Raw genomic sequence first — 57,671 nt, 5'->3', positions numbered from 1 at the left:
ATACTTTTTAAAATTGAGCGCTGCAACAGTACCTATAAAAGAAGTATTAATATTATCTAATTTAAAACCACTACCTTTTACATCTCCTTTTAGGGAAACATTACCAAATAAAGGATCATTAAATAACTCACCAATATCAAACATATTTAACGCTATTTTTCCGCTGTAGGCGGCATAATCAATATCGTCTATATTAGAAATTTGCAAGTCGGAAACAACATTCCCTATTTCAGATTGTAAATCTAAATTGGCTTTAATTTCTTTAGAAGTAACATGTACTTGCCCTTTTAAAGTAAATCTTCCAAATTTAGCAAATTCCGATGGCAGTGTTTTTCCCAAAACGTTCGGTAAAATACTTTTTAAGTCATAATAAGTAGCTGCTACATCTCTTAAATTACCATTAAAAATAAAACCTTTTTCAGAATCTACCGCATTTACAAAACCTAAATCCCCAATTACTTTAATCCCTCTATTAGAACTTAATCTAAGATTATTTAACGAGAAATTATTTAACCTTCCTTTAAAGTCTCCAGTAAAAGTAACGATATCATTTCCATACAACTCTTTATAATACTTCTTTAAATCTGGTATAGAAATGGTGCTTTTATTAAAATCTGCTATAATATCTACCTTATTATTGAAGTCTATTAAATCTTCTCTTTTGTAGTTAAAAGCTATGGTGCCTTTAATATTTGATTCTCTAGTTTGTAATGATGTATTTACAAAATGCATTTCCGTTCTAGAATACGAAAAATCGGTTGTTAAACTTGTAACCTCTAACCCCCTATTATCTACAAAAAAAAGCCCTCTGATGTTCGATGAAAAATCAGGTCCATAAACTAATAAGTCTTGTAAGTTTCCACCACCATTACTTGCGGAAAACAAAATAGGATTGCTACTATTTTCGTTAATCAATTTATAATTTAAATCGCTTACATAAACATTATCAGACTTTAAGATAAAAGGCTTGGAGAGAGAATCTTTTGGTGTACCATCATTAAAATTATCTATAAAAACAGCCATAGAATCATCTTTCTCTCCTTTATAGGTTTTCATATAAACATAAGCACCGTCTAAAGAAATACTACCAAGATTCACTTTATTATCTAAAAAATTCTTTGCATTTAGAATGGAACTTGATAATTTTTTAACATAGATTAAAGTATCTTGATGATGGTCTTTAATATCTACTCCTTTTAATTGAATATTCCCTAAAAGAGATAAGTCTATTTTTTCTATAGAGATATTCGTATTAAAATCTTCATTAAGTCTTTGGGTGGCATAACTACCTAACTTTGTTTGTACAACAGGTAAAGAAATCAAAATAAAAATGAACAGCAAAAAGAGTACAAAGTACCCAAGCCATTTCAGTATTATTTTTCCAACTTTTTTGATAATTTTTTCTATTTAAAATGAGTGTAACAAAGATGATATATAGTAATCAAAAACGTTGCCAATTACTACAAAGAACGTGCAAATTTAACAAAGAATTAAATTTCTATTCTTAAAAAAGGAAGACAACATAAAATAATCCTTAATTTTGCTTTAAATTATCATTTTTAATGAAAAAACAGGTTTATATATTAGGGATAGAATCTTCTTGTGATGACACAAGTGCCTCAGTAATTTGTAACGCAAAAGTGCTGAGTAATGTTGTTGCTAACCAAGAAATACATTCTAAATATGGTGGTGTTGTTCCAGAATTAGCGTCTAGAGCGCATCAACAAAACATTGTTCCAGTAGTGCAACAAGCTATAGAGCAAGCAAATATAACTAAAGAAAATTTATCTGCAATTGCATTTACAAGGGGGCCTGGTTTAATGGGTTCTTTACTTGTAGGTACTTCTTTTGCAAAATCTTTAGCCTTAGGTTTACAAATACCTTTAATAGATGTAAACCATATGCAGGCTCATATTTTATCTCATTTTATTGAGGATGAGAATAGTAAAATGCCTCCTTTTCCTTTTATATGTTTAACTATTAGTGGCGGACATACACAAATTGTAAAAGTTACCAATCATTTTGAAATGGAAGTTTTAGGCGAAACCATTGACGATGCTGTTGGTGAAGCTTTTGATAAATCTGCTAAAATTTTAGGTCTTCCTTATCCTGGTGGTCCTTTAATAGACAAGCATGCAAAACTAGGAAACCCGAAAGCTTTTCAGTTTACAAAACCTAAAGTAGGTGATTTAGATTTTAGTTTTAGCGGATTAAAAACGGGGATTTTATATTTTATTCAGAAACAAGTAAGAATAAATCCGAATTTTATTGAAGAAAATTTAGATGACATTTGTGCTTCTATACAATATACAATTGTAGAGATTTTAATGGATAAATTAAAAAATGCGGTAAAACAAACAGGCATTAAACATATTGCTATTGCTGGTGGAGTTTCTGCAAATTCAGAAATTAGACATCGCTTACAGTTAGCAGAAAAACATTTTGGATGGACAACCTACGTACCTAAATTTGAGTATACTACCGATAATGCTGCAATGATTGCTATTACTGGTTATATAAAATACTTAAACAACGATTATTCTGATGTTTCTGTAACTGCAAAAGCGCGTTTAAAAGTTACTGAGAATTCTTAGAAACTTTTTAGATAAAATAAACATAATTAACAAACTGAATTTCTACTCCTTGAAAACATTAAAAAACAGATTTCTATTCAATATTTATTATTTTCTATTATGGATAGGATATTTTGCGTTTGCACGATTATTTTTCCTTCTTTTTTATCTTGATAAAACAAAAGAGTTAGACTTTTTAACGACACTAAAAACATTTCTTTACGGTGTACGATTAGACAGTTCTTTTGCCGCATATTTATGTTTTATTCCGTTTTTAATCATCATTTTTTCTGTTTTTATCAATTCAAAAATAATTAGAACAATTATAAAATGGTATTCGGGTATTATGATTGTTATTTTAAGTTTATTACTAATTATAGATGCTAGTTTATATCAATCTTGGGGAACGCGTTTAGATACCGCTTTACTAAAGTATTTAAATACTCCAGAAATTATGATTGCTTCTGTTTCTACTTTTCAAAAGATAACCGGAACCCTATTTTGGATTGCAACTTCTTTCATCTTTATAAAATGGTTTAACAACATTATTTCAAAGAAAATAGCAAAGGTAGAAGAAGGCTTTTGGCTACAAGCTGTGCTATTTTTCTTAATAACAGCTGCATTAATTATACCAGTAAGAGGCGGTTTACAAACCATACCTGTTAACCAAAGTAATGTTTACTTTTCTAGTAATATGTTTGCAAATCACGCATCCATAAATTATGCTTGGAACTTTTTTAACGCACTTACACATAAACCAGATGGTAAAAACCCTTACAAATTTTTTGATAGTGAAATAGCAAAAAACACCATCAAAAAAAGAAGATCTCAACTTTTAACAGCTGATACTGACAGCATTTTAAACACCACAAAACCCAACGTAATCTTTATTATCTGGGAAAGTTTAACAGCAAAAGTTGTAGGGTCTTTAGGAGGTGAGCCAAATGTAACAGAAAATCTAAACAAGCTCTCTAAAGAAGGTATTTTATTCACCAATTACTACGCGAACGGAGATAGAACAGACAAAGGGATTCCTGCTATTTTAAGTGGGTACTATCCCCAACCATCGCAGAGCATTATGAAAATGCCAAATAAAAGTAGAAACCTACCAATGTTACCTAAAAAAATGATCGATTTAGGCTATCATACTTCGTTTTATTATGGTGGCGATTTAAACTTTGGTAACATGAACACCTATTTAAGAAATTCAGGAATTACCGATTTTGTAGATGGTAATGATTTTGATGTAAAAGATTGGAATTCTAAATGGGGAGCGCACGATCACGTGTTTATGAAACGTTTAGCAGACGATTTGTCTAAAAAACAAAACGAACCTTTCTTTAAAATAGCGTTAACACTTACAAGCCACGAGCCATACGAATTCCCTGACACCTATAAATTCGGAAAAGATACTGAAGAAAATAAGTTTAGAAGCGCGCATGCCTATACAGATAAAACCATTGGTACATTTATTAATTTTGCAAAACAACAGCCTTGGTACAAAAACACCTTAATCGTTATTATTGCAGATCATGGGCACCGTTCTCCGGAACATAAAGGCACCTTTAATGCGCCCATAAAATTTCAAATACCTATGTTGTGGTTAGGTGGTGCTCTAAACAAAAAGGGAATTGAAATAGACAATATTGCTAGTCAGGTAGATTTATCTTACACACTTCTAGACTTACTAAATGGTGATAATTCTGATTTTAAATTTAGTAAAAACATTTTTAATACTTCCGATAAACAATACGCACATTATATCTTTAACAAAGGATTTGGCACACTTACTAAAAATGGACTTTATCTATTTGATCATGTCAGTAAGAAAGCAATTTTAGAAGAAGGTACGGAAGCTGCAAAATTAGACTCTTTAGGAAAATCTATTTCTCAAGAAGCTTTTCAAGATTTTTTAGAGCGTGATTAAGTTACTAAATAGAGCTTACACTAAAGTTTCTTTTGTTTGATCAATTATTGGTGAAGAAAAACATTTCTAATTTTCGCTATAAAATCAACAATAGTATAAGGTTTAGAGATAACTCCAGAAAACCCTAAGATAGAATACCTTTCAATATCCTCCGTAGAAGTATTGGCTGTTAATGCTAAAAAAGGGGTTCTAGAATTGACGTTTGTAGTAGTCGCTTTCTTTTTTATCAATTCTTCACCAGTCATATTTGGCATGTTGATATCTAATAAAACAACATCAAAAACTTCATTTTCAATTTTAGAAAGTGCCTCTAAGCCATCATTTACAATGGTTACATTCACTTTTTCTTTTTTCAAAATATGCGCAACTATTGTTTGATTCATAAGATCATCATCAGCCACTAAAATATTTTTTCCTTCTAAATCGATATTTTTATTATTAACCTTTTCTGGAATTATTACCTGCTTCTTTAATTTTGACTTTTTTTCAAAAGGAATTTCAACAAAAAAGGAAGTTCCTTTATTTAATTCACTTTTTACAGAAATATTACCATTCATAGCTTCTACCAAACGTTTTACAATAGCCAATCCTAAACCAGCACCACCATAAACTCTATGGTCATTTAATTCGTTTTGTTGGTATTCTTCAAATATTTTTAACCGTTGAGACTCGCTCATCCCTCTACCAGAATCTGTAACTTCAAAGATTATGGCAACCTTACTTTCTGTTTCAAAAGACACTTTTAAACTTATAACAACTTTCCCTTTATTGGTAAACTTAATAGCGTTGCTAATTAAATTTGATAATATCTGTTGAATTCTTACAGCATCTCCTAAAACAATTTCCGGCAGTTTTTCTGATGCTAAAAAAACTAATTCTACATTTTTATTGGTATGAATATGCTGAAAATCATTTTTGCAATTCTGAATAGTTTCTACAATAGAAATTTCTTCATTTACCAAAACTAATTTACCAGCTTCTATACGTGATAAATCTAAAATATCATCTACTATAACCTTTAAGTTTTTCCCTGAGTATGATAAGTTTTTAATGTACTCGGTAACTTTCTTATTCAAATTTTCTGATGAAATCATTTCAGAATATCCAAGAATTGAGTTCAATGGATTCCTAATTTCATGACTCATCATTGCTAAAAAACGAGATTTCTCTTCGTTCGCTTTATCTGCAAGTTTTCGTAGCTTTTCTAATTCGATATTTTTCTCTGCAAGTTCCCTTTTGATAAAGAAAATATCATTTCTATTTTGATTTAACTCACTTACATATTTATATACATTGCTTCTATTATGTATTAAAATAGTGATTTGAGCATCCTCTTTAAAAAGTTCTAAATCTATATTACATTCTGTATCTTCAGATACAATAACCATTCCCTCTAATAAAAAGGGATCATTTAACGGTAAAGCTTCTAAAGTTCCCTCTAAGAAAGGGCAAGAATCGTAAATAGAATCTTGAATTGTAAATGCAGTTTTAGCAAAACTCCCTGCATCAATGTTTGTAATAACCCCCGAAAAATCGGTAGTTAATTGTATAAAAACATCATCTATTTTTGCAGGTATCAATAGTATTATTTTAAAGCTAATGTAGTTAATTTCATAAAAGCATCTTCAACATTTTCATCTTCTTTGGCACTGGTAATTAAATCTATATGTACAGAAACTTTCTGTACTACATTTTCTAATTCTTCTGCAGAAAGTAAATCTTTTTTGTTACCAACCACTATTATGTTTTGCAAGCCAGATAATTCTTTAACCATATTTAGATTCTCGTCTATAGTTAAATAGGTTTCCTCTCTGCTTACATCAAACACAAACATTGCCGCATTAGACCCTAAAAAATAAGCTTTGGGTATTTTATCATTGCCACTTGTACCTGCAACATCCCAAATCATCAATTTAATAGTTTCATTTTTATATTCCACTATTTTTTTACTCACTCTAACTCCAATTGTACTAATGTAATCTTCAGAAAACTCATTTAAAACAAACCGTCTAATTAATGATGTTTTACCAACACCAAAATTACCAACGAGTAGTACTTTTTTTGCAATCATAAATTCTGAATAATTATTTACTCTTTAATCAATTCGTTTAAAATTAAATTATTCAAACGCTCTTCATCCGATAAATAAGAACGATCTCTTAAAATAATTTCTGATAAGTTATTTATATTGTCAGACAATTCTTCTGCATGCTCTTCTGTAATAACCCCAGAAGTTGCAATGGCAATATAAATAGTTTTAAAGTTTTTTATAGAAAGCTGAAAAGTTTCAAACTTTATATTTTCTAAATCCTGACCTTCTTTAGAAAAGGCATCTTCAGCAAAAGACTTAATAGCTGTTAACATGCCAGAAATCATATCCTTATCTGCAATATTTCCTCTAGAATAATTTCCAGAAAGTAAACCAGATTCTTTTTCTATGATAAAAACTTCTTCTATAACAAATTCAAAAACCCCTTCTAAAACAATACCAGCATCATTTCTTTTTCCTTTAAAAAATCTTTTAAGAATTTGTTGAATAGAGAATTTTTCTTTAACAGTTTCATTAATACTGTCTGATAATTTAGTAATTTCTGCAACAATAAATTTCTTAACCATTTTACCCATAATTGGGTATAAGGCTTCTACAACTTCATCTTGAGAGTCTCTTATTTGAACTTTTATCGTTTCTGTAATGGTGCCTCCAAAATCTCTTGAAAAATTATTACGTAAGTCCGTAATTTTTTCATCTACAAGAGGTGCAACTCTTTTAGACAATTTTTCTCTAAGGATAATTTCTTCACTAAGAGAATCAAATTTCTCTCTATCATCAGCTAATAAAAGTTCTCTGAGCAACTCAAAACGATTGTCTTTATTGTTATCTGCAGGCATTTTTTTCATCTATTCTTGCAACATCAATGCAATTTTCTCTAAAGCTTTACCTAATTTTTTTCTGTCTGCTTTTTCATCATCTAAATCAGCTAATCTTTTATCTAGATCATCATTCAAGTCTTGAAACTTGTGTTCCATTAAACTTTCTAGATCCGCTAATTTATTTTCTAGGTTTGTAACAGACTCAGATAGGTTTTTATTAGTTTGATCCTTTAATGTTTTTATCTGGTCGTACACATCAGCAAATTCGGTACTGTATTGCTGCATGTTTTCTCCAAAAATCAAGTCTCTTACCGCTGCAATTCTATCATCAATTTTATGATTTTCAACTACAGGTTGTTTATTTTCTGAATTTTTTTCCATTTATACTAAAAGTTGGTTACTGTAAGTAATAGTTATTGTTCTTAATGAGTGGTAAAAATTAGGCACTCCTAACAAATATACATCAAAAAAGAGTTTTTATAATCTTAAACTGTTATTTTTAAACCATCATAGGCTAAAAACACGTTTTTTGGTAACATTTTAGATACCGCATCATGAAAACCTAGTTTATGACTAATATGCGTTAAGTAGGCTTTTTTAGGTTTTATTTCTGCAATAAAATCTAAGGCTTCTTGTAAGTTAAAGTGAGTAGGATGCTCTTCTATTCTTAATGCGTTTATTACCAAAACATCTAAATCTTTCAATTTCAACTTCTCTTCATCAGAAACCGTTTTCACATCTGTTAAATAGGCAAAATCTCCAAACCTGTATGCAACAATAGGTAATTTTCCATGCAAAACTTCTATAGGAGTTACCTCTACTCCTTCTACATTAAAACTTGTTTTATCTACCAACTTTGGCAATACACTCGGCGCACCAGGATACCTATTTTCTACACTAAAAATATAATCAAATCTTTTTTCTAAACTTAGTAAGGTTCTTTCCAATAAATAAATTGGCATTTCCCCGATTTGATAACAAAAAGCTCTTAAATCATCTAAACCACCAATATGATCTGCATGTTCATGCGTAAAAAAGACACCATTTAAAGATTGTACATTCTCTCTTAACATTTGCTGTCTAAAGTCTAAACCGCAATCTATAGTATAAGAAACATGGTCCCAAGAGATTAAAACAGAAGACCGCAAACGCTTGTCTTTTAAGTTTTTAGACAAACAAACAGGGTCGTTACTAGCAATCATCGGAATTCCCTGTGAAGTACCTGTTCCTAAAAAAGTAATATTCAGTTGTTTCTTAGTAAAGTTCATTCCAACAAAAATAACATAAAAATTGACTGATAGCCTTCTATTTTAGTACATTTGTTTCAACCTTAAAAAATAGCATTATATGGCAATATCTTTAAAAGGAGATCAAGAGATTAGTAGTGTTCCTACAATTAAAAGCAAAGCGCTAAGAATTAATTTAAATAGAGATATTTACGGAACTTTTGCTGAGATTGGCGCAGGACAAGAAACTGCTCGTAACTTTTTTAGATCTGGAGCTGCTTCAGGAACAATAGCAAAAGCAATGAGTGCTTATGATAAAGATTTTTCTGATGCTATTTATGGCGTGGAAGAAGACAATCGTTATGTAACACAGCCGCGTTTAAAAAAAATGTTAGGTCACGAAATCGATTTAATGGAAGATCGATTAAGCAGACAAAAACATCCAGATAAATTATTCTTTAGTTACGCCAACACAGTAACTACTATAGATTTTGCAAAACAATTTAAAGGACACGGTTGGGTAGGAATTCGTTTTCAACTAGATCCTTTAGAGGGCTACAATGAAATTGTTTTACACTTACGATTTAAAGAAACGGATGCTCGTTTACAGCAAGAAACCTTAGGTATTTTAGGTGTAAATCTAATTTATGGTGCTTTTTATCTGAATGATAATCCTAAAGATTTAGTAAAATCTTTTTACGACAACTTAAGTAATGACCAGTTAGAAATTGATATGATTAATTTTGCTGGACCTCGTTTTATGTATGTAGACAACCGTTTAATGAGTTTACAATTGCTGAAAAATGGTATGACAAATGCCGTTATGTTCGGCCCTGACGGAAATAACTTATTACCAGCACAAGTTTTATATAAGAAAAACATTTTAGCTTTACGTGGAAGTTTTAGACCTGTTACTAAGGTAAATATGGACATGTATGAAAAGTCTAAAAAAATATTTTTATCAGAAAATAAAGTAGAAGAAAGTAAAACTCAAGTAATTTTCGAGATTACCCTAAGTAACCTAACTTCTGAAGGTAAAATTAATGAAAGAGATTTCTTAGACAGGGCAGAATTACTTTGCTCTCTAGGACAAAATGTAATGATTACAAGCTTTCAACAGTACTTTAAATTGGTAGAATATTTTAGTGAATTTACCAAAGAAAGAATGGGCTTAACCATGGGAGGTCAAAATCTTATAGAACTTTTTGATGAGAAATATTACCGTAATTTAAGTGGAGGAATCTTAGAAGCTTTTGGTAAATTATTTTACAGAGACTTAAAAGTATATACCTATCCTTATCATGATACGAAATCTGACGAGTACATTACAATAGAAAAACTTAAGGTTCACCCAAGAATGAAAGAACTATACAAGTTCTTTAAAAACAACGGAAAACTGGTTAATATTGATGATTTTGACAAAGATATCTTAGATATTTTTTCTCGTACTATCTTAAAAATGATTTTAAACGGAGAAAAAGGTTGGGAAGAAATGTTACCTGAAGGAATTTCTGATACTATAAAGCAAAAAAGACTTTTTGGTTACTCTAGAACAAGAGTTAGAAAATAAGCATTAAACCTTTTATCACTATTTAAGTCTAAACTTTATAAACTATTATAGTTGACAGACGAAACTATTTTAATAGAACAATTAAAAAATGTTCAGACTAAAGACAAAGCATTTAGAGAGCTTATAACTCTCTATAAAGAACGCTTGTATTGGCATATCCGTAAAATTGTGATTTCTCATGATGATGCAGATGATGTTTTACAAAATACGTTTATTAAGGTTTTTAAAAATATAGATAAGTTTAACCAAGAGAGTAAGTTATTTTCTTGGATGTACAGAATTGCAACCAATGAATCTATCACTTTTATAAACAAAAGAGCTAAAAAACGAAGTTTAGACATTACTGATTACCAACAAGAATTAGCATCTACTCTAGCGAGTGATGATTTTTATACAGGTGATGAAATTCAAATTATTTTACAAAAAGCAGTTGCAACATTACCACAAAAGCAACAACTTGTTTTTAACATGAAATATTTTGATGAAATAAAATATGATCAAATGTCTGAAATTTTAGAAACCTCTGTTGGAGCTTTAAAAGCTTCTTATTTTCACGCAGTTAAGAAAATTGAACTTTATATAAAAAAAGAAACCAATTAAACCTTTCTATAAATAAAAGGTCTAAAGAGTATCATGGAAAACAAGATTAAAAATAGCGAAGAGTATTTAAACTCAATATTAGGAAAGAAAAATAGTTTTTCGCTTCCTAAAAACTATTTTGATACAATTGAAGATGCTATTGATACAAAATTAGCAGAAGAGAATCTGACTAAAGAAAATGGTTTTACAACACCAGATAACTACTTTAAAGATTTAGAAGATAATATTCTATCTAAAGTTTCAGAACCGAAAAAAGAAGCTAAAGTTATTTCTTTTAAAGAAAGAATTTTAAAAATAATTCCTATTGCTGCTGCAGCATCAATCATTTTATTTATCGGTTTAAATTCTTTTGAGTTTAACAAGACAGAAGAACTAACCATAGATTCATTATCTGATGATGACATGGAGTTTTGGTTAAATTCTGCTACTATACATACTAATGACATTGCTATTGTATTAGAAAATGACCTTTTAGAAGAGAGTGACTTTTATTTTTCATCTTTAGAAGATGAAAACATTGAAGATTATATAAATTCTATAGACAACACTTCATTTTTAAATGAAATAAACTAAAATTAAGAATATGAAAAAAATTATAACTCTTATTTGCATTACCCTTTTTTGTACTCTTACCTTGTCTGCTCAAGATAAGCAAGGAAGTAAAGAGAAAATTAAAGCTCTAAAAATATCTTATTTAACAGAACAATTAAATTTATCTCCTAGCGAAGCTGAAAAGTTTTGGCCTATTTACAACACCTATAGTAAAGAACAGTATAGTTTAAGAAACATACTAAGGTCAGAAATTAAAAGAGCTATGATAGAAGGAGATATTAACTCGGTTTCTGAAAAAGAGGCAGAAAAATTAATAGCTTTAAAACTAGACACAGATCAAAAAATTTATGAATCTCAAAATGATTTTATAAATAACGTAAAAAAAGTAATTTCTTATAAAAAGATTGTTAAACTACAGTTAGCAGAAATGGAGTTTGGCAGAAAACTAATGAGTAAATACAAACATAGGAGATCAGAATCTAAAAATTAAACAAAAAAAAGGAAGCTAAATGCTTCCTTTTTTTTTGTTACTTAATTAATGCCATGCAAGAATATAATTCTGGTTTATTAGAAGTAAACTGTCTTAACCAAATCGTTAGCTCATCTACTTCATAAGGTAACAATCGACTTAAGGCCTTTTCTAGTTCTTTACAAAACAAATCTGAATTAAAACTTACCTTTTTTAGTACCGTTTTAGTGTACTCAAACATTGCTCTAGCCATTTCTATTAATTAAATTAGACAATAAACACAACTACTAAATCGTTATAGTAGCTTTACCAAAAGTAACGAAAAAAACCATCATTTTATAAATGATGGTCTTAAATTATGCTTAAAAAATTGTTAAGATTATAATGTATTAATCTTTTCAACTAATCCTTTCGCTTTTTCTTCTAATTCTAGGTTGATTGCTTTAAAGTGCGCTTTTTTGTTTTCTACCTTACTGTTGTTAACTTTAGCAACTAAAGTGTCAAAAGTTTCGATAGCTTCATCAATAATCGCTTCTCCTTTTTCTGGTGCATTTTTTAAGATTGAAACATCTAATGCATATTCGATAACATCACCTAAAACGTAATTGATATCTTTTTTTAAGTTTTTTATACTTGCCATAACTTCTTTAAAATTTAATTTTGCAAAGTTAGGTGTTTTTATCTAATTGTTTCTGATATTCTTCAAAAAATAAACCAATATGATATCCGTCTACTAATGCATGGTTTGCAGCAATAGCTACAGGCATCATTATTCTATCGTTTTCTTGATAAGTTTTACCAAAAGATAACTTTGGTATACTTTCATTTTTAACTCCAGAAACAGGTTCTTTTTGACTCGTAAATGTAAACCAAGGCAAAGCCGAACAATAAATACAACTATCTGATACTATTGGAGGAAATAAATCTGTAGAATTTAAAATTCGTTCTTTCTCCTCTAAAAAGTTCTTATTGAATATTTCTAAATCTTCTGCATAATGAATAAAAGAAAACCCAAAAGTATGGTCTTCTCTTGCAATGGTTGCCGAAGCATGAATCGTATCGCAAATAAAAACTTTATCTTCTTGTATTCTGTATTTAAAATTCTCTATGCTGTTTAACGCTACCAAACAAGCATGCAAATACATGGCAAAGAAAGATTTCTTTTCCAATTTTGACCTTTTGTATAACGTAGTAACATCAACATTAACCGTTACTCCAAAAAAAGGATCTTCTAAATTTCTAAAATGTTCGTAATGTTGTTTCCTATTCCAGTTTTCAATATTTAAATACTTCATAAAAAGGGAACGATGTCTTTAATGTTAGTAACTGTTTTGTACTCTGAATCAGATTTTTCTTGATCACTCACTTCTTCATGAACCCAAGTGGTATGAAACGGAACATGAATTGCAGATGCACCTAAAGCAACTAATGGTAAAACATCTGATTTTAACGAATTGCCAATCATTAAAAATTCTGATGGCTTGATATCTAAGTGCTTTATTAATTTCTTATAATCTTTCGCCTTCTTATCACTCATCACTTCTATGTGATGAAAATATTTTAGCAAATTAGATTTCTCTAGCTTTCTTTCTTGATCTAACAAATCTCCTTTGGTAGCAACAATTAACTTATATTTTCCTTGAAGAGATTGCAACACCTCTTCTACTCCATCTAGCAACTCTATAGGTTTATCTAACATCTCTTTACCGATGTCTAAAATTGCGGCTATTGTTTTTTGATTCACGTTATAATTAGAAAGCTCTAAAGCACATTCTACCATCGATAAAATAAAACCTTTTACACCATAACCATAATATACTAAGTTTTTAATTTCTTTCTTAAAAAGCTCTTGGTCTATTTTATTTTCGGTCTCGTACTTTGCTAATAATTTTGCAAATTGATGTTCTGCATCTCTAAAATAAGTTTCGTTTACCCACAAAGTATCATCCGCATCAAAAGCAATTACCTTTATGTTGTTACTTATTTTCATGATTTATAATTTTAAAAATTGAATAGCTTTTTCTAAATCTTCCGGAGTGTCTATGCCTACAGCTTCTACATCCGTTTCTACCATTTTAATCTTTTTACCAATTTCCTGGTATCTAATGGCTTCTATTTTTTCTGCAGCTTCCAATGGTGTCATTGGCGTATTGTAAAAATCTATTAATGCTTGCTTTCTAAAAGCATACACGCCTTTGTGTTTATAATACTTAACAGCAATGTCTTTATCTCTATGAAACGGAATTACACTTCTAGAAAAATAAATTGCCAAATTATCTACATCGGTAATTACCTTAACATTATTAGGGTTTTCTATATCTTCTTTATTGGTAATTTGTACTTTTAAAGAAGCTAAATCTATCTCTTTTTTATCGTCTTTTTTAAAGACATCAATTAATTTAGATAATGAAACTTCATCAATAAAAGGTTCATCTCCCTGAACATTAATTACAATATCTGCTTCAATATTTTCTACTGCTTCGGCAATTCTATCAGAACCACATTCGTGTTCTTTGGTACTCATAATTGCTTTTCCGCCTGCTTTTTCTATGGTTTCAAAAATAACATCAGAATCTGTTACAATAAAAACATCATCAAATAAATTGGTATGCAAAGCGGCTTCATACGTTCTTAAAATAACAGGTTTCCCTCCTAAATCTTTCATTAACTTTCCTGGGAAACGAGATGCACTATATCGTGCAGGAATCATGGCAATTATTTTCATAAATTATATTTAAAAGGTACTTGTAAAATGGTTACTCTCCAGAATAACGCACAAAGTTTCTTCGTGTTTCGTATAAAGTTACTTCTATTTCTAAGTTTGCTGGTATATGAGCTCTTAATTTGTTATAAATAATTATTGAGATGTTTTCTGCTGTTGGATTTAAGTTTTTAAATTCTGGAACTTCAATATTTAAATTTTTATGATCAAAAGGCTCTTCTATTTCCTCTTTAATCAATTCTCTTAACAAACCTAAATCATATACAAAACCAGTAATAGGGTCTACTTCACCAAACAAAGCCACAATCATTTCGTAATTATGACCATGGTAATTTGGGTTGCTGCATTTACCAAATACTTCTGCATTTTTCTCATCCGACCACTCTGAATTAAACAGTCTGTGTGCCGCATTAAAATGTGCTCTTCTATAAACTTTTACTTTAGGCATTTTTTAATTTTTCAAAAGATTTATCAAAAATAATTTTAAACCACTCTGTATATTCTTTCGGATTGTTCTCCATGTCTTTTTTAACATCAAGTAAAGTCATCCACTTATAAGCTTCTACTTCTTCTTTATTTATTTTGGGAGCATCATTATAATAACCAACCATCACATGATCAAATTCATGCTCTGTTAAACCATTATCAAAAGGTGCTTTGTACATAAACGAAAAAACTTCTTTTATTTCCGTAACAAACCCCATTTCTTCCATTAATCTTCTTTTACCTGCAGCTAAATTTGTTTCTCCATCTCTTTGATGAGAACAACAGGTATTTGTCCATAATAAAGGCGAATGATATTTATGTGCAGCTCTTTGTTGCAGCATTAATTCTCCTTTATCATTAAAAACAAAAACTGAGAAAGCTCTATGCAATAATGCTTTTTCATGTGCTTCCATTTTTGCCATCAACCCAACTGGGTTGTCTTTTTCATCTACTAAAACTACTTGTTCTTCCATATTCGCAAAAATAAGAAAATCAATGAGTATTAAATCATAAAATAATTACAAAACCCATAAGAGTTTTCTATTCTTTTATTTTGATAACATATATTTGTAATTATTAACATCCAATTTCTTTCATGAAAATTTTCTTAAAAGCCTTTTTTATAGTTGCCATAATTGCATTTTATCAATGTAAAGATGAAAAGAAACCTGTAGAAAAACAAACCAATAAAAATAAACTAGAAGAGAAGGTTGTAAAAGCTTGGGATAGTCTAAATAGTGAAAACACAGAGGCTTTTTTAACCGAATTCGGCAAACAAAACCCAGAAACCATTGTAGAAATTACAACCGATTTTGGCAAAATAAAATTGCGTTTATTTGAGGATGTGCCTATTCATAGAGCAAATTTTATCTTCTTAACCAAAATAAAATATTTTAACACTACTGTTTTTTATAGAATTGCTAAAAACTTTGTGTTACAAGGTGGTAATTCTGATGAAATGTACACCCAAAGAGAACGCAGAAAATACGGGAACTATCTGTTAGAACCGGAATTTAGAAATAACAGAAAACATAAATATGGTGCATTGGCTGCTGCCAGACAATGGGACAATAATCCTAATAAATTATCAAGTCCTTTTGAGTTTTATATCGTTCAGAGTAAGAGAGGTGCTCATCATTTAGATAATGAACATACTGTTTTTGGCGAAGTTATTTCTGGTTTTGATACCATGACAAAAATGTCTAAAGTTGAAGTTGGCGTAGATGAATGGCCTGTTGATGATGTAAAAATGCACATCGAAATTATAGAATAAAGAGTTATTTCATAGAGATTTGCTAAGAAATCACACTATTAATGTCTACTAAAAAGACTTAAGACCGCTGCACTAAAAGACACAAGAAACAAGACTGACTCAAATAACTATTTTTGAGTGTTTTGTCTGTTAAAAAAAAAAAGCAAAAAAAAACTGTAAAACAAGTATCTTTTTTTTCTTTTTATCACCAATCAAAAACCTATTATCAAGGATAGTTAGACATAGTTCTAAAACAAATATTTTTCATTTAGAAACAAACCTAAGGGAGTTGAATCCTTAGCTATCGATCTGCGATTAAAATCACTAAAAAAATTATAGAATAAACCCTATATTTGCACCTCAAATTTTGTAGATGACATTTTTAGAAGAGATAGCACGTAGAAGAACTTTTGGTATTATATCGCACCCGGATGCTGGTAAAACAACTTTAACAGAAAAATTGTTACTATTTGGTGGTGCAATTCAAGAAGCAGGTGCTGTAAAAAATAATAAGATAAAAAAGGGAGCAACTTCCGATTTTATGGAGATTGAACGTCAGCGTGGTATTTCTGTTGCTACTTCTGTTTTAGCTTTCATTTATCAAGATAAAAAAATAAACATTTTAGATACGCCTGGTCACAAAGATTTTGCTGAGGATACTTTTAGAACTTTAACTGCTGTAGATAGTGTTATTGTGGTAATTGATGTTGCAAAAGGTGTAGAACCACAAACCGAGAAATTGGTGGAAGTTTGTAGAATGAGAAAAATTCCGATGTTGGTTTTTATCAACAAGTTGGATAGAGAAGGAAAAGATGCCTTCGATTTATTAGACGAAGTTGAGCAAAAATTAGGTTTAACTGTTACCCCAATGAGTTTTCCTATAGGAATGGGATATGATTTTAAAGGAATCTATAATATTTGGGAAAAGAAATTAAATCTTTTTTCTGGTGATAATAAAACTTCTATTTCTGAAGGTGTTGAGTTTGATGATTTATCAAACCCAGAACTAGATACTATCGTTGGTAAAAAAGCAGCCGATACTTTACGTGAAGAAATAGAATTGATTAGTGAAGTGTATCCAGAATTTAATCGAAATGATTATTTAGAAGGAAATTTACAACCTGTATTTTTTGGTTCTGCTTTAAATAATTTTGGTGTAAAAGAATTATTAGATGCATTTATTAACATTGCTCCTGCTCCACAGCCTAAAAAAGCTGAAGAGCGTTTAGTAGATTCTAAAGAGAAAAAAATGACTGGTTTTGTGTTTAAAATCCATGCAAACATGGATCCAAAGCATAGAGATAGACTTGCTTTTATTAAAATTGTATCGGGAACTTTTAAAAGAAATGCGCCTTATTTACATGTTAGAAATGGCAAAAAAGTAAAATTTTCTAGTCCGAATGCATTCTTTGCAGAGAAAAAAGAAATTGTAGAAGAATCTTTTCCTGGAGATATTGTAGGAATTCATGACACTGGTAACTTTAAGATTGGAGATACTTTAACTGAAGGAGAAGAGTTGAATTTTAAAGGAATTCCTAGTTTTTCTCCAGAACATTTCCGTTACGTAAATAACGCAGACCCAATGAAATCTAAACAATTATATAAAGGTTTAGATCAATTAATGGACGAAGGTGTAGCACAGCTATTTACTTTAGACATGAATGGTAGAAAAGTAATTGGAACTGTTGGTGCGTTACAATACGAGGTTATTCAATACAGACTAGAACACGAATATGGAGCAAAATGTTCTTACGAAAATTTAAGTGTTCACAAAGCATGTTGGGTAGAACCAGAAGATATAAAGAACGATGAATTTAAAGAATTTAAACGTGTTAAGCAACGTTATTTAGCAAAGGACAAACAAGGTCAGTTGGTATTTTTAGCCGATTCTGAATTTACCATACAAATGACACAAAGTAAATATCCAACCGTAAAGTTGCATTTTACAAGTGAATTTAAAAAATAATTATGATGAAGAAATTTCTTTTTTTACTGCTAGCAACTCTCAGTTTTAATGGAGTTTCACAGACTTATAATTTATCAGATTTTAAACCTAAAGAATTACACAATTCTATTCGTTTAAATTATATTTTAATAGACCAACCAAATAAAACATATGATTATGGAGATGGTAGTACCTACACACTTCAACCAAGAATGGGTTTATTTGGACTAAATTATAATTTTCCTTTAAATGATTGGTTATATACAGGTGCTGGTTTTCACGGAGCAGTATATGGTGATCAAGGTGGTTTATTTACTTTAGGAGTAAATTTAGGTGTAAACACTCAACTTTATAAAAACTTATATTTCGATGCCAACGTGCATATAGGAGGTGGTGGTGGTTTTAGAAGCTTAGTTGATGGCGGTGGAATTATCTACCCAAACATAGGTTTACAATATAAAAATAACGGATATGCATTTGGTTTGCAATATGGTTATGTAAACTTTTTTACCGGAATTCAAAAAGGAGATAATATTTCCTTTTTTGTAGAAATACCAACCTCGTTAAGAACTACATCTTACAAACATGCTCAAAAATATTTTACAGTTAACGATGAAACCAAAGATAAAGTTTGGACTAAACCCGCTGTAAAAAGTGTACAACAAATTACTTTTGATTACCTTTTTCCAATAGGATCTTCAAGAAACGATGGTCTTGGAAACTTTAATAATACAACTCCAATTACCCAAACATTAAGCCTTTTAGGTTTTGAGTACCAACGTTATTTAAATAAAAACACCTTTGTTTACGCACATGTAGACGCCATGTATGGTGGTTTAAGAGCTGGTTTTATGGACGTTTTTTTCGGTATTGGTAAAAACTTTGTAGAAACAGAATATGTAAACTTTTTTGCCAAAGCAGGAATTGGTGCTGCAGGAGGTAGAATTTTTCCTGAAGGTGGTTTAACCATGTACCCAAGTGTTGGTGCAGATGTAAAAGTTACCAAAAATTTTGGTTTAGGTCTTCATGGTGGTTATCATAAATCTGTTAGTGGTACTTTTGAAGCATATACAGCCGGTTTTAGTTTAAAATATTATGGTTTAAGTGGCGGAATAAAAGATCCTTACACTGCAGAAAAAATTAAATATATAAAAACCCAAGGAATACAAATTGGTGTGCAAAATCAAACTTATTTTGATGTTGCCATTCTTGATAGATCTTACAAAGAACATGATTTAGAGTTAATAGCATTAAAAGTTAATTACGACCTAAACAATCGTTTTTATATAGCCGGAGAAGCTTCTTTTGCTTATTTAGGTGGTGCAGGTGGTTATGCTCATGGAATTTTTGGATTAGGAATAAAATCAAATAAATTTTTAAATAACAATTTTTCATTATTTGCAGAAGCTGCAGCAGGTGTTGCAGGTGGCGGTGGTGTAGATTCTGGCGAAGGTGTTTTAGTAAGACCAACCGCAGGTATTAATTATCATTTAAACGATAACTTTTCGTTTACAGCTTCGGGCGGACAAATGTGGTCTCCTAATGGCAACGTAAACTCAACAAATTTAAATATTGGTTTTACCTATGGTTTATCAATTTTAAATGCTAAAAAATAATGTATTCTGAACTTGTTTCAGAATCTTATCAATAACAATAAAATCTTGATGTATTTCAAGGTTATTAGTAATGTCAGTTCGAGCGCAGTCGAGAACTATTAAATGAATAAAACATCTCGACTGCGCTCGAGAAAACAAAAAAGTAAATTAAAAGATTATGAATAACGGAATTTATGCAAAATTCACCACTCCAAAAGGTGAGATTTTAGTACAATTAGAACACGAAAAAGCTCCTGGAACTGTTGGTAATTTTGTTGCTTTAACAGAAGGAAATTTAGAAAATGCTGTAAAAGAGCAAGGAACTCCTTATTATGATGGATTAAAATTCCACAGAGTAATTCCAGAATTTATGGTACAAGGTGGTTGTCCACAAGGAACAGGAACTGGTAACCCAGGTTATAAATTTGATGATGAATTTCACCCAGATTTAAAACATGATGCTCCAGGAAAATTAGCAATGGCTAACTCTGGTCCTGCAACAAACGGAAGTCAGTTTTACATAACCCACGTACCTACTCCATGGTTAGACGGTAAGCATACTGTTTTTGGTTCTGTAATAGAAGGGCAAGATGTTGTTGATGCAATTGCTCAAGGAGATGAAATAACAACTGTAGAAATTATTAAAGTTGGTGCAGAAGCAGAAGCTTTTAATGCGGTAGAAGCTTTTAGAACTTTTGAAGGATCTAGAGAAAAGCGTGAAGCAGAAGAAAAAGCTAAACAAAAAGCATTGTTAGATACGGTTGCTGCTGGTTATGATGAAACTGCAAGTGGTTTACGTTACCAGATTTTACAAAAAGGAACAGGAAAAAAAGCTACTAAAGGAGCTGGAGTATCTGTACACTACAAAGGTCAATTATTAGATGGTACTGTATTCGATTCTTCTTACAAGAGAAAAGAACCAATCGATTTTAATGTTGGTGTAGGTCAGGTTATTTCTGGTTGGGATGAAGGAATTCAATTATTACAAGTAGGAGACAAAGCTCGTTTTGTAATTCCTTCTAATTTAGCATATGGTTCTGCTGGTGCAGGAGGAGTTATTCCACCAGATGCAACACTTATTTTTGATGTAGAATTAATGGCTGTAAAATAAGAATAACATTCTTTACAAGTTATATAATTACAAAAAGCTCTCTGATTTCAGGGAGCTTTTTGCATTTGGGGGTGCGTAATTAATAATAGTATATAAAGAAATTGACAACTATTTAAGAAAACACCTCAACCAATAAATATACCTACTATTAGGTATTGACTTATAAAAACAAAGTTTATAACTTGAGACCAACTAAAACTAACCTGATATGAAAAAAAAATTACTTATAATCTTCACCTTATCAACTATAAATTATGTTTCTAGTCAAAATATAGGAGTAGATAGTAATGGAGATCCTGTCTTTACATTTTATGATTTAAAAACTAATAGACTTGAATTTACTAGTAAAGAACCTTTATCTTATTCTCAATCATTTCGCAGATACAAACATCAATTTGTAGAAGATGTAAGCGGTGATAAAACAATTTCAAAATTAAGTGGCTTTCTGTTTAAAGCTTCTCTTTTAAACTCAGGAAAAAACTTTAATATTAATAAGTTAAATGATTTAAATCTTGGACTAGGACTAGAACTAGGTTGGCAGAAAACAATGGAAGACCTTAAGGACTTAAAAAAAACACCTAGAGGAGCGTATACATTTGGAGGAAACATATTTCTTAAAATAGATAATGTTGATTTATACGATACAAATTTGAATACTGAAGAAAATCGATATCCAAATACAATCGGTATGAATTTAAATTATAACTATTTATTTAAAAATTCTAAAAGCATTATTTCTTTAAATGCTACTTTATCAAGAGGTTGGAATGAGAAAGAGTTACTAGACTATCAAGATATTGGAGAAACAACAATAACAGATGAATTAGTCGCTCTTAAAGAATTTAAAGGAAAATACGGTACAATAGATAATAATATAAATAAATTTAGATTAGCTGTAAGTTATCCTTTTTATGTAAAATATATAAATCCAGTTCCATATTTAAGTTGGTCTACACAAAATAATGCTTCTCCCACATATGGATATGGAATGCTATTAAATTTCCTTACAAATCCTTTGGAAAAAGATTATAAAATTCCTGCAACTTTAGGAATTGGAATTAATAAAATTTACGAAAAACAAGAATGGCAATCTGCAACAATCTATATTGCTGGTACTATCAAAATCGGAAAATATAAATAACTTATGCCAACACTCTATATAATTTATTGCTAACTTCTCGCCTACTTACGAAAGTCCTCGCGGACTTTCTTGGTCGTTAATTATTTACTAAATTAGTTGCTTAAACCACGCAACAAACCATATACAAACACGTTACAAAAAGCTCTCTGATTTTAGAGAGCTTTCTCTATGTAAAAAGAATTTTAAATCTAAAATAAGCTTCTCTAATACCGTATGAATTTTAAAGTTTTTCTGAAACTCATTTTTTATAAATTGATACCCTATAAACTTTTGTTAATAAGTTGAAAAAATTGTTTAAACATTTAAATAACATACACTTGCTATTTACTGTACATTTATACTACCAAATTCTTCCCATTTCCTATGAAAGAATTTCTGAAAAAATCAAATATATTACTATGTATATCCCTTTTTAAATAATGGATATACGTAATTAAAGTTATCATATATAGAAGTTGGGCTTAATTTATGAAAAATCTAATTTTAATAAAAATAGGTGAATCAAAATACATTAACGATATGTATGAGAACGAATATTTATATTTTAAAAGTTTAAAAGAATTTAGAAGTAATTCAGAAGACCAAACAGGAAGATTAGACCCGAAAGAATTAAATGTAAGTAATACGCAAATAAATAACTTAACACTAACAACAAATAACAAGGAAATAGAATTACATAAAGTTTTCAAAAATTTTGAAGGTCAATTAATGAAAAACTTAGATAACCCTGAAATTAATTGTTGTTCACTTAATTGGTTAGTTCTTGAAACTGGTAAAAAAAGTAGATTTTTTGAAAAAAAACTACTCGAAATGGGAAACAAAGCTCTGTTAATATTAGATTGGAAAAAATTCTTTGAAATTCTTGATAGAGAAATTGAAAAAATGAATTATAATTTTTCTAGGAAAAAAGTAACATATTATTCTCCTAAAATTCATAACGGAGAAATCTCATTACATCACAAAGATGAAAAGTTTGAATATCAAAATGAATATCGAATATTAATTTCACCTACGAAAAATGAACCAATAAACATTCCTTTGCCAGGTTTGAAAGAAATTAGCACTGTAATAGATTCTAGTAATTTGAATAAATTAATCATTAAATAAAAAACTAAGCCCAACACCGTGTATAAAAAATTGCTATTTTTAGCTAAACTAAAACTTGTTGCTTATTTGCAAACTTCTGAATTTCCGTTGGAAATTCCTCGTTCACAAAATCGCAACTTTTAATACACAACAACGTTGACATTAATTAAAGTGAACCAACTAAAATTCAGACATTTAAAAATTAGTATTATTAACAGAAATTAAAATTATGAAAAAGAAATTACTTTACTTATTTATTGCAATTAGTTCAATCGGTTTTAGCCAAACATTAGAAAACACTTATACAACGAGTGGATATACAGATAGTGATGAAATATTTTCATCTTTTAATAGTAATGGAGAAATAAAGTATTACACTACTAATTGGTCTAATAATGAAATTAAAATATTTAATTCATCTCACATTCTGGAAAAAACCGTAAATATTACACTTGAAAATGGTTATGAAATGAGGGAAATATATTTACCTTCTGATAAATTATTCAATTCGGACTCAAAAATTGAGTTTATTGTTTCCTCTGTAAGATATTCACCTTATCAAGAAAACCTTACTGTTTATAACGAAGATGGAGATAACATTTTTAACTTTGAGAATTTTATCACATTTAATCTTGTTAAAACTCCACAAAATGAATACAAACTAATAATGTATAAGGATTTAGCTGGTTCAGGTGAAAGCCCAATAACGTTTAGTGTTTATGGTTTATCTGGAACTTTATCAGTAAATCAACAAAATTTATTGAAAAAACAAAAAATGATAAGTTTTCCTAACCCTTCATCGAACAAAATAAACGTTAAAAACCCTTTGAAAAATAACGAAAATGAGAAAATTCAAGTTTTCGACATAAATGGTAGAAAAGTTCTTGAAAAAAAGATAATTGGAAATGGAGAAAATATTCAATTAGATATTTCTGAGTTGAGTAAAGGAATTTATAATTATCGAATTCGTGAATTTGGAAACAAATTTGTGAAAGAATAAAAATAACGAAATGCCAACACCGTGTAAAAAAAATTGCAAAATTATTGCTTAACCAAAATTATTTGCATTTTTGTAAAGTCCTATTTTCCTGCGGAAAATAGCCATTCAATTTAAACGAAACTTTCCATAACACAACAACGTAAGCAAACCTCACTCATAATCTTTAATTCCTTAAAACAAAAAAAGCTCTCTGAAACCAGAGAGCTTTTTTATAGATAAAATCTACAAATAGACTTTACTATTTTTTACTAATAATAGTCAACTCATCTACAATATGTTTTGCATTTGAGTATTTATCTATCAACCAAAGTACATATCTAATATCAACATTAATAGTTCTTTGTAAGTTTGAGTCGAAAATAACATCACCAGCCATTGCTTCAATGTTTCCGTCAAAAGCCAAACCAATTAATTCACCTTTTCCGTTTACAACAGGAGAACCAGAGTTACCACCAGTAATATCGTTATCCGTTAAAAAGTTTACAGGTAACTGACCACGCTCATTTGCGTAACGTCCGTAATCTTTCTTTTCGTAAATATCTAACATGCTTTGGTCTAAATCAAACTCAGAATCGTTTGGTTTGTATTTTTTAATCATCCCCTGAAAAGTAGTATAATTATTTTCATTCGCATCTTTTCTCTTATCCGCAGGCAAAGCTCTTACTTTACCGTAAGACAATCTTAATGTAGAATTTGCATCAGGATATTTAATATTACTCAATCCAGATTCACGCAATCCTTTTACCAACAATCTAAATGATGCTTTAAAATCATTTTCTGCTTGTACCAAGTTTTCTGGATTCTCTCTATATTTATCTAATAACTGATTAGACAATTGCAATAAAGGATCACTATTTAAGATAGCTTCATTTGGGTATTGTAAATAAGCCTCCACTCCTTCTTTAGAAGTAAACATACTCAACTTAAAAATAGCTTTGATATACGTAGAAAAATCATTGTCGTTTTTCCCACCTACTTCTGCAACCAATTCTGGCAATGAGTAATTAGATTTAGATGCTAACAAACCTAATTGTTTTGCAAAAACCTCTTCCTCTAAAGGCAAGTAAAAATCTTTATAAGAACTCTCTATAAGCGCTTGTAACCTTGGTAACATATTTGCACGCTCTGCTTCATTTGCAGCTGTATATTGCTTTAAAGCACCACCAATTCTGTATGGTAAAACAGCAAATTTACTAGAACGCAACATCCCTAATAAGTAGTTGGTTTGTTTTGCCTTCTCGTTGGTTAAACTATAGTAATTATTGATATTCTCAATAACCTTTCCGTAGGCTTCTTTATTATCTTTTTTCTTAGCCCATTTTACAAACTTCGCTTCTACTTTACTTTTCTTTTCAACCGTTTTATGCTCTGTTAAAGCGGTAATCATTCCACCTCTATTTTTCCAATAGTTGGCAATACCAGCGTAAGCAGATGCGTACATTAGATTTACAGACTCGTCTGCATCCATGTATTTTTTCATAACATCCATACTTAATTTAGAACCTTCTACCCAAGCAGGATATGCAAATTTTACGTTTTGCTCTACTCCTTGTGCAGGCATCCAACGGTTTGTTCTACCAGGATATCCTAAAATCATAGCAAAATCGTTTTCTTTTACACCATCAATATTAACAGGTAAATGATATTTTGCTTTTAAAGGCACATTTGCCTTAGAATATTCTGCTGGTTCTCCGTTTTCATCTGCATAGACTCTAAATAAAGAAAAATCTCCCGTATGTCTTGGCCATTCCCAGTTATCTGTATCTCCACCATATTTACCAACATTTTCTGGAGGTGTACCTACTAAACGAACATCATTATAATCTTCATACACAAAGTAGTAAAACTCATTTCCTTCATAGAAAGAACGTACTGAAACGGTATATTTTCCACCTTCGTTATTTTCTTTTTCAATTTTAGCAATTTCTCTATTAATGATTGCTTCACGTTCTTTTTCACTCATTTTATCATTTACAAGAGATAAAATACGTTTAGAAACATCATCCATTCTTACAAAAAAACGTACATATAAGCTTTCTGGTTTCAATTCTTCTTCTTTAGAACCTGCCCAAAAACCATTTTTTAAGTGATTTTGTTCTGCTGTAGATAATTCTGCAATTGCATTGTAACCACAATGGTGATTTGTTAACACCAACCCGCTTTCTGAAACAATACTTGCTGTACAACCTCCGTTAAATTGTACGATACCATCTTTTAAACTTTGATTGTTAACACTATAAATTTCTTCTGCTGTTAATTGTAATCCCATTTTTTGCATATCACGATGATTTAATCGCTCAATATGCATTAAAAACCACATTCCCTCATCTGCCAATGCTGAAGGAATTGAGACCATAAATACAATAAATGTAATCAGTATTTTTTTCATTTTATCTTGTTTTAAATATAGGATAAAAATACTAAAACTTAGGCTCTTTTTAGAGCAGACAAGTTGTTAAAATATGTTATTTTTCATTCTATTGATAGTCTAAAAATCATCTTTTTTCACCACTTCTATCTCTTTAACTTTTATTTGATCTTCCTTAGAAAAAAACAAATCAAATTATGGCTGTTATACTTGCTGATTTTAAAAAAAAAGGAAAGTTCTAAACGAATATTGAGAACTAAATGAAAAAACTTTTAGACACAAAAAAACGCTTAAAAATTAGAAATAGATTCTATTCTTTAAGCGTTTAATAATCCTATTTTATTTATAAAAACAGCTACTGTTATTCAGGGTTAAAACCTAAAAACAAGTTAGCGAGTCTTAGTCAAATTCCTTCATTTCATCATCATAAAAAGCACCTGCTTTATCCATTAAATCTGCTAACTCTGTAGCAATATCTTCTTCACTTTCTCCTGTTAAATCTTCAAACCACTCTACTTCATCATCTTTTAAGTTGATTAAAAAACGAGGAAACTCTGTGTGTAACACAAAAATATCTTCAGGAAATTTACTGTTATCTGCTAATAAAAATTTAGGTAAAGTCATAATATTTTATTGATTATAGATGCTGTCTGTTCGAGCGCAGTCGAGAACTAATTTATTTATTTTAAGAACCTCTCGACTGCGCTCGAGGGGACACTATTATTTTTTCTCTTTTATCAACTTTAAAGTTAATGAATTAAATCTTATAAATAGTAAAATAGAAGCTGTTGTTAAACCTGCAAGCAAACCTAACCAAATACCAAAACTACCATACATTTCTTCGCTTCCGAAATAATAAGAAACCGGAAAACCGATAACCCAATAAGAAATAAAAGTAAGAATTGTAGGTACCTTAACATCTTGCATACCACGCAAAGCTCCTAAAAAAACAACTTGTATACTGTCTGATATTTGAAAAAAAGCTGCTGCTATTAATAAATTTGAAGCAATAGAAACAACTTCCATATTGTCTATATAATTTGTAGTATCACTTAAATCTACATAAATCATAGGTAAACTTTTATGAAAAATAAAGAAAAGTAATGCAAAAAACACCGCTAACAATACTCCTAATAAAAAGATAGAAAAAGCAATTCTACGCAATTCTTTATAATCTCGTAATCCCTTTTGGTTTCCTACTCTAACCATAGCAGCAACACTTAAACCCGTTGCAACCATAAATGTCATAGAAGATAAGTTTAAGGCTATTTGGTTTGCTGCTTGTGGGTTTTTCCCTAACAAACCACTTAACCAAACTGCTGCTGTAAAAATAGCAACTTCAAAAAGCATTTGCATAGCGCTTAAAGAACCAATATTCACAATTTTTTTTATCGTTAAAACATCTAAAACAAAGAATTTTATATTTCTTACTATTTCTGCAGACCTTTCTTTATAACGCAGTAATAACCATAAGTAAAGCACCATTACAACTCTAGAAACTAACGTACCATACGCTGCACCAATAATCCCCATTTCTGGAAAACCAAATTTCCCAAAAATTAATAAATAGTTTAAAACAATGTTTATAACATTTGCTATTAATGCCGCATACATTGGATATTTCGTCATAGAAAGACCGTCACTAAACTGTTTAATTGCCTGAAAGATAACTAAAGGAATTAGTGAAAAAGCAACCAAATCTAAATACGGAATTGCCAACTCTACCACTTCTTTGGGTTGTTTCATTAAATACATTAAAGGCTTAGAGAAATAGACTCCAGCAAATAAGATAATACCTAAGGAGGTACATAAAAACAAACCACTTTTATACGTAGCTTTTGCTTGTTTTAGATTATCAGATGAATCTGCTTCTGCAATTAAAGGTGTAATAGCTGTAGAAAAACCAATACCTATAGACATGGCGATAAACATAAAACTATTCCCCAAAGAAACCGCAGCTAATTCTGCAGTTCCCATTTGACCAACCATTATATTATCTATAAAACTTACAAATGTATGCCCAAGCATACCTAACATTACTGGTGCTGCAAGCTTCCAATTGTATTTAAATTCTGATGTATATTGAGAAATATTCACGCTTATTGTTCTTTTTACGGAGTGCAAAAATACAACTTGTAATTAGAATAAATCGTTGCTATCTATAAAATAAAAACACAAAAAATCCACTTTTTTCAAAGTGGATTTTTAATACTAATAAATACCGTTTTTACATTGCTGGTTTTGGCAATAAAACAGCATCAATTACATGTATTACTCCGTTAGATTGGTTTACATCTGCAATAGTAACTTTAGCTTTCCCTCCGTTTTCATCAGAAATATAAACGTTTTTTCCTTTCATCCAAGCAGTAATGGTTCCTCCGCTTACTGTTTTAATAGCAGCTTTACCGTTTCCTTTTTTAATTAAGGCTACAATTTCTTTAGCACTCCAATTACCTGCAACAACATGGTATTTTAAAATTGTTTGTAATTTCGCTTTATTTTCTGCCTTTAACAAAGTACTTACAGTACCTTCTGGCAACATATCAAACGCTTTATTTGTAGGTGCAAAAACAGTAAAAGGTCCTTCACTAGTTAATACATCTACTAAACCTGCTGCTTTTACAGCTGCCACTAATGTAGTATGGTCTTTAGAATTTACGGCATTTTCTACAATATTTTTAGAAGGATACATTTCTGCTCCACCCACCATTTTTGTTTTTTCTTGTGCACTAAAATTTTGACTAATTACTAAACTAAGCATTAAAACTGTTACTTTAAAAAAATTTAAGGTTTTCATAATTTGATATTTAAAATTAATAATAATTTGTGTTCAACATATCTACGAGATTTTTTTAGTTACGGTTTTAAAATAAATTTAAAAATAAAATGAATCACAAGAATATTTCCATAAATAATTTAATTATCATTACTTTTGAAGTTCTAAAAAACATACTAAAAACATACTGAAATGGCAAATATCACATTAAAAGGAAATGCAATAAATACAATAGGTAACTTACCTAAAACAGGAACTAAAGCAGCTGATTTTAAACTAACTGCAGTAGATTTATCTCAAAAAAGTTTATCAGATTTTGCTGGTAAAAAGGTAATTTTAAATATTTTTCCTAGTGTAGATACAGGTACTTGTGCTACTTCTGTTAGAGAATTTAATAAAAAAGCGGCAGATTTAGAAAATACTGTTGTTTTATGTGTTTCTAAAGATTTACCATTTGCTCAAGCTCGTTTTTGTGGTGCAGAAGGTATTGATAATGTAGTAATGTTATCTGATTTTGCTGATGGTAACTTCGGAAAATCTTACGAATTAGAAATTGCAGATGGTCCTTTAGCACATTTACACTCTAGATCTATTGTTATTATCGATGAAAAAGGAGACGTTGCGTATACAGAGCAAGTTTCTGAAATTGTTGACGAACCTAATTATACAGCTGCTTTAAACGCAATTTAATTTATGAAGAATCCTAATGATAGCTTTATAAGAGGAAGACTTCGTAGTTTTAAGTTTGCCTTAAGAGGTATGTGGCTTTTAATGACTACAGAAGACAGCATAAAAGCACAACTTTTTGTTGCTGTACTTGCTACTATTTTAGGTTTTTATTTTAATATTTCTAATATAGAATGGATGTTTCAGTTTATCGTTATCGGCCTCGTTTTAGTGGCAGAAGCTTTAAACACTGCCATAGAAAAAGTGGCAGATTTTGTACACCCAGATTATCACGAGAAAATAGGTTTTATTAAAGATATAGCTGCAGGCGCACCAAGCTTTGCAGCTTTTACTTCATTAATTATTGCAGGTTTTATATACATCCCTAAAATAACGATCTTATTTTAGTTGATTTTTTTATTTAATGCTAAAAACGACCAAAAATTATTAATGGCTAAGAGAAGAACAAGTTCAAAAAAACCCTTAAATTCTTCGGAACAAAAACCGAGTATTTTTGCATATTTTAAAACAAGACAAGCAAAGACAATTTTAGGATCTTTCTTAATTTTATTTTCAATTTTCCTCTGTATTGCTTTTATTTCTTTTTTCTTTAATTGGCAAGAAGATCAAAGCATACTTAAAGAATTTGCAGATAAAACAGTTAGAAGTAAAAATTTACTTGGAAAAATTGGCGCTAATTTAAGTAACTTTTTCATCTATTCTGGGGTTGGAATAGCAGCTTTTATAGTCGCATTTCAGATACTTTTAACAGGTTGGTATATCCTTTTTAAAAAGAAATTCTCTTCATTAATAATTTCTTGGAACTGGTCTCTTTTGGTGATGATATGGATTTCTATAACGTTAGGTTTTGCATATGACAAGTACGCATTGTTATCTGGTATTATCGGTTATGAAATTAATGAGTTTTTACAAGCATTTATAGGTAAAACTGGTTTGGTCATTCTTTTAACCTTCTTTTTTATTGCTTATTTAGTTTTACGTTATAAAGTTACTTTTGATAAGTACATAGAAACCTTAAAAATAAAGCGAGAAGAAAGAGAAGCCAGAAAAGCAGAAGAAGCCGTTTTTAATGAAACAACACAAGAAACCGTTACATCTGTAAAAACTGTAGAAAAAACAGAAACGGTACCTTTAAAAAATGATCAGAAAGAAAAATCTGTTGTAGAATTATCTTTAGAAAAAAAACAACCAACAATTTCTAAATATTCTGATGTATCGTCTAAAAAAGAAGAAATTTCTTTAAACACGGAAAAAAGTACAGGACCTGTATTAAAAACTGAAATAGCGAAAGAAGAAGAAAAAGAGGTAGAAATAGATGTAGAGATTGATGTTGCTATTGGAAGAGATGAAGAGCATTCTACAGAAAATTTATCCAATCAATTGGTAAAAGATTTTGGTGAGTTTGACCCTACCCTAGAATTAGGAAATTTCAAATTCCCAACCTTCAACCTTTTAAAACAATACAATGAATCTATTTCTATAGATCCAGAAGAATTAGAAGCTAACAAAGATAGAATTGTAGATACTTTAAAAAACTACAAAATAGGTATTGCAGAAATTAAAGCTACTGTAGGACCAACTATTACCTTATATGAAATTGTACCTGAGGCAGGAATTAGAATTTCTAAAATTAAAAATTTAGAAGATGATATTGCACTGTCTTTATCTGCCTTAGGAATTAGAATTATTGCTCCTATCCCTGGTAAAGGAACCATTGGTATAGAAGTACCTAATAAAAAATCGACCATTGTTTCTATGCATTCTGTAATTTCATCAAAGAAATTTCAAGAATCTACTATGGAATTACCTATTGCTTTAGGTAAAACCATTTCTAATGAAACTTTTGTGGTAGATTTAGCTAAAATGCCTCACTTATTAATGGCAGGTGCAACGGGTCAAGGAAAGTCTGTTGGATTAAATGCAGTATTAACATCACTTTTATATAAAAAACATCCTGCAGAAGTAAAGTTTATTTTAGTAGATCCAAAGAAAGTAGAACTTACTTTGTTTAATAAAATAGAACGTCATTATTTAGCAAAATTACCAGATGTAGAAGAAGCTATTATTACAGATACGACTAAAGTGGTACATACCTTAAATTCGCTTTGTATAGAGATGGATAATCGTTACGATTTGTTGAAAGCTGCTATGGTTCGTAATATTAAAGAATACAATGCTAAATTTAAACAACGTAAATTAAATCCTAATGACGGACATCAATTTTTACCATACATTGTTTTGGTTATTGATGAGTTTGCCGATTTAATTATGACGGCTGGTAAAGAAGTAGAAACTCCTATTGCACGTTTGGCACAACTTGCTAGAGCAATTGGTATTCATTTAATTGTAGCAACACAAAGACCTTCTGTAAACGTAATTACAGGTATTATTAAGGCAAATTTTCCTGCAAGAATTGCATTTAGAGTAACCTCTAAAATAGATTCTAGAACAATTTTAGATGCTGGTGGAGCAGATCAATTAATTGGTCGTGGAGATTTACTATATACAGCAGGAAACAATCTTAGTAGAATACAATGTGCCTTTGTAGACACACCAGAAGTTGAAAAAATTACAGATTTTATTGGTTCTCAAAAAGCCTATGCAGAAGCGTATCAATTACCAGAGTACGTAGATGATGAAAGTGGCACGAGTCTTGATATAGATATTTCCGATAGAGACAAACTCTTTAAAGATGCCGCAGAAATTATTGTTACGGCCCAACAAGGATCTGCTTCTCTATTACAAAGGAAATTAAAATTAGGGTATAATAGAGCTGGTAGATTAATAGATCAGTTAGAAGCTGCCGGTATTGTAGGTGGTTTTGAAGGAAGTAAAGCAAGACAAGTGTTAGTTCCAGATTTTATAGCCTTAGAGCAATTATTAGAAAACGAAAAGAACCAATAGTCTCTCGACTACGATCGAGATGATAAGAATTATAATTATGAAAAAAGTAACCATATTATTTTTAAGTTTATTTTTAACAACCATCACTTTTTCTCAAAATGCAGAAAAAGCAAAATCTCTTTTAGATGAAGTTTCTACAACAATGGGAGCTTATAAAAACATGTCTATTAGCTTTAGTCAAACCTTAAGCAACGAAGACGCAGGTATCATGGAAGGCGATGAGCCACCAATTAGAGGAAAAATTGCACTATCCGGAGAAAAATACAGCCTTAATTACTTAGGAAATCAATTTATTTTCGACGGAAAAAAACTGTATGTAATTAATAATGATGAAAAAGAAATTACGGTTACAGATGGTGATATGAGTGGTGATGATGGTTTTATTTACCCTTCTAAATTATTAACTTTTTACAAAGAAGGTTATAATTTTGAAATGGGAAATTTAAAAAACTTAAACGGCAGAAAAATTCAACTAGTTACCTTAAGCCCAATAGATAGCGCTTCTGATATTGTAAAAGTAGAATTGGCAATTGATGCAAAAACAAAGCACATTTATAAATTGATTCAGACAGGTTCTAACGGTTCTAAAACAACCTTTACAATTAATGAATTTAAAAGCAACCAAAACCTGCCTAGTTCGCATTTTTCATTTGATGAAGCAAAATACAAAAAGCTAAACTTCTCAATAGATTAATTATTTTCCAATTAACAGAAATTTAGTAGCTTATTTGAAGATAAGAAACTACTTTTGCCTAGATGAAAATTTTAGATAGATACATCTTAAAAACCTTTTTAGTTCCTTTTATAGCTACGTTTCTAATCGTGCTTTTTGTTTTGGTGATGCAAGTTTTATGGCAAACCTTCGAAAACATTGCTGGTAAAGGAATTAGCTTGCCTTTTATATTAAAATTCTTATACTACTCTACCTTAATTATTACACCACAAGCATTGCCTATTGGAGTCCTTTTATCTTCTATAATGGCATTGGGTACTTTAGGTGAAAACTACGAATTTGCAGCAGCAAAATCTGCAGGTATTTCCTTACAACGTTTGGTAAGACCCTTAGTTTATTTAACACTAATTCTTAGTGGTATTAACTTTTTATTTTTAAACAATATTTATCCTTATGCCGTTTTAAAGCAGAAGAATTTATACTTAAATATTAAAAAGAAACAACCAGCACTTGCATTAGTCGCTGGAAGTTTTAATAGTGATTTACCTGGTTTTCAAATTAAATTTGATGAAAAATTTGATGAAGAAGGTAAAAACGGAAAAGAAGTAAGTTTATTAAAAAAAGTATTAATCTACGATTTAACTGCTGGAAAAGGGAACCAAAAGGTAATTACCGCAGAAAGAGGTAAAATTATATCTGAAGAAGGAAGTCGTTATATGACTTTTATTCTATATGATGGTTATTACTATCAAGAACACGCAAAAACGGCCAAAACGAATTTACAAAGAAAAAAAATGGCGGCATCAAACGCTACCTTTAAAGAATACGAATTTAACATTGATATGTCTTCTGTTACTGGAGATGATGATTTAAGTAAAACAGATCACACTAAAAACTTTATGATGCTTAGTTTAAATCAATTAAGTGACACCATACCCGACTTAAAAGCAAGTTATGATGAAGCTTTATTGCTAAAATCTAAGAACTTATATGCAACAACAGTTGCAAAAGACTTATACCAATACCCAGATTCATTAAAAACAGAGAACATTGATATTGATGTCTTAGAAAATTTTGACTTACAATCTAAAATTAATATTCTAAACTCAGCCACTACAAAAACAGAACGCGCTTTAAGCTCTATTAAAAATGGTCAAACCTCCATTAAATACAAAAGAAAAAATCTAAATTTTTTCGATACGGAGTATTATAATAGAATTTCATTTTCGTTATCTTGTTTAATTCTCTTTTTTATTGGTGCACCCTTAGGTTCAATTATTAGAAAAGGTGGTTTTGGTTTGCCTATGATATTAGCTATTGCTATTTACGTAACCTATTTCTTTAGTAATACTTTTGGTAAAAATTTAGCAGAAGAAAGTAAGGTCACCTCCTTTTTAGGTTCTTGGTCATCTGCTTTTATTATGGTTCCAATTGGTATTATCTTAACACGAAGAGCTACACGAGACAAAGGGATTTTTAATATGGATGCCATTACGCAACCGATTATCAATTTTTTTAAAAAAATATTTACAAAAAAAGAAGCATAAGATATTATGACTGTTCAAAACACTAAAAAAAGTACAGAGTTAAATTCAATTTCAGCAGCAATTGAAGACATAAGAAACGGTAAAATTATTATTGTTGTAGATGATGAAAACAGAGAAAATGAAGGAGATTTTTTAGCTGCAGCAGAAAAAGTGACGCCTGAAATGATTAATTTCATGGCAACACATGGTAGAGGATTAATATGTGCACCTTTAACAGAAAAACGTTGTAAAGAACTAGACTTACACGTTATGGTGAATAACAATACAGACCCAATGGAAACGGCTTTTACGGTTTCTGTAGACTTACGTGGTAAAGGAGTTACAACTGGTATTTCTGCCGGGGATAGAGCTTTAACTATAAAAGCATTAGTAGATAAAGACACTAAATCTTTTGATTTAGCAAGACCTGGTCATATTTTTCCATTAATTGCTAAAGAAGGTGGTGTTTTAAGAAGAACAGGACATACAGAAGCTGCTATAGATTTTGCTCGTTTAGCAGGTTTACAGCCAGCGGGTGTTATTGTAGAAATCATGAACGAGGATGGTACCATGGCTCGTTTACCTCAATTGTTAGAAGTTGCTAAAAAGTTTGATATTAAAATTGTTTCTATAGAAGATTTAGTGGCTTATAGAATGGAGCATGATTCTTTAATTGAAATAAAAGAAGATTTTAATTTACAGACTAGATTTGGAGATTTTAGATTAAGAGCATATCAACAAACTACCAATAACCAAGTTCATATTGCCTTAACAAAAGGTTCTTGGTCTAAAGACGAAGCTATTTTAACTAGAGTAAATTCTACTTTAGTAAATAATGATATTTTAGGAACCTTAACCAATAATGCAGATAAGAAACTAGACCAAATGTTTCAGGTGATTAATGATGAAGGAAAAGGGGCTATTATATTTGTAAACCAACAAAATCAATCTCAAAACTTATTGAGTAGATTGTCTACTTTAAAAGAGAATCAAAAAAACGGAAATATCAAAGCTCCAGAAATTAAAATGGACAACAAAGATTTCGGAATTGGTGCTCAAATTTTACATGATTTAAACATTCGTCAATTAAAATTAATTACAAATACACAACAAACTAAACGTGTTGGTATGATTGGTTATGGTTTAGAGATTGTAGATTATGTAGGATACTAATGCCTTTACCCTATTTAAAAATCAACATTTTTTAAATATTTTTTTTTGAAATCAAATATCCTCTAGGCGCAACCTAGAGGATATTTGTTTTTTATTAAAATAAGTCAAATGTTAATTAAAGTTAATAAAACATACTACTTAGTATTTTTTATTAACTTTGGTTTATGTTACAAAAACAAAAGTCGGAATTTACCAAACAATTAATTCTCGATGAATCCTTTAAATTATTTTACAAAGACGGTTTTAAAACAACCAGTGTCGATAAAATAATGGTAAAAACTCAACTTACCAAAGGTGCTTTCTATCACCATTACAAAAACAAAAAAGAATTAGGTCTTGCTGTTATTAAGCTTAAAATTCAAAAAAGAGTTTATGATGGAATGATCTCTCCACTTTACAACTCTGGCAATGCCATTGATCTCTTAAAACAGACTTTTTTAGAGAGAATTAAATCTTTCCCTTTAGATGAAAAGCAATCTGGCTGCCCAATGAATAACTTTATAAATGAAGTTGGAGACTCTGAAAAAATCTATCAAATTGCTTTAAAAAATATTATTGAGGAATGGAAATCTGCATTGATACATTTAATTGAAAGAGGGAAAAATGAAAATAGTATTTTGCAATCCATTTCCAGTGAGGCTACAGCTATTTATTTAATTAGTGCTTTTGAAGGCATTAGAGGCATACGAAAGCTATATGACAACGATGAAATTATTGACCAATACACGTTAGGTTTATCTGCCTATATCAATAAAATTAAAGTCTAATTTATTTTCATAAAAAACATACCACATAGTATCTTTTAATAAAAAATTAAAAAAATGAAACTAAAAAACAAAGTAGTTATTATTACAGGTTCTTCTAAAGGAATCGGAAAAGAGATGGCAATATTATTCGCAGAAAATAAAGCTAAAGTAATTGTAAATTACTCTAGTAGTGAAGCTGAAGCGAATGAGACCGTAAAAACAATAATCGCCAACGGCGGGGAAGCAATAGCTATAAAAGCAGATGTTAGTGTCAGAAAAGAAGTAACACATCTATTTGATAAAACCATTGAGGTTTATGGCAAAATAGATGTTCTAGTTAACAATGCAGGTGTTATGAAATCTAAAAAATTAAAAGACATTACCGAACAAGATTTCGACACTCATTTTAACGTAAATGTAAAAGGCTTGTATAATACTTTACAAGAAGCGGAAAGTAAACTTGCTGATAATGGTAATATCATTAACATCTCTTCTAGTACCGTAAAATTAATGTTACCAACATACGCCATTTATTCTGCAACAAAAGCTGCCGTAGAACAAATATCACGTGTGTTTTCTAAAGAAATCGGTAGAGGAATTTCTGTAAATGCATTAGCTCCTGGACCAACTGAAACCGAATTATTTTTAAAAGGAAAATCAACAGAATTTATAGAACAATTAAGTTCTATGAACGCTTTTAACAGATTAGCAAAACCTATAGATATTGCTAGAGTCGCATTATTTTTAGCAAGCGATGATTCTAAATGGGTTTCTGGTCAAGTTATTGGTGCAAACGGAGCTATGGTATAAAATGATTAAAATTTAATTAATCCCCCACTTTTTAATTCTATTGGCTGCTTATTTTGTTCAAACAAACGGGCAGTCAATTTACCTCTTAAAAAAATATCATCATTAATAACTTCTAACCAACTTCCTTCTCGCAGACCTAAAACTGCAGTTTCGTTAAAAACATGAAACTCTTTGATACGTGTTTCTCTTGTTTCTCCCATGTGAGTAGAACCTTCAATAGGATCTAAATAATGCGCATTTATATTAAAAGGAATACATCCTAAAGTTGTAAAACTAGGTGGATACACAATTGGCATATCATTGGTATTCTTCATATTTATACCACAAATATTACTACCGGCACTTGTACCTAAGTACGGAGTACCGTTATCTAACACTTGCTTTAAAGTTGATAATACATCGTTTTTGTACAATTGATTGACCAACTCAAAAGTATTTCCTCCTCCAGTAAAAACAGCTTCAGAATTTTGAATTGCTTCTTTAGCATTGTCAAATTCATGGATTCCTTTTACATCAATATTAATATTTGAAAAAGCATTTTTTGCTATTGTAGTATACTCGTCATAACTAATTCCGCTTGGTCTTGCATATGGAATAAATAGTAATTGTTTTACTTCCTTAAAATGTGTTTTTAAAGTAGGTAATAAATATTCTAAATAGCTACTTCCGTGTACTGTTGATGTACTTGCAATAATCATTTTTTTCATAGTCCAAAAATAAGAATTTAACTATTCATTTTAACACAAGTTTACAATTCTCTTAATAGAGTTTTAAGACACGTACTTCTTTACTTTGTATTAATGTCAAAAGCGATTACTTTTCTTGCCTTTTTTATAAGTTTTCTATCCTTAGAAGCTCAAGAAAAAAGAACTAACCTAACTGGTAAAACTGTTTTAGATAGTTTGGCTATTCCAGATGTTCATATCATTAACCAAAATACAAGTATTGGTACGATTACCAATACCAATGGTTTTTTTGAAATACCTGTTAAAGTAGGAGATACTTTATATTACTCTCATTTAAAATATATAGACAAGCATATTATTATTACAGACAAAATGCTTTCAACCAAAAGAATAAGCATTCCATTAGAAGAAGAAACGGTTGTTTTAAAAGAAATGGTATTAGAGAAACAACGTAGTATTTTTTACCAAGATCCAGAAATACTGCAAAATAATGGTATCGTCGTAGACGCAAAATTCTTAAATTTACCCTATGCTAATGTAAAAGCAAAAAAAGATAAATCTATTGTAAAATTTCAATCTGGAGCTTCTGTTAATTTAGACAATTTAATAAATATATTAAACGGAAATGCAAAAAGAGAAAAACAACTAAAGGAAATGGCTTTAGAAGATACGGAACTTAAAAAAGTAAGAGACTATTTTACCGATGACTTTTTTATCACAGATTTAAAAATTGAAAAAATCTATATCAATCAGTTTTTAAATGATTGTATAGATAAAAATATCATTCGCATTTTTAAGAGAGAAAACAAATTAGATGTGCTTAAGTTATTAATGAGAGAAAGCAAACTATTTCCTAAACGAATAGTTGACGAAGAACTCTACTTAACGAACCAATAACCCTATTGAATGGAAAAAAAACTACTTACTATTTTCTTATTTGTTATAACACTCCCCTCGTTGTCTCAAAATAATGGGACGTTAATTTCTAGTAGAATTTTAGATTCTCTTGGCATTGTAAAAAATGCAAATATTATCAACCTAAATACCAATCAAGGTACATTTTCTTCGGATTCTGGGCGTTTTCAAATCTATGCTAAAAAAGGAGATACTTTAAGAATTTCATCCATACAACACATCACACAAAAGATAAAGATTACTCCGCAAATTATAGAAAATAAAGCGCTTATTATTATACTAAAACCAAATACCTATGTTTTGGATGCATTCGAATTAAAAAGACATGACTTAATTGGTAGATTGGCGGTAGATGTTAAAAGCATACCTACTGAAGAAAAATACGCTTTATTAAAAAGTAATATGGATTTTTCTAATGTAGACTTCTCGTTAAAAGATCATAGAATTGATGCTAATGATAGAGCAAAATCTAAAGTAGTAAATACCGTTGCCAATTCTTACTCAGGACTTAATGCTGCTGGACTAATTGGAAGTCTTTTTTCTTCTAAAAAATTCGAAAAAACACAATTACTAGACGCAAAGTTAGATCGTAAAAAAGCATTGGGAAACAAAATATTACTAGAACTTGGTGAAGATTTTTTCTTTGAAAAATTAAAAATCCCTAAGGAAAAATATTATCATTTTTTAGATTATTGTGATTATTTAGATCTCGATAAAATATATAACGAAAATAAAGTTTTAAAACTTATAGAAATATTTCAGAAAGAAAGTGTTCCGTATTTAGAAATCATAAAAGAAGAATAAAACAGCTGTGCATGGAAAAAAATCTACTTCAATTTTTATTATTTTTTGTAACATGCACCTCTTTATCCCAAGAAAGGCAAACCTTAATTTCAGGTAAAGTTGTAGACTCTTTGGGTACTGTCAAGAATGTGAACATCATCAACCTAAAAACTAATAAAGGTACTTTTTCTTCGGATGATGGAGTGTTTAGAATCTATGCTAAAGAAGGAGATTCTTTACAAGTTTCGTCTGTGCAGCATATTACCAGAAAACTAAGAATAAGCAAAGAGATTATCAACAATAAATTTATTACCATTAGATTGGGTACAAATACGTTTGTTTTAGATGAATTTGAATTAAAAAAGCATCATTTAATAGGAAGGTTAGGTGTCGATATAAAAGAGGTACCAACAGATAGAAAAGATTCTTTATTACAAAAAAACTTAGATTTTTCTAAAGTCAATTTTAAACTCGTAGACACAAGAATTGATGCAAACATAAGAATGAAACCTCCAATTGTTAACACAGTTGCAAATTCTTTTGGTGGTGGTGGCGGCAGCGCATCAATTCCTTTTAAATTTAAAGACCTACTATTACGTAAAGAGTTGAATCGTAAAAAAGCAGTTCCAGATAAAATACTAATAGAACTTGGTGCACCATTTTTCTTTGAAGAATTAAAAATCCCGAAAGACAATTACTTTCATTTTCTAGAATACTGTAATCCTTTAGGCATAGAACGCCTTCATAAAGAAGGTAAGATTTTAGAACTCATCAAAATTTTTAAGAAAGAAAGTGTGCCTTATTTACAAATCATAAAAAAAGAATAAATTATTTTTCTATGATTATAAAACTACTTCAACTTTATGTATTCATTTTAGCCTCTAATTCTTTAGCGCAACAAGTACTGATTAATGGAAAAGTAATAGATTCTTTAGGTATCATTAAAAATGCAAATATTATCAACCTAAAAACAAACCAAGGTACTTTTTCTTCGGATGACGGTACTTTTAGAATATATGTTTCGCAAGGAGACTCATTACGTATTTCATCGATACAGTACGTTACAAGAAAGTTTTATGTGACGAAACAAAATATCAACAATAAATTCATCATTATAAAACTAAAACCCAGTACTTATGTTTTAGATGAATTCGAACTAAAAAAACACAATTTAACAGGACGATTAGGAATTGATTTAAAGGAAGTACCTACAGATAAAAGAGACTCCTTATTAAGAAAGGTTATGGATTTTTCTAACGTGAATTTAAAACGAGCTGAAGAAGATGATTATATAGACAAAAGAGTAAGACCACAAAAAGTTGAAACAGATCCTACACAAATGTTTGGTGGTGTTGGAGCTAAAGTAGTAATACCTTTTAAAGATAAAGAGAGTTTATTAAACAAAGAGTTAAAACGTAAAAAAGAAGTTCCATATAAAATACTATCTGAACTTGGTGAACCATTTTTCTTTGAAGAATTAAAAATCCCGAAAGACAATTACTTTCATTTTCTAGACTATTGTAATCCTTTAGATATAGAACGTCTTCACAAAGAAGGTAATATTTTAGAACTCATCAAAATTTTTCAGAAAGAAAGTATGCCTTATTTACAAATCATAAAAAAAGAGTAAATTGGCAGAATAATTATTTTAAAACCAGCATGAATACTAAAAAATCTATTTTAATTTTATTAATAATTCCCCTACTATCCTTCTCCGCTCATAAGTATTATTTGAGCCTCACTCAAATTGAGTATAGAAGTGAATTGCAAGCTGTTCAGATAACAATCAATGTTTTTATGGATGATATTGAACTCGCCCTAAATAAAGACTACAATATTGATTTACAACTTACCACAAAAGAAGAACTAAAAGATAACGACGTTTATTTTATTAAATACTTAAACAGTAAACTCCATTTAAAGGTAAATGATGTTCCTAGAAATTTTAACTATATCGGTAAAGAATATGATGGAGATTTGGTCTATTTTTATTTAGAAATTGAAGACGTTAAAGAGCTTAACAACATAGAAGTTACCAATAAAATCTTAACCAAACACTTTCCACAACAAGAAAATTTAATAAAGAGTAAAGTTGGCAAAAAGCACAAAAGTATTCTATTAACCGCAAAGAATGATAAAGGTTTGTTAAAATTTTAACTCATTTTAACTTTTTCTCTAACTTATTCTTAATTTGTACCGCTAATCAATTCAAGTACAAATGAAAAAAATTACATTCTTACTATTAAGTGTATTTTTTGTTGGATCAGCTGTTTTTGGCCAAGAAACAACCACAAAACAAGGTCACACAAACCAAAACAAGTTTAGACAGCTTAAAGATGTGTTAGCAACCCCTAATGAGCAAAGAACTGCTTCTGGAGCGCCAGGTAAAAACTACACACAACAGAAGGTAGATTACGTAATGGACATTGTTTTAGATGATGAAAAAAGCAGAATTACAGGTGCAGAAACCATTACATACCACAACAACTCTGCAGACGAATTAACATATTTATGGGTACAATTAGACCAAAATATGAGAGCTGCAGATTCTAAAACTCCAGATATTCAATCTAGTAAAGTACCTACTAAACTTAGCAAAGCTCGTTTTGATAGAGCTTATCCTGAAGAAGCTTTTGATGGTGGTTTTAAAATTACTAGTGTAACAACAAATGATGGTGCAAAATTATCTTATACGATCAATCAAACAATGATGCGTATTAATTTAGCTGAACCATTAGCATCAGGAGAAACTTATAAGTTTAAAATAGAATGGTGGTATAACATTAATAACCATAGAACTCAAGGAGGTAGATCTGGTTATGAATATTTTGAAGAAAACGAAAACAAAAATTATGTAATTGCTCAATTCTTTCCAAGATTATGTGTTTATGATAATGTAGAAGGTTGGCAAAATGACCAATTTTGGGGTAGATCTGAATTTGCCTTAGAGTTTGGAGATTACACCGTAAATATTACTACACCAGACGATCACATGTTAGGTGCAACTGGAGTTTTAAAGAATGAAAGTGAAGTTTTAACCAAGACTGAATTAAAAAGATTAGAAAAAGCAAAAACTTCTTTTGATGACCCTATTATAATCCGTACTCAAAAAGAAGCTACAAAAATTGAAAAAACAAAATCTAAGAAAACAAAAACTTGGAAATTTTATGCTGAAAATGTAAGAGATTATGCATTTGCAACCTCTAGAAAATTTATTTGGGATGCAATGGCAGTAGATATTAATGGTAGAACTGTAATGGCTTATTCTTTATACTCTAAAGAAGCAAATCCTTTATATGGAGATCACTCTACAAGAGCAGTTGTACAAACTTTAAAAACATATTCTAAATATACTTTTGATTACCCATATCACAAGGCAATTTCTGTAGACGGACAAATGGGTATGGAATATCCACAAATTTGTTTTAATCCTGGAAGACCAGATTTACCAGATGGTGGTTATTCTGATAGACAAAAATACAGAACTATTGGTGTGACAATTCACGAAGTTGGACATAATTTCTTTCCGATGATTGTAAATTCTGATGAAAGACAATGGACATGGATGGATGAAGGTTTAAACTCTTATGTACAAATGTTAGCTATGATGGCTTATGAAAAAGATTATCCACTAAGTAGAGGTTTGCCTAAAAACATTGTACGTTATATGAGCGGAGATCAATCTAAAATTTCTCCAATTATGTCTAAAGGAGATAATGTTTATGAATTTGGAAATAATGCCTACGGTAAACCAGCAACTGCGCTATGGATTTTAAGAGAAACTATAATGGGACATGAATTATTTGATCACGCATTTAGAACGTATTCTCAAAGATGGATGTTTAAACACCCAACTCCTGCTGATTTCTTTAGAACAATGGAAGATGCTTCTGGTGTAGATTTAGATTGGTTTTGGAGAGGTTGGTTTTATACAACTGATGTAACAGATATAGGTATTAAAGGTGTGAAGAAATTTTACACAAAAACAGATAATGATAGTGTAGAGTTTACCGAAGATACTACAGAAGGTTTAGGTTTTTCTAATACACATGGTAAATATCATTATGAAATTACCTATAATAAACCTGGTGGTTTAGTGATGCCAATTATAGTAGAGTTCAATTATAAAGATGGTACTAAAGAAAAGAAAACATATCCTGCACAAATTTGGAGATATGATGATGCTGAAATAACAAAAGTTTTTTCTTCATCGAAACAAATAGAAAGTATTGTAATAGACCCAGAGCTAGAAACTGCCGATGTAGATACAAGTAACAATAGCTGGCCAAAAGAAACAAACAATAAGTTTGATAAATTTAAAAGTAAAATAAAAGGATAACAAAAAGATAAATAATTAAAAGCGATATGACAACATATCGCTTTTTTTTATAAAAATTTGTTAAAGTTTTAACTTTTTTTAACAAATATCCAACAATATTCATAGTTTAGCTCACTTTTAATTCAAATAACTCAAATGAAAAAATTCACTTTATTCGTATTTTCTTTATTTTTTGTTGCTGCAGGTACTTTTGCACAAGAAAAAAAAGAAGAAAGTAAAACCCTACAAGGGCACACAGACCAAAACAAGTTTAGACAACTAAAAGATGTTTTGGCAACTCCTAATGATCAACATGCTGCTTCTGGTGCACCAGGAAGTCAATACACGCAACAAAAAGTTGATTATGTAATGGACATTCGTTTAGAAGAAAGCACTAACAAAATTTATGGAGATGAAACAATTACGTATCACAATAACTCTAAGGATCAATTAGAGTATTTATGGGTACAGTTAGATCAAAACATGAGAGCAGATGATTCTAAAACACCTTTAGCTCAATCTACTGGAGCAACTCCTTTTATAACTCCAGAAAATTTCCAAAAAGACTTTATGAATGAAGGGAAAGGTTTTGGTTTTAATATTGAAGAAGTAGAAAGTAATGGTAAACCTTTATCACACTTTATCAACAGAACCATGATGCGTATTAATTTACCTAAACCATTAGCGTCTGGAGATACTTTTAAATTTAGCATTAAATGGAATTATAAAATCAACGATATTAATAAAGATGGTGGACGTTCTGGTTTAGAAACTTTCCCTGACGGAAACAACAACTATACTATTGCACAATTCTTTCCAAGATTAGCGGTATATAACAATGTAGAAGGATGGCAAAATATGCAATTCTGGGGTCGTAGTGAATTTGCTTTAGAGTTTGGAGACTATGAAGTAAACATAACGGTACCTGCTGATCATATTGTAGATGCAACTGGTGATTTACAGAACGAAAAAAATGTCTTAACGAAGACACAACGTAATCGTTGGGAAAAAGCAAGAAAAACTTTTGATAACCCAGTAATGATTGTTACACAAGCCGAAGCTGAAGAAGCAGAAAAAGGGCGTGCTACCAAAACAAAAACTTGGACATTTAAAGCTGAAAAAGTTAGAGATTTCGCTTTCGCATCCTCTAGAAAATATATTTGGGATGCCATGGCTACCAACATAAATGGTAAAACCGTAATGGCGGTTTCTTTATATCCTAAAGAAGGAAATCCTTTATGGGAAGAGCACTCTACAAGAGCAGTTGCACACACTTTAATAGAATATTCTAAATTAACGTTTGACTACCCATATTCTAAAGCAATTTCTGTACACTCAGAAAGACAAGGAATGGAATACCCAATGATTTGTTTCAACTTTGGTCGTCCTAATCCTGATGGAACCTATTCTGATAGAACGAAAAAAGGAATGATTGGAGTAATTGTTCACGAAGTAGGTCATAACTTTTTCCCGATGATTGTAAATTCTGATGAAAGACAATGGACTTGGATGGATGAAGGTTTAAACTCTTTTGTAGAAATATTAGCAGAGTTTTCTTATGATTATGATTTGTTTTCAAAAAATCCAGCTAAAGAAATAACAAGATACATGGGCGGAGACCAAAGTAATATCTCCCCTATTATGTCTCAAGGAGATTACGTAAAACAATTTGGACCAAACGCATACACAAAACCTGCAGCGGCTTTATACATTTTGCGTACAACTATTATGGGACCAGAATTATTTGACCACGCATTTAGAACCTACTCGCAAAGATGGATGTTTAAACACCCAACACCTTCTGATTTTTTTAGAACAATGGAAGATGCTTCTGCGATGGATTTAGATTGGTTTTGGAGAGGTTGGTTCTATACTACAGATGTAACAGACATCGGTATTAAAGAAGTAAAACCTTTATATTTAACAGACAAACCTAATGAAAGAGTTACAAAGTTAAAAGAACAATACAAGCAATATTTTGATGGTTTAGGAGAATTAGTTTACATCACAGATAAAAAAGAAGATGCCAATGCAAAAGCAATGGATGCTCACACAAATGGCAAAGAAGTTCCTTCTTATTTATATGCAGTAGAATTTGAAAAACCAGGAGGTTTAGTAATGCCAATTATTGTAGGATTAACCTATGCAGATGGAACTACTGATAAACAAACATTTCCGGCACAGATTTGGATGAAAAATGACACTAGTGCTAAAAGAGTTTTTTCTTCTACCAAAGAAATTACAAGCATAACTGTAGATCCAGATTTTGAAACAGCAGATGTAGATACTTCTAACAATAGCTGGCCTAAAAAAGAATCTAATGAGTTTGATAAATTTAAAAGTAAAGTAAATCAATAAGTAACTGATTACTTATTCTCATATAAAAAGCCTCACATTTGTGGGGCTTTTTTTTATGATATAACTTTACAAGCAACTTACTTTAGTCCATTTAAGGAATTCTATAAAACACCATACTTTTTAAGAAATGTTAAAACTCCTATTTCTAATTTAGGATTAAATTAGGATTAATACTAAGGCTATTTTAACTGAATTTTCTAACTTAGTACTCTAAGAAATAACAATACAAACTAAATATAAAATTTTCATGAAAATCAATAATATATTAGAAGGTATCGGTAACACACCGGTTGTACGATTGGCAAAATTATTTCCAAATGCAAATGTTTGGATGAAACTAGAAAAAGCAAACCCAGGTGGAAGTATTAAGGATAGAATTGCATTGGCAATGATTGAAGATGCTGAAAGCAAGAACCTAATAAATAAAGATACAGAAATTATAGAACCAACCTCTGGTAATACTGGTGTTGGTTTAGCAATGGTAGCTGCTGTAAAAAACTTGAAGCTTACTTTAGTGATGCCAGAATCTATGTCCGTAGAAAGACGTGCTTTAATGAAAGCTTACGGAGCTAATTTAGTACTTACCCCTAAAGAACTTGGTTTAGGAGGTACTATCGCAAAGGCGCACGAAATGGTCGCTGAAAATAAAAATGCGTGGATGCCATCGCAATTTACAAATCCTGCAAACCCAGAAATCCATCATAAAACTACTGCTCAAGAAGTAGTAAACGACTTTCCTGAAGGTTTAGATTATTTAATTACTGGTGTTGGAACTGGCGGACATATTACAGGTATGGCAGAGGTTTTAAAAGAAAAATATCCGAGTATAAAAGTATTGGCAGTGGAACCTACAGGATCTTCTATTATTTCTGGAGGCGAACCAGGACCTCATAAATTACAAGGAATTGGACCAGGCTTCTTTCCTGAAACATTCAATAAAGACATAATTGATGGTGCTGTTAAAATAACGAATGAAGAAGCATTTGCAGAAGTTAAAAACATTGCAAAAACAGAAGGAATCTTAGTAGGTATTTCTACAGGAGCCTCTTTAGCGGCTGTTAGAAAACAGTTAGCAACCTTAAAAGGTGAAGAAGTTATATTAACCATGAATTATGATACTGGAGAACGTTATCTTTCTGTAGAAGGTCTTTTAACAGAATAATAATTTACAAAAAGTATAATCATAGAAAAAGCCTCACAATTTGTGAGGCTTCTTTTTTTGTCTATCTGAATTTATTTCAGATTTTTATAAAATAAAATAAGATTGGTTTATTTAAAAAATGAATCTACAAATTCATGTTTATTAAACACTTGTAAATCATCAATTCCTTCTCCTACTCCAATATATTTTACAGGAATTTTAAACTGATCTGAAATACCAATAACAACTCCACCTTTTGCTGTACCATCTAATTTAGTAACTGCTAAAGAAGTAACTTCTGTTGCTAAAGTAAATTGCTTTGCTTGTTCAAAAGCATTCTGACCAGTAGAACCATCTAAAACTAGCAATACATCATGTGGAGAATCTGCTACCACTTTTTGCATAACACGTTTTATCTTGGTCAACTCATTCATTAGGTTTATCTTATTATGTAAACGACCAGCGGTATCTATAATAACAACATCTGCATCTTGATTTACTGCAGATTTTAAAGTATCAAAAGCTACAGAAGCTGGATCAGATCCCATTTCTTGACGTACAATTGGTACACCTGTTCTGTCGGCCCACACTTGTAATTGATCTATTGCTGCTGCCCTAAAAGTATCTGCTGCACCTAAAACAACTTTTAATCCTTGCTTTTTAAATTGTGCGGCTAATTTACCAATAGTAGTTGTTTTACCAACTCCATTTACACCAACTACCATTAAAACATAAGGCATTTTATTACCGTCCTTGTCTTTAGGGATTTCCGGAATTACAAATTCAGTTTCGTTACCAATATTGGTTTCAGAAAGTAAGCCTGCAATTTCCTCACGTAGAATTCTATTTAATTCATCTGTACCAACATATTTGTCTTTGGCAACTCTATCTTCTATTCTTTCAATAACTTTAAGCGTTGTACCTACACCAACATCAGAAGCTACTAATATTTCTTCTAGATTGTCTAAAACAGCATCATCTACCTTAGATTTACCTGCAACAGCTTTGGTTAGTTTGCCAAAGAAACTTTCCTTAGACTTTTCTAATCCCTTGTCTAAGGTTTCTTTTTTTTCTTTTGAAAATATTTTTTTAAAAAAACTCATTTTTATCTTTTATACTATAATAGCAATACGTTAAAAAACGTGCCACTTGTTGGGTTTGGTCAAATTGTCACTAAAAAAGCTTGCGTTAGCGATTGAAATGACATCCTTTTCTTATAAATATAATTATTTAATTTAAATTTAAAGATTTTCATTAAAACCACAAAATTTTCTTAACCATAACAGTCTAAGAAAAGATATAATGTAAAGCGCGACCTTTTTAGGAAACGCCCAAAAATACGTAATTATAAGACACAAAAAAAACTACCTTCTAAATTAGAAAGTAGTTTTATATATTTTTATGTAGTAATTACTACTTTTTTGCTAAAAAAGCATCTACTTTAGAAGGATCTAAAATAGTTTCTACGAAAGTATAAGCTCCAGATTTAGGAGATTTTACCATTTTGATAGCTTTACTTAATCTTTTTGAAGATGTTTGTAACGATGCTACTGTTTTCTTTGCCATTGTCTAAGTTTTTTAATCTATGTGCTCTATTCTGAGTTCTAGACAGTTTAATTATTTAATTTCTTTGTGAACAGTCATTTTCTTTAAGATAGGATTGAATTTTTTAATTTCCATTCTATCAGGAGTGTTCTTTTTGTTCTTTGTTGTAATGTATCTAGAAGTACCTGCTTTACCAGAAGCTTTATGCTCTGTGCATTCTAAAATTACCTGAACTCTGTTACCTTTTTTTGCCATTTGTATAAAATTTTAAATCGCTTGAGCGCTTATTTAGTTAAAAATCCGTTAGCTCTCGCGTCTTTTATAACTGAAGAAATTCCTTTCTTGTTAATATTTTTTAATGCAGAAGCAGAAACTTTTAATGTTATCCATTTATCTTCTTCTGGGATATAAAAACGCTTGGTCATTAGATTAGCGTCAAACTTTCTCTTAGTTCTATTTAAAGCATGAGATACATTGTTCCCAACCATTGCTTTTTTACCTGTTAATTCACAAACTCTAGACATCTTTTCGACAGTATTTATAGTGTTATCTCTAAACGAGGTGCAAATATACACTTAATTCTAATTCTGAACAAAACAATTTTAATTATTTTTTAAGAATTTCTTTATTTGCTATTTCTAAAGCCTTACTTACCGTTCTATTAATTACTTTTTCTCTTGGCTGGCCAAAGTCAAATTCTTGCACCAACTCTGTAGTATCCGATATAAAAGCAATATACACAATACCTACACTTTTGTCTGTATTATCTGTACTTGGTCCTGCATTACCAGTAACTGCAATTGCATAATTTGTCTGCAATTTAGCCTTCACTCCTCTTGCCATTTCTAAAGCTACCTCCTTACTAACAACGCTATATTTATTGATTGTTTCTGCGGAAACACCTAATAAATTAATTTTCATTTCTGCAGAATACGTTACAAAACTACCTTTATAATAGTCCGATGAACCTGCAACTGACACTAAATTTGCTGCAATTTGACCTCCAGTTAAGCTTTCTGCTGTAGAAATTGTTTCATTATTTCTTTTTAATAATGCTCCTACTCTTTTTTCTAAAGAACTATCGTCATCTAAACCAGTAATAATTTCGGGTATTAATTGATAAATTTCTGCAACTTTATCATTCAGTTCTTTTTCTAAAATTCCTTTGTGAGCACCTTTGGCGGATAAACGCAACCTCACTTTACCAAATGAAGGTAAATAGGCCAACTTAATATAAGGTGGTAAATTGTTTTCGAAATCTTCAATTCTTTCTGCAATCATGCTTTCACCTTGTCCATAGGTCATAATTGTCTTATGAAGAATGAAAGGTAATTTAAACTGCTGTTGAATTTTTGGTAATACCTCATTGGTAATTAAACCTTTCATTTCATACGGAACTCCTGGAAGTGACACAAAGACAGTCTCGTTTTCGTAAAACCACATTCCGGGTGCTGTACCAAAAACATTCTTTAATAAGGTTGCTTTTGATGGCAATTGAGCCTGATACCTTTGCACTTCATTAAAAGGATGATTTACTTTTATAAACATCTCTTTTATTTGCTCAATTACTTCAGGATATTCTATTAATTGATGATCATTAAAATATTCTGCAATTGTTTTTTTAGTGATATCATCTTTTGTAGGTCCTAAACCACCTGTTAAAATAACAATATCTACTCTTTCTTGCGCTTCCTTTAAAGCGTTAAGAATATGTTGCCTATCATCTTGAATGGAAGTAATTTGATAAACTGAAACTCCTATTTTATTTAATTCCTGACCAATAAATTGTGAATTGGTATCAACAATCTGACCAATTAGAATTTCATCTCCTATTGTAATAATTTCTGCATTCATTATGCGCCTATTTCATTTATATTTTGATAATCTAAATTTTTATTCTTTAATCTTTTTCGTAAAAAAACAAAAAGGAAATATGAAAGAATAACACTCAATAAGACCGATAAATTTCTATTAGATTCAAAATCTTGCTGAAGTTTAAAATCTGTAAAAAAGCCATAAATAAGTAAATAAATAATTCGGATTGCAAGAGAGACAAAAAAACCTATACAAAAATAAAAGATATTATTTTTTTCAAACCTTTTAGCCAAATACATAAAACAAATCCCAACAAATATTGATACTATTATTTGTATCGTAAAATTTATCAACCTACTTTACTCTAATATTAAAAGCTTCTTTCCCTTCAATAACACCTTTTAAGTTATCGTTTTCTACAACTTTTCCAACACCTGCTGGTGTACCTGTAAAAATAATATCTCCTTTTTTTAAGGTGAAATATTGAGAAACATAAGCAATTAGTTCATCGGTTTTCCACAACATAGCATTGGTGTTACCATCCTGAACAATTTCATTATTTTTATACAATTGAAATTTTAAGTTCTCTAAATCAAATTCTTCCTTCGGATAAAACTCACCAATAACGGCACTTCCGTCAAATGCTTTTGCTTTTTCCCAAGGCAAACCTTTTTCCTTGCATTTTGCTTGTACATCTCTTGCGGTAAAATCGATTCCTAATCCGATTTCATCATAATATTTATGAGCAAATTTTGCATCAATATGTTTACCTACTTTATTTATTTTTACCAAAACCTCTACTTCATAATGAACGTCATCAGAAAAAGGCGGAATAAAAAATGGATTTTTTCTTGGTAAAATAGCAGAATCTGGCTTTAGAAAAACAACAGGATTCTCTGGTCTTTCATTTGCTAATTCTTCTATGTGTTTTGCGTAATTGCGCCCAATACAAATTATTTTCATTTTTATGTATTGAAAATTAAATGGTTTAAAATTATAATTAAAGTATGTTATAACTCTAAACTGCCAACTGCAACTGAATTACTGCATACTTTTTTACTCTCCTGCTTCCGGAAAAACAATAGCTCTATTTCCTGAAACTATTATTTGATGATTCAAGTGGTTTTTAACCGCTCTTGCCAACACCAATTTCTCTATATCTGCACCAATCCTCTTTAAGGTTGTTGGTGTACTTTCGTGCGTTACAGGTTTTACATCTTGCTCAATAATTGGGCCTTCATCTAAATCTACCGTTGCATAATGTGCTGTTGCTCCAATTAACTTCACTCCTCTTTCATAGGCTTTTTTATACGGATTTGCCCCTTGAAAAGCTGGTAAAAAAGAATGATGAATATTGATGATTTTCTCTGGATAATGTTTGATAAAATCTGAAGATAAAATCTGCATATACCTCGCCATAATAACTAAATCTACTTCATTAGCATCTAGCAATTGCACAACTTGATCTTCTTGATCTCTTTTGGTCTCCTTTGTAACTGGCAAATGATAAAAAGGAATATTAAACATATCTGCAACATACCTTAATTTATTATGATTACTGATAATCATTTTTACATTACAGTCTAAACGTCCTTCTTTAGAGCGTTCTAACAAATCATATAAATTATGACTAGTATGCGAAACCATAATGGCTACATTTTGTTTTTTATCGCCATAATTAACAGACCAATCTATACGCAAAGGTGTTGCTAGTTGTTGAAAGTTATTTTCTAATGCTTCTTTAGAAATATTTGTTCCATCAGCATTTAAACGAACTCTCATAAAATATGTATTCTCAACAGAATTTACATACTGTTGAGAACTTAAAATATTGAATCCATTTTCATAGAAAAAAGTGGTGATTTTAGCTACCAATCCTTTTTGATCTGGACATTTTATTAAAAAAGAGACTACTTGTGGTTTCATAAAAACTGCCCATCCTAACCTTCCCGACAGGAAGGAACTGCAAACTGGGTAATTTGGAGTTTTAATTATTTATTTCTTTTAGAGCAAGCTCAAACATATTACTAAAACTAAATACTATAGCTTTAAACTGAAATTGCCTAATCAACTATGGTATCCATTTTTTAGGGAAGTTTGGTTTTCTCTTTTCAAGAAAAGCATCTCTTCCTTCTTTTGCTTCATCAGTCATATAAGCAAGTCTTGTTGCTTCTCCTGCAAAAACTTGTTGACCAACCATTCCGTCGTCTGTTAAGTTCATAGCAAACTTTAGCATTTTTATAGAAGTCGGACTTTTTTCTAAAATTTCTTGTGCCCACTCATAAGCGGTATCTTCTAATTCGTCATGAGGAATAACGGCATTTACCATCCCCATTTCATAAGCCTCTTGCGCAGAGTAATTTCTTCCTAAGAAAAAGATTTCTCTAGCTCTTTTTTGCCCAACCATTTTTGCCAAATATGCAGAACCATAACCACCATCAAAAGAAGTTACATCTGCATCTGTTTGTTTAAAAATAGCGTTTTCTTTAGAAGCTAAAGTTAAATCGCAAACTACATGTAAACTGTGTCCGCCACCAACTGCCCAACCTGGTACCACAGCAATAACTGCTTTTGGCATAAATCGGATTAAACGCTGTACTTCTAATATATTTAGCCTGTGATAACCATCGTCACCAACATAACCTTGGTGTCCTCGTGCTTTTTGATCTCCACCAGAACAGAAAGAATACACACCGTCTTTGGTACTTGGTCCTTCCGCAGAAAGTAGGACAACGCCAATATTTACATCTTCGCCTGCATCGTAAAAAGCATCGTATAGTTCTTTAGTCGTTTTTGGTCTAAAAGCATTTCTAACATTAGGTCTATTAAATGCAATTCTAGCAACTCCATTACACTTTTTATAGGTAATGTCTTCGTATTCTTTAACAGTTTTCCACTCGGGTTGTATCATAATTTTGTATTTTGGACGTTCTTTTAGAAGAACAAAAAAATTGGTTACAAAAATAAAGATTCAAATTTATGATAAAGAAATCGTTCACCCTAATATTTATGTTGATTTGCCTTAGCGGGTATGCACAAAAAATAATAAATAAAACAATTATCTCTGATTACGCAGATGATAAAAGGGACATAAAAATATATTTACCAGAAGGTTATGATCCTGAAGAGGACAAAAATTATCCTTTAGCAGTTGTTTTAGATAGTGAGCTTTTGTTTGATATGTATGTAGGGAATTCTGTGTTATTTGCAGCTAAAGACAAAGCTCCAAAACAAATTGTGGTAGGAATTGAAATGGCTAAAACCAGAAAAAAAGACACCTATTTTAATGTAACTACAGGCGAATTTACTGTAGATAACAAGAAATTTTATCAATTTATAAAAGATGAAGTTATTTTTGAAATCGAAAGCAATTACAATACTTCTCCTTTTATTTCTATTATTGGTCAAGGTACTTCTGCAAACTTAGTATCCTTTTTTTTAGGAGAAAAAATTCCACTTATCAATTCTTACATCTGTATAAACCCTCTTTTTTCTGATTTTATAGGACAGCAATTGCAAAGTTATAATTTACCGAGATACGAAAAGGAAGACAATACTTTTTACCTATACATAAATAACTCTACATCGTTTTCTGTTGATAAACAGACTAAAATAGGAGAACTACAAGGAGGCTTAAAATCTTTAGAGATAAAAAACCTTAACATTATAAACGACACCATTAATACTCCAAGTAGCATATCTGCTATTGGTGAAGCGATTCCTAGAGCATTAAACCAAGTTTTTCAAGTGTACTCTGCCATTTCTAAAGAGGAATTTGACAAAAACATAAAAGATTTATCGCCATCAGATGCTATTGCTTATTTAGAAAACAAATACTTAGAAATTGATTTCCTTTTTGGAAGTAATTTAGGAATAAGAGAAAGTGATATTTTTGCTATCGAGAAATTAATTATGGAAAAGGAAAATGGAGATCAGTTACTTCCTTTTGGTAAAATGATTTTAAAACTATACCCTTCATCTCCACTAGGTGATTACTATATTGGTAAATTTTACGAAAGCAGTAAACAAATTAATAAAGCAATTGTACAGTATAAGATTGGTTACGGAAAAATGGATCCTGCAGACCCAAATGCGGATAGGTTTTATGAAAATATTCTAAGATTAGGCGGGAGGTAAAAAGTATGCAGTATGCAGTATGCAGTATGCAGTATGCAGTATGCAGTATGCAGTATGCAGTATGCAGTATGCAGTATGCAGTATGCAGTATGCAGTATGCAGTATGCAAAATTAAAAAATCTATATTCGTTAAAAAATAACAAATACTATTAATTAAAAACATTTTTACTGCCTACTGCTAACTGACGACTGAATACTCATGTTACACCAACTCTATTCTATCTTCTTTGATAAGAATTAGTTTTTGTCTATATAAATTTCCTACTGCTTTTTTAAAGGCTTTTTTACTCATTTTCATATGAAAACGGATAGAATCTGGAGAACTTTTATCTGTTAACAATAAAAAACCTTCTCTACTTTCTTTTAGCTTTGTCAATACTTTTTCTACATCAGAATCAATAACATTTCTAAAACCTTGTGGTCTCAAAGAAACATCTATTTTTCCATCTTCACGAATTTGTTTCACATAACCAACAACCTCCATGTTTTCTTCCAATTCCTGAAAAACTTCACTTCTAAAAAGTAAACCATCAAATTCTTCATTAATTAAAACTGTGTATCCTAAATTTGTTTCTGTTTCAATTACTAAGCTGACTTTCTCTCCCTCTTTCAAGTACATCTCTACCTCTTCCGAGTTATTTTCGTCATCTTGTAAGTTCTCTTCTTCGTCGTATAAATCTTCTTGTAAACTCATTATTGTATGTATTTAAAATATTCTTTTAAAATTAAATTATTTTCTTCACTTGGCGTAAAGATTTCTAATATTTTTGGTTTTTCTGATGTTTCATAAAAACCTTGTAAATGTTCTTGTACTCTTTCTGTAGTATCTGCTTGTAAATAATCGAAATGATACATTTTACATAAATGCGCTGCAGTTAACGTATGCGGAGTTTCAAAATATTTTGAAGCATTGGTAGCTCCTGGTCCTGGAATAATTTTAAAAATTCCACCTCCAGAATTATTAATTAAAATAATTCTAAAATTTTTAGGAATAGCTGCATTCCACAATGCATTACTATCATAGAAAAAACTAATATCTCCTGTAATAAAAACCGTCTGATTTTCATTTGCAAAAGCAGCACCAATTGCAGTAGAAGTACTTCCGTCAATTCCGCTTGTTCCTCTATTACAAAAAACGGTATTCGAATTATCTATAGAAAATAATTGTGCGTATCTAATTATAGAACTGTTGCTAATTTGCAACTGACTATTGGCAGGAATACTCTCTACAACCTGCTCAAAAACTTTAAAATCTGAATGTGTTGCTTTAGATAAATACTCTTGATGTTTTACACGTTTTTCATCACGAAGTTGCAACCATTTTTGTTGATACTTACTTTCTTTTTTTATTATTGTTCTATTAAATTTCGAAAAGAAATCAACTGGCTTTATTTGTATAAATTCAGATAAACAGAAAAACGTATTTACTGCTTTCTTTTCATCAATATTCCAATGCTGTTTTGGTGGATATTTTCTTAAAAATTGTTTAATTTTCTTAGAAACAATCATCCCTCCAAAAGTAATTAATACTTCTGGTTTTAAATCTTCAAACTGATGATCATCCAAAGAAAAAATTAATTGATCTATAGAATTAACAGACTTTTCTTGATGTAAATTAGAAGTTGTTTCTGTTAAGATCAACACGGACTCATCCTCAGCATACAAATCCATTAATTTATGTAAATCTGCATCAGGATAATTAACACCAACAAGAATCATTTTCTTTTCTGCTGCGTTCCATATTTTTGATAAATTATCATAATCAATATGAGAATTATCTAAAGAACTTAAAGAAATATGCGGAAAATTAAAACTTTGCATTTCTTCAACCGTTTCATACAAAGGCTCATCAAACGGAACATTAATATGCACAGGACCTTTTTGTGAAACTGCTACTTGCAAAGCTTCTCCTATTAATTGAGAATTACGTGTTTTGTACTTCTCGTTTTCAATTAGATTGGCAGCGAACAAAATATGATTATCAAAAACATTTTCTTGACGAATAGTTTGTCCGTCTCCAATATCAATTAAATGTTTTGGTCTATCCGCAGAAATTACAACCAACGGAATGTTACTGTAAAATGCTTCTGCAATTGCCGGATAATAATTTAACAAAGCAGAACCAGAAGTACAAACAATTGCAACTGGTTTCTGAGTTTGTTGCGCAATACCCAAAGCAAAAAA

Annotated in this window: 58 protein-coding genes (2 of these 58 running past the window's edge); 30 read left to right on the top strand and 28 right to left on the bottom strand. The window is 30.4% G+C overall.

Features of this window, described 5'->3' with window-relative positions:
• A protein-coding gene (locus H0I27_RS06810; RefSeq protein ID WP_254713153.1) for a translocation/assembly module TamB domain-containing protein crosses the window boundary here: on the bottom strand, window positions 1-1,323 show its beginning. Its footprint begins 3,063 nt before the window's first position; 1,323 of the gene's 4,386 nt are visible here — the first part of the coding sequence; it begins with the start codon at window positions 1,321-1,323; the stop codon falls past the left edge of the window.
• A gap of 239 nt (window positions 1,324-1,562) precedes the next feature.
• On the opposite strand from H0I27_RS06810, the gene tsaD reads away from it, so the two are divergent.
• Entirely contained in the window at window positions 1,563-2,594 is a 1,032-nt protein-coding gene (gene tsaD, locus H0I27_RS06805) for a tRNA (adenosine(37)-N6)-threonylcarbamoyltransferase complex transferase subunit TsaD (protein WP_218733081.1), read from the top strand.
• Window positions 2,595-2,643: 49 nt separating this feature from the next.
• Complete coding sequence (locus tag H0I27_RS06800; protein WP_254713152.1) at window positions 2,644-4,500, top strand: LTA synthase family protein; 1,857 nt, start codon at window positions 2,644-2,646, stop codon at window positions 4,498-4,500.
• Window positions 4,501-4,544: 44 nt separating this feature from the next.
• Here the strand turns inward: H0I27_RS06800 and H0I27_RS06795 are convergent, their stop codons facing one another.
• The 5 genes from H0I27_RS06795 to H0I27_RS06775 all read right to left on the bottom strand — a co-directional run bounded on the left by H0I27_RS06795 (window position 4,545) and on the right by H0I27_RS06775 (window position 8,639).
• The gene (locus H0I27_RS06795; protein WP_218733080.1) at window positions 4,545-6,080 is read right to left on the bottom strand and encodes an ATP-binding protein; all 1,536 of its coding nucleotides are present in this window, start codon (window positions 6,078-6,080) and stop codon (window positions 4,545-4,547) included.
• A gap of 5 nt (window positions 6,081-6,085) precedes the next feature.
• Window positions 6,086-6,571: a Rab family GTPase gene (locus tag H0I27_RS06790; protein WP_218733079.1), complete on the bottom strand. Its 486-nt coding sequence runs from the start codon at window positions 6,569-6,571 to the stop codon at window positions 6,086-6,088.
• Between the two features lie 17 nt (window positions 6,572-6,588).
• Window positions 6,589-7,389, bottom strand: coding sequence for a cell envelope biogenesis protein OmpA (locus H0I27_RS06785; protein WP_218733078.1), 801 nt, complete (start codon window positions 7,387-7,389; stop codon window positions 6,589-6,591).
• 9 nt (window positions 7,390-7,398) lie between these two features.
• Window positions 7,399-7,752, bottom strand: coding sequence for a hypothetical protein (locus H0I27_RS06780; RefSeq protein WP_068449955.1), 354 nt, complete (start codon window positions 7,750-7,752; stop codon window positions 7,399-7,401).
• A gap of 104 nt (window positions 7,753-7,856) precedes the next feature.
• Window positions 7,857-8,639: an MBL fold metallo-hydrolase gene (locus H0I27_RS06775; RefSeq protein ID WP_218733077.1), complete on the bottom strand. Its 783-nt coding sequence runs from the start codon at window positions 8,637-8,639 to the stop codon at window positions 7,857-7,859.
• Between the two features lie 79 nt (window positions 8,640-8,718).
• Between H0I27_RS06775 and H0I27_RS06770 the strand changes: the two genes are divergently transcribed.
• From H0I27_RS06770 to H0I27_RS06755, 4 genes are read left to right on the top strand one after another with little or no spacing between them, the layout of a single operon-like run.
• Window positions 8,719-10,167 (top strand): TonB-dependent receptor, encoded by a 1,449-nt coding sequence (locus H0I27_RS06770; RefSeq protein ID WP_218733076.1) that lies wholly within the window; start codon window positions 8,719-8,721, stop codon window positions 10,165-10,167.
• 51 nt (window positions 10,168-10,218) lie between these two features.
• Window positions 10,219-10,767 (top strand): RNA polymerase sigma factor, encoded by a 549-nt coding sequence (locus tag H0I27_RS06765; RefSeq protein ID WP_218733075.1) that lies wholly within the window; start codon window positions 10,219-10,221, stop codon window positions 10,765-10,767.
• Between the two features lie 33 nt (window positions 10,768-10,800).
• On the top strand, window positions 10,801-11,340 hold the full coding sequence (locus H0I27_RS06760) for a hypothetical protein (RefSeq protein ID WP_218733074.1): 540 nt from the start codon (window positions 10,801-10,803) through the stop codon (window positions 11,338-11,340).
• A 10-nt stretch (window positions 11,341-11,350) separates the two neighbouring features.
• Window positions 11,351-11,809 (top strand): sensor of ECF-type sigma factor, encoded by a 459-nt coding sequence (locus tag H0I27_RS06755; RefSeq protein ID WP_218733073.1) that lies wholly within the window; start codon window positions 11,351-11,353, stop codon window positions 11,807-11,809.
• A 37-nt stretch (window positions 11,810-11,846) separates the two neighbouring features.
• Here the strand turns inward: H0I27_RS06755 and H0I27_RS06750 are convergent, their stop codons facing one another.
• The 7 genes from H0I27_RS06750 to idi all read right to left on the bottom strand — a co-directional run bounded on the left by H0I27_RS06750 (window position 11,847) and on the right by idi (window position 15,469).
• On the bottom strand, window positions 11,847-12,041 hold the full coding sequence (locus H0I27_RS06750) for a hypothetical protein (protein ID WP_165730274.1): 195 nt from the start codon (window positions 12,039-12,041) through the stop codon (window positions 11,847-11,849).
• A gap of 126 nt (window positions 12,042-12,167) precedes the next feature.
• Complete coding sequence (locus tag H0I27_RS06745; RefSeq protein ID WP_165730272.1) at window positions 12,168-12,428, bottom strand: hypothetical protein; 261 nt, start codon at window positions 12,426-12,428, stop codon at window positions 12,168-12,170.
• 28 nt (window positions 12,429-12,456) lie between these two features.
• Window positions 12,457-13,083, bottom strand: coding sequence for a chloramphenicol acetyltransferase (locus H0I27_RS06740; RefSeq protein WP_218733072.1), 627 nt, complete (start codon window positions 13,081-13,083; stop codon window positions 12,457-12,459).
• A complete protein-coding gene (locus H0I27_RS06735; protein WP_218733071.1) occupies window positions 13,080-13,778 on the bottom strand; it encodes an HAD family hydrolase in 699 nt (232 codons plus the stop codon). The genes H0I27_RS06740 and H0I27_RS06735 overlap by 4 nt, the downstream gene beginning before the upstream one ends.
• 3 nt (window positions 13,779-13,781) lie before the next feature.
• The gene (gene kdsB, locus H0I27_RS06730) at window positions 13,782-14,513 is read right to left on the bottom strand and encodes a 3-deoxy-manno-octulosonate cytidylyltransferase (RefSeq protein ID WP_218733070.1); all 732 of its coding nucleotides are present in this window, start codon (window positions 14,511-14,513) and stop codon (window positions 13,782-13,784) included.
• Between the two features lie 31 nt (window positions 14,514-14,544).
• Complete coding sequence (locus H0I27_RS06725) at window positions 14,545-14,958, bottom strand: 6-carboxytetrahydropterin synthase (RefSeq protein WP_208888881.1); 414 nt, start codon at window positions 14,956-14,958, stop codon at window positions 14,545-14,547.
• A complete protein-coding gene (gene idi, locus H0I27_RS06720; protein ID WP_218733069.1) occupies window positions 14,951-15,469 on the bottom strand; it encodes an isopentenyl-diphosphate Delta-isomerase in 519 nt (172 codons plus the stop codon). The genes H0I27_RS06725 and idi overlap by 8 nt, the downstream gene beginning before the upstream one ends.
• A gap of 122 nt (window positions 15,470-15,591) precedes the next feature.
• On the opposite strand from idi, the gene H0I27_RS06715 reads away from it, so the two are divergent.
• From H0I27_RS06715 to H0I27_RS06685, 7 genes are all read left to right on the top strand, one after another.
• Window positions 15,592-16,269, top strand: coding sequence for a peptidylprolyl isomerase (locus H0I27_RS06715; RefSeq protein WP_218733068.1), 678 nt, complete (start codon window positions 15,592-15,594; stop codon window positions 16,267-16,269).
• Between the two features lie 352 nt (window positions 16,270-16,621).
• On the top strand, window positions 16,622-18,214 hold the full coding sequence (locus tag H0I27_RS06710) for a peptide chain release factor 3 (RefSeq protein WP_218733067.1): 1,593 nt from the start codon (window positions 16,622-16,624) through the stop codon (window positions 18,212-18,214).
• A 5-nt stretch (window positions 18,215-18,219) separates the two neighbouring features.
• Window positions 18,220-19,809, top strand: coding sequence for a hypothetical protein (locus H0I27_RS06705; protein ID WP_218733066.1), 1,590 nt, complete (start codon window positions 18,220-18,222; stop codon window positions 19,807-19,809).
• A 157-nt stretch (window positions 19,810-19,966) separates the two neighbouring features.
• Window positions 19,967-20,899, top strand: coding sequence for a peptidylprolyl isomerase (locus H0I27_RS06700; RefSeq protein ID WP_218733065.1), 933 nt, complete (start codon window positions 19,967-19,969; stop codon window positions 20,897-20,899).
• Window positions 20,900-21,107: 208 nt separating this feature from the next.
• A complete protein-coding gene (locus H0I27_RS06695) occupies window positions 21,108-22,040 on the top strand; it encodes a hypothetical protein (protein WP_218733064.1) in 933 nt (310 codons plus the stop codon).
• 468 nt (window positions 22,041-22,508) lie between these two features.
• Complete coding sequence (locus tag H0I27_RS06690; RefSeq protein ID WP_218733063.1) at window positions 22,509-23,147, top strand: hypothetical protein; 639 nt, start codon at window positions 22,509-22,511, stop codon at window positions 23,145-23,147.
• Window positions 23,148-23,355: 208 nt separating this feature from the next.
• The gene (locus tag H0I27_RS06685) at window positions 23,356-24,126 is read left to right on the top strand and encodes a T9SS type A sorting domain-containing protein (protein WP_218733062.1); all 771 of its coding nucleotides are present in this window, start codon (window positions 23,356-23,358) and stop codon (window positions 24,124-24,126) included.
• Window positions 24,127-24,364: 238 nt separating this feature from the next.
• On the opposite strand, the gene H0I27_RS06680 is transcribed toward H0I27_RS06685, so the two are convergent.
• The 4 genes from H0I27_RS06680 to H0I27_RS06665 all read right to left on the bottom strand — a co-directional run bounded on the left by H0I27_RS06680 (window position 24,365) and on the right by H0I27_RS06665 (window position 29,291).
• On the bottom strand, window positions 24,365-26,515 hold the full coding sequence (locus H0I27_RS06680) for a S46 family peptidase (protein ID WP_218733061.1): 2,151 nt from the start codon (window positions 26,513-26,515) through the stop codon (window positions 24,365-24,367).
• 378 nt (window positions 26,516-26,893) lie between these two features.
• The gene (locus tag H0I27_RS06675) at window positions 26,894-27,118 is read right to left on the bottom strand and encodes a hypothetical protein (RefSeq protein ID WP_068449935.1); all 225 of its coding nucleotides are present in this window, start codon (window positions 27,116-27,118) and stop codon (window positions 26,894-26,896) included.
• 96 nt (window positions 27,119-27,214) lie between these two features.
• Window positions 27,215-28,591, bottom strand: a complete 1,377-nt coding sequence (locus tag H0I27_RS06670) for an MATE family efflux transporter (RefSeq protein WP_218733060.1) — start codon at window positions 28,589-28,591, stop codon at window positions 27,215-27,217.
• A 130-nt stretch (window positions 28,592-28,721) separates the two neighbouring features.
• On the bottom strand, window positions 28,722-29,291 hold the full coding sequence (locus H0I27_RS06665) for a fasciclin domain-containing protein (protein ID WP_218733059.1): 570 nt from the start codon (window positions 29,289-29,291) through the stop codon (window positions 28,722-28,724).
• A 171-nt stretch (window positions 29,292-29,462) separates the two neighbouring features.
• Here H0I27_RS06665 and tpx point away from each other — a divergent pair, with 171 nt between their 5' ends.
• The 8 genes from tpx (at window position 29,463) to H0I27_RS06625 (ending at window position 37,789) form a co-directional block, all read left to right on the top strand.
• On the top strand, window positions 29,463-29,960 hold the full coding sequence (gene tpx, locus H0I27_RS06660) for a thiol peroxidase (protein WP_218733058.1): 498 nt from the start codon (window positions 29,463-29,465) through the stop codon (window positions 29,958-29,960).
• A gap of 3 nt (window positions 29,961-29,963) precedes the next feature.
• Window positions 29,964-30,344, top strand: a complete 381-nt coding sequence (locus H0I27_RS06655; protein WP_218733057.1) for a diacylglycerol kinase family protein — start codon at window positions 29,964-29,966, stop codon at window positions 30,342-30,344.
• Between the two features lie 42 nt (window positions 30,345-30,386).
• Entirely contained in the window at window positions 30,387-32,861 is a 2,475-nt protein-coding gene (locus H0I27_RS06650; RefSeq protein ID WP_218733056.1) for a DNA translocase FtsK, read from the top strand.
• Window positions 32,862-32,898: 37 nt separating this feature from the next.
• Window positions 32,899-33,555 (top strand): outer membrane lipoprotein carrier protein LolA, encoded by a 657-nt coding sequence (locus H0I27_RS06645; RefSeq protein WP_218733055.1) that lies wholly within the window; start codon window positions 32,899-32,901, stop codon window positions 33,553-33,555.
• Between the two features lie 62 nt (window positions 33,556-33,617).
• A complete protein-coding gene (locus tag H0I27_RS06640) occupies window positions 33,618-35,081 on the top strand; it encodes an LptF/LptG family permease (RefSeq protein ID WP_218733054.1) in 1,464 nt (487 codons plus the stop codon).
• Window positions 35,082-35,087: 6 nt separating this feature from the next.
• Complete coding sequence (gene ribB / locus H0I27_RS06635) at window positions 35,088-36,233, top strand: 3,4-dihydroxy-2-butanone-4-phosphate synthase (RefSeq protein WP_218733053.1); 1,146 nt, start codon at window positions 35,088-35,090, stop codon at window positions 36,231-36,233.
• Between the two features lie 164 nt (window positions 36,234-36,397).
• On the top strand, window positions 36,398-37,000 hold the full coding sequence (locus H0I27_RS06630; protein WP_218733052.1) for a TetR/AcrR family transcriptional regulator: 603 nt from the start codon (window positions 36,398-36,400) through the stop codon (window positions 36,998-37,000).
• A gap of 54 nt (window positions 37,001-37,054) precedes the next feature.
• The gene (locus H0I27_RS06625) at window positions 37,055-37,789 is read left to right on the top strand and encodes an SDR family oxidoreductase (protein ID WP_218733051.1); all 735 of its coding nucleotides are present in this window, start codon (window positions 37,055-37,057) and stop codon (window positions 37,787-37,789) included.
• Between the two features lie 5 nt (window positions 37,790-37,794).
• Here the strand turns inward: H0I27_RS06625 and pepE are convergent, their stop codons facing one another.
• Window positions 37,795-38,496, bottom strand: coding sequence for a dipeptidase PepE (pepE, locus tag H0I27_RS06620; RefSeq protein ID WP_218733050.1), 702 nt, complete (start codon window positions 38,494-38,496; stop codon window positions 37,795-37,797).
• A gap of 93 nt (window positions 38,497-38,589) precedes the next feature.
• On the opposite strand from pepE, the gene H0I27_RS06615 reads away from it, so the two are divergent.
• The 8 genes from H0I27_RS06615 to cysK all read left to right on the top strand — a co-directional run bounded on the left by H0I27_RS06615 (window position 38,590) and on the right by cysK (window position 48,011).
• Window positions 38,590-39,372 (top strand): carboxypeptidase-like regulatory domain-containing protein, encoded by a 783-nt coding sequence (locus tag H0I27_RS06615; protein ID WP_218733049.1) that lies wholly within the window; start codon window positions 38,590-38,592, stop codon window positions 39,370-39,372.
• 9 nt (window positions 39,373-39,381) lie between these two features.
• Entirely contained in the window at window positions 39,382-40,194 is an 813-nt protein-coding gene (locus tag H0I27_RS06610; protein WP_218733048.1) for a carboxypeptidase-like regulatory domain-containing protein, read from the top strand.
• A gap of 11 nt (window positions 40,195-40,205) precedes the next feature.
• Window positions 40,206-41,000, top strand: coding sequence for a carboxypeptidase-like regulatory domain-containing protein (locus H0I27_RS06605; protein WP_218733047.1), 795 nt, complete (start codon window positions 40,206-40,208; stop codon window positions 40,998-41,000).
• A gap of 11 nt (window positions 41,001-41,011) precedes the next feature.
• Window positions 41,012-41,803 (top strand): carboxypeptidase-like regulatory domain-containing protein, encoded by a 792-nt coding sequence (locus H0I27_RS06600; protein ID WP_218733046.1) that lies wholly within the window; start codon window positions 41,012-41,014, stop codon window positions 41,801-41,803.
• Window positions 41,804-41,904: 101 nt separating this feature from the next.
• Window positions 41,905-42,330, top strand: a complete 426-nt coding sequence (locus H0I27_RS06595; protein ID WP_218733045.1) for a DUF6702 family protein — start codon at window positions 41,905-41,907, stop codon at window positions 42,328-42,330.
• 61 nt (window positions 42,331-42,391) lie between these two features.
• Window positions 42,392-44,512: a M1 family metallopeptidase gene (locus H0I27_RS06590; protein ID WP_218733044.1), complete on the top strand. Its 2,121-nt coding sequence runs from the start codon at window positions 42,392-42,394 to the stop codon at window positions 44,510-44,512.
• Window positions 44,513-44,647: 135 nt separating this feature from the next.
• Window positions 44,648-46,849, top strand: coding sequence for a M1 family metallopeptidase (locus H0I27_RS06585; RefSeq protein WP_218733043.1), 2,202 nt, complete (start codon window positions 44,648-44,650; stop codon window positions 46,847-46,849).
• A gap of 247 nt (window positions 46,850-47,096) precedes the next feature.
• Window positions 47,097-48,011 (top strand): cysteine synthase A, encoded by a 915-nt coding sequence (cysK, locus tag H0I27_RS06580; protein WP_218733042.1) that lies wholly within the window; start codon window positions 47,097-47,099, stop codon window positions 48,009-48,011.
• A gap of 107 nt (window positions 48,012-48,118) precedes the next feature.
• Here cysK and ftsY read toward each other — a convergent pair whose 3' ends face one another.
• From ftsY to H0I27_RS06540, 8 genes are all read right to left on the bottom strand, one after another.
• The gene (gene ftsY / locus H0I27_RS06575) at window positions 48,119-49,093 is read right to left on the bottom strand and encodes a signal recognition particle-docking protein FtsY (protein ID WP_218733041.1); all 975 of its coding nucleotides are present in this window, start codon (window positions 49,091-49,093) and stop codon (window positions 48,119-48,121) included.
• 310 nt (window positions 49,094-49,403) lie between these two features.
• Entirely contained in the window at window positions 49,404-49,556 is a 153-nt protein-coding gene (locus H0I27_RS06570; protein ID WP_218733040.1) for a DUF4295 family protein, read from the bottom strand.
• Between the two features lie 51 nt (window positions 49,557-49,607).
• Complete coding sequence (rpmG, locus tag H0I27_RS06565; RefSeq protein WP_068449915.1) at window positions 49,608-49,790, bottom strand: 50S ribosomal protein L33; 183 nt, start codon at window positions 49,788-49,790, stop codon at window positions 49,608-49,610.
• 29 nt (window positions 49,791-49,819) lie between these two features.
• Window positions 49,820-50,059, bottom strand: coding sequence for a 50S ribosomal protein L28 (rpmB, locus tag H0I27_RS06560; protein WP_158838598.1), 240 nt, complete (start codon window positions 50,057-50,059; stop codon window positions 49,820-49,822).
• 82 nt (window positions 50,060-50,141) lie between these two features.
• Window positions 50,142-51,389 carry a competence/damage-inducible protein A gene (locus H0I27_RS06555; protein ID WP_218733039.1) on the bottom strand — a complete coding sequence of 416 codons (1,248 nt, stop codon included), beginning with the start codon at window positions 51,387-51,389 and terminating at the stop codon, window positions 50,142-50,144.
• Between the two features lie 315 nt (window positions 51,390-51,704).
• A complete protein-coding gene (locus H0I27_RS06550; RefSeq protein WP_218733038.1) occupies window positions 51,705-52,313 on the bottom strand; it encodes a fumarylacetoacetate hydrolase family protein in 609 nt (202 codons plus the stop codon).
• A gap of 93 nt (window positions 52,314-52,406) precedes the next feature.
• Window positions 52,407-53,276 carry a formyltetrahydrofolate deformylase gene (gene purU / locus H0I27_RS06545; RefSeq protein WP_218733037.1) on the bottom strand — a complete coding sequence of 290 codons (870 nt, stop codon included), beginning with the start codon at window positions 53,274-53,276 and terminating at the stop codon, window positions 52,407-52,409.
• 145 nt (window positions 53,277-53,421) lie between these two features.
• Window positions 53,422-54,261, bottom strand: coding sequence for a 1,4-dihydroxy-2-naphthoyl-CoA synthase (locus H0I27_RS06540; RefSeq protein ID WP_218733036.1), 840 nt, complete (start codon window positions 54,259-54,261; stop codon window positions 53,422-53,424).
• Between the two features lie 98 nt (window positions 54,262-54,359).
• Between H0I27_RS06540 and H0I27_RS06535 the strand changes: the two genes are divergently transcribed.
• Window positions 54,360-55,487 (top strand): alpha/beta hydrolase-fold protein, encoded by a 1,128-nt coding sequence (locus tag H0I27_RS06535; RefSeq protein WP_254712819.1) that lies wholly within the window; start codon window positions 54,360-54,362, stop codon window positions 55,485-55,487.
• Between the two features lie 202 nt (window positions 55,488-55,689).
• Here H0I27_RS06535 and H0I27_RS06530 read toward each other — a convergent pair whose 3' ends face one another.
• Both H0I27_RS06530 and menD read right to left on the bottom strand, forming a co-directional pair.
• Window positions 55,690-56,181 carry a DNA-binding protein gene (locus H0I27_RS06530; RefSeq protein WP_254712818.1) on the bottom strand — a complete coding sequence of 164 codons (492 nt, stop codon included), beginning with the start codon at window positions 56,179-56,181 and terminating at the stop codon, window positions 55,690-55,692.
• Window positions 56,181-57,671: the 3' portion of a 2-succinyl-5-enolpyruvyl-6-hydroxy-3-cyclohexene-1-carboxylic-acid synthase gene (gene menD / locus H0I27_RS06525; RefSeq protein ID WP_218733034.1), read on the bottom strand. 168 nt of this gene lie beyond the right edge of the window; the window shows 1,491 of its 1,659 coding nt (coding positions 169-1,659); its start codon lies beyond the right edge, outside the window; it ends in the stop codon at window positions 56,181-56,183. Before menD ends, H0I27_RS06530 begins: the two co-directional genes overlap by 1 nt.

This window comes from Polaribacter sp. HaHaR_3_91 (genome assembly GCF_019278525.1).
In the GTDB taxonomy this organism is placed as follows: domain Bacteria; phylum Bacteroidota; class Bacteroidia; order Flavobacteriales; family Flavobacteriaceae; genus Polaribacter.
The sequence above is the reverse complement of the archived record's forward strand: the minus strand, read 5'-3'. Positions and strand labels throughout refer to the sequence as shown.

Coding starts and splice junctions, on each gene's coding strand:
- kdsB (WP_218733070.1), bottom strand. CDS start 14,513: ATGAAAATAATTGCCATGATTCCTGCACGATATAGTGCATCTCGTTTC.
- ribB (WP_218733053.1), top strand. CDS start 35,088: ATGACTGTTCAAAACACTAAAAAAAGTACAGAGTTAAATTCAATTTCA.
- H0I27_RS06540 (WP_218733036.1), bottom strand. CDS start 54,261: ATGATACAACCCGAGTGGAAAACTGTTAAAGAATACGAAGACATTACC.
- H0I27_RS06585 (WP_218733043.1), top strand. CDS start 44,648: ATGAAAAAATTCACTTTATTCGTATTTTCTTTATTTTTTGTTGCTGCA.
- H0I27_RS06690 (WP_218733063.1), top strand. CDS start 22,509: ATGAAAAATCTAATTTTAATAAAAATAGGTGAATCAAAATACATTAAC.
- H0I27_RS06530 (WP_254712818.1), bottom strand. CDS start 56,181: ATGAGTTTACAAGAAGATTTATACGACGAAGAAGAGAACTTACAAGAT.
- H0I27_RS06610 (WP_218733048.1), top strand. CDS start 39,382: ATGGAAAAAAAACTACTTACTATTTTCTTATTTGTTATAACACTCCCC.
- H0I27_RS06755 (WP_218733073.1), top strand. CDS start 11,351: ATGAAAAAAATTATAACTCTTATTTGCATTACCCTTTTTTGTACTCTT.
- rpmB (WP_158838598.1), bottom strand. CDS start 50,059: ATGTCTAGAGTTTGTGAATTAACAGGTAAAAAAGCAATGGTTGGGAAC.
- rpmG (WP_068449915.1), bottom strand. CDS start 49,790: ATGGCAAAAAAAGGTAACAGAGTTCAGGTAATTTTAGAATGCACAGAG.
- H0I27_RS06605 (WP_218733047.1), top strand. CDS start 40,206: ATGGAAAAAAATCTACTTCAATTTTTATTATTTTTTGTAACATGCACC.
- tpx (WP_218733058.1), top strand. CDS start 29,463: ATGGCAAATATCACATTAAAAGGAAATGCAATAAATACAATAGGTAAC.
- H0I27_RS06735 (WP_218733071.1), bottom strand. CDS start 13,778: ATGAAAATAAGTAACAACATAAAGGTAATTGCTTTTGATGCGGATGAT.
- H0I27_RS06680 (WP_218733061.1), bottom strand. CDS start 26,515: ATGAAAAAAATACTGATTACATTTATTGTATTTATGGTCTCAATTCCT.
- H0I27_RS06640 (WP_218733054.1), top strand. CDS start 33,618: ATGAAAATTTTAGATAGATACATCTTAAAAACCTTTTTAGTTCCTTTT.
- H0I27_RS06630 (WP_218733052.1), top strand. CDS start 36,398: ATGTTACAAAAACAAAAGTCGGAATTTACCAAACAATTAATTCTCGAT.
- H0I27_RS06760 (WP_218733074.1), top strand. CDS start 10,801: ATGGAAAACAAGATTAAAAATAGCGAAGAGTATTTAAACTCAATATTA.
- H0I27_RS06705 (WP_218733066.1), top strand. CDS start 18,220: ATGAAGAAATTTCTTTTTTTACTGCTAGCAACTCTCAGTTTTAATGGA.
- H0I27_RS06745 (WP_165730272.1), bottom strand. CDS start 12,428: ATGGCAAGTATAAAAAACTTAAAAAAAGATATCAATTACGTTTTAGGT.
- pepE (WP_218733050.1), bottom strand. CDS start 38,496: ATGAAAAAAATGATTATTGCAAGTACATCAACAGTACACGGAAGTAGC.
- H0I27_RS06775 (WP_218733077.1), bottom strand. CDS start 8,639: ATGAACTTTACTAAGAAACAACTGAATATTACTTTTTTAGGAACAGGT.
- H0I27_RS06700 (WP_218733065.1), top strand. CDS start 19,967: ATGAATAACGGAATTTATGCAAAATTCACCACTCCAAAAGGTGAGATT.
- H0I27_RS06600 (WP_218733046.1), top strand. CDS start 41,012: ATGATTATAAAACTACTTCAACTTTATGTATTCATTTTAGCCTCTAAT.
- H0I27_RS06625 (WP_218733051.1), top strand. CDS start 37,055: ATGAAACTAAAAAACAAAGTAGTTATTATTACAGGTTCTTCTAAAGGA.
- cysK (WP_218733042.1), top strand. CDS start 47,097: ATGAAAATCAATAATATATTAGAAGGTATCGGTAACACACCGGTTGTA.
- tsaD (WP_218733081.1), top strand. CDS start 1,563: ATGAAAAAACAGGTTTATATATTAGGGATAGAATCTTCTTGTGATGAC.
- H0I27_RS06785 (WP_218733078.1), bottom strand. CDS start 7,389: ATGCCTGCAGATAACAATAAAGACAATCGTTTTGAGTTGCTCAGAGAA.
- H0I27_RS06665 (WP_218733059.1), bottom strand. CDS start 29,291: ATGAAAACCTTAAATTTTTTTAAAGTAACAGTTTTAATGCTTAGTTTA.
- H0I27_RS06725 (WP_208888881.1), bottom strand. CDS start 14,958: ATGCCTAAAGTAAAAGTTTATAGAAGAGCACATTTTAATGCGGCACAC.
- H0I27_RS06710 (WP_218733067.1), top strand. CDS start 16,622: ATGACATTTTTAGAAGAGATAGCACGTAGAAGAACTTTTGGTATTATA.
- ftsY (WP_218733041.1), bottom strand. CDS start 49,093: ATGAGTTTTTTTAAAAAAATATTTTCAAAAGAAAAAAAAGAAACCTTA.
- H0I27_RS06740 (WP_218733072.1), bottom strand. CDS start 13,083: ATGAAGTATTTAAATATTGAAAACTGGAATAGGAAACAACATTACGAA.
- H0I27_RS06695 (WP_218733064.1), top strand. CDS start 21,108: ATGAAAAAAAAATTACTTATAATCTTCACCTTATCAACTATAAATTAT.
- H0I27_RS06645 (WP_218733055.1), top strand. CDS start 32,899: ATGAAAAAAGTAACCATATTATTTTTAAGTTTATTTTTAACAACCATC.
- H0I27_RS06675 (WP_068449935.1), bottom strand. CDS start 27,118: ATGACTTTACCTAAATTTTTATTAGCAGATAACAGTAAATTTCCTGAA.
- H0I27_RS06655 (WP_218733057.1), top strand. CDS start 29,964: ATGAAGAATCCTAATGATAGCTTTATAAGAGGAAGACTTCGTAGTTTT.
- H0I27_RS06570 (WP_218733040.1), bottom strand. CDS start 49,556: ATGGCAAAGAAAACAGTAGCATCGTTACAAACATCTTCAAAAAGATTA.
- H0I27_RS06685 (WP_218733062.1), top strand. CDS start 23,356: ATGAAAAAGAAATTACTTTACTTATTTATTGCAATTAGTTCAATCGGT.
- H0I27_RS06790 (WP_218733079.1), bottom strand. CDS start 6,571: ATGATTGCAAAAAAAGTACTACTCGTTGGTAATTTTGGTGTTGGTAAA.
- H0I27_RS06535 (WP_254712819.1), top strand. CDS start 54,360: ATGTTGATTTGCCTTAGCGGGTATGCACAAAAAATAATAAATAAAACA.
- H0I27_RS06770 (WP_218733076.1), top strand. CDS start 8,719: ATGGCAATATCTTTAAAAGGAGATCAAGAGATTAGTAGTGTTCCTACA.
- idi (WP_218733069.1), bottom strand. CDS start 15,469: ATGGAAGAACAAGTAGTTTTAGTAGATGAAAAAGACAACCCAGTTGGG.
- H0I27_RS06780 (WP_068449955.1), bottom strand. CDS start 7,752: ATGGAAAAAAATTCAGAAAATAAACAACCTGTAGTTGAAAATCATAAA.
- H0I27_RS06555 (WP_218733039.1), bottom strand. CDS start 51,389: ATGAATGCAGAAATTATTACAATAGGAGATGAAATTCTAATTGGTCAG.
- H0I27_RS06615 (WP_218733049.1), top strand. CDS start 38,590: ATGTCAAAAGCGATTACTTTTCTTGCCTTTTTTATAAGTTTTCTATCC.
- H0I27_RS06650 (WP_218733056.1), top strand. CDS start 30,387: ATGGCTAAGAGAAGAACAAGTTCAAAAAAACCCTTAAATTCTTCGGAA.
- purU (WP_218733037.1), bottom strand. CDS start 53,276: ATGAAACCACAAGTAGTCTCTTTTTTAATAAAATGTCCAGATCAAAAA.
- H0I27_RS06750 (WP_165730274.1), bottom strand. CDS start 12,041: ATGGCTAGAGCAATGTTTGAGTACACTAAAACGGTACTAAAAAAGGTA.
- H0I27_RS06590 (WP_218733044.1), top strand. CDS start 42,392: ATGAAAAAAATTACATTCTTACTATTAAGTGTATTTTTTGTTGGATCA.
- H0I27_RS06715 (WP_218733068.1), top strand. CDS start 15,592: ATGAAAATTTTCTTAAAAGCCTTTTTTATAGTTGCCATAATTGCATTT.
- H0I27_RS06550 (WP_218733038.1), bottom strand. CDS start 52,313: ATGAAAATAATTTGTATTGGGCGCAATTACGCAAAACACATAGAAGAA.